This is a genomic window from Nostoc sp. C057 (assembly GCF_013393925.1).
In the GTDB taxonomy this organism is placed as follows: Bacteria; Cyanobacteriota; Cyanobacteriia; order Cyanobacteriales; family Nostocaceae; genus Nostoc; species Nostoc muscorum_A.
Genome location: NZ_CP040281.1, coordinates 230,685 through 288,173 on the forward strand (window position 1 = coordinate 230,685; position 57,489 = coordinate 288,173).

54 protein-coding genes and 14 pseudogenes (2 of these 68 running past the window's edge) are annotated in these 57,489 nt (G+C 41.8%); 36 read left to right on the forward strand and 32 right to left on the reverse strand.

The genetic code is table 11. The features are described from left to right. From FD724_RS00875 to FD724_RS00885, 3 genes are all read right to left on the reverse strand, one after another. On the reverse strand, positions 1-454 hold the 5' portion of the coding sequence (locus FD724_RS00875) for a class I fructose-bisphosphate aldolase (protein WP_179071271.1). Its footprint begins 629 nt before the window's first position; 454 of the gene's 1,083 nt are visible here — the first part of the coding sequence; the start codon lies at positions 452-454; the stop codon falls past the left edge of the window. A gap of 147 nt (positions 455-601) precedes the next feature. Further along, on the reverse strand, positions 602-916 hold the full coding sequence (locus tag FD724_RS00880) for a DUF1622 domain-containing protein (protein ID WP_179071272.1): 315 nt from the start codon (positions 914-916) through the stop codon (positions 602-604). Beyond that, positions 903-1,139, reverse strand: a complete 237-nt coding sequence (locus FD724_RS00885) for a DUF1622 domain-containing protein (RefSeq protein WP_179071273.1) — start codon at positions 1,137-1,139, stop codon at positions 903-905. The genes FD724_RS00880 and FD724_RS00885 overlap by 14 nt, the downstream gene beginning before the upstream one ends. Here FD724_RS00885 and FD724_RS00890 point away from each other — a divergent pair. Continuing rightward, positions 1,058-2,026: pseudogene (locus FD724_RS00890) on the forward strand (ISKra4 family transposase); the annotation flags it as partial. The gene FD724_RS00885 and the pseudogene FD724_RS00890 overlap by 82 nt on opposite strands. A 137-nt stretch (positions 2,027-2,163) precedes the next feature. Here FD724_RS00890 and FD724_RS00895 read toward each other — a convergent pair. Beyond that, positions 2,164-3,473, reverse strand: a pseudogene (locus FD724_RS00895) (IS701 family transposase). Between the two features lie 383 nt (positions 3,474-3,856). Then, positions 3,857-4,645, reverse strand: coding sequence for an RICIN domain-containing protein (locus tag FD724_RS00900; protein WP_179071274.1), 789 nt, complete (start codon positions 4,643-4,645; stop codon positions 3,857-3,859). A gap of 617 nt (positions 4,646-5,262) precedes the next feature. On the opposite strand from FD724_RS00900, the gene FD724_RS00905 reads away from it, so the two are divergent. The 5 genes from FD724_RS00905 (at position 5,263) to FD724_RS00925 (ending at position 8,725) form a co-directional block, all read left to right on the forward strand. Then, positions 5,263-5,580 (forward strand): hypothetical protein, encoded by a 318-nt coding sequence (locus FD724_RS00905; RefSeq protein WP_179071275.1) that lies wholly within the window; start codon positions 5,263-5,265, stop codon positions 5,578-5,580. Positions 5,581-5,798: 218 nt separating this feature from the next. Further along, entirely contained in the window at positions 5,799-6,797 is a 999-nt protein-coding gene (locus FD724_RS00910; RefSeq protein WP_179071276.1) for a M48 family metallopeptidase, read from the forward strand. 255 nt (positions 6,798-7,052) lie between these two features. Continuing rightward, on the forward strand, positions 7,053-7,643 hold the full coding sequence (locus FD724_RS00915; RefSeq protein ID WP_114080153.1) for a thioredoxin family protein: 591 nt from the start codon (positions 7,053-7,055) through the stop codon (positions 7,641-7,643). Between the two features lie 453 nt (positions 7,644-8,096). Then, entirely contained in the window at positions 8,097-8,417 is a 321-nt protein-coding gene (locus FD724_RS00920; protein WP_114080152.1) for a 2Fe-2S iron-sulfur cluster-binding protein, read from the forward strand. A 128-nt stretch (positions 8,418-8,545) separates the two neighbouring features. Beyond that, complete coding sequence (locus FD724_RS00925; protein WP_094351499.1) at positions 8,546-8,725, forward strand: hypothetical protein; 180 nt, start codon at positions 8,546-8,548, stop codon at positions 8,723-8,725. A 240-nt stretch (positions 8,726-8,965) separates the two neighbouring features. On the opposite strand, the gene FD724_RS00930 is transcribed toward FD724_RS00925, so the two are convergent. The 6 genes from FD724_RS00930 to FD724_RS00955 all read right to left on the reverse strand — a co-directional run bounded on the left by FD724_RS00930 (position 8,966) and on the right by FD724_RS00955 (position 16,035). Further along, positions 8,966-10,939 (reverse strand): response regulator, encoded by a 1,974-nt coding sequence (locus tag FD724_RS00930; protein ID WP_179071277.1) that lies wholly within the window; start codon positions 10,937-10,939, stop codon positions 8,966-8,968. Next, complete coding sequence (locus FD724_RS00935; RefSeq protein ID WP_179071278.1) at positions 10,932-13,151, reverse strand: ATP-binding protein; 2,220 nt, start codon at positions 13,149-13,151, stop codon at positions 10,932-10,934. The genes FD724_RS00930 and FD724_RS00935 overlap by 8 nt, the downstream gene beginning before the upstream one ends. A gap of 211 nt (positions 13,152-13,362) precedes the next feature. Further along, positions 13,363-14,373 carry a SpoIIE family protein phosphatase gene (locus FD724_RS00940; protein ID WP_179071279.1) on the reverse strand — a complete coding sequence of 337 codons (1,011 nt, stop codon included), beginning with the start codon at positions 14,371-14,373 and terminating at the stop codon, positions 13,363-13,365. 1 nt (position 14,374) lies between these two features. Further along, positions 14,375-14,821, reverse strand: coding sequence for an anti-sigma regulatory factor (locus FD724_RS00945; RefSeq protein ID WP_245246060.1), 447 nt, complete (start codon positions 14,819-14,821; stop codon positions 14,375-14,377). Continuing rightward, positions 14,760-15,173 (reverse strand): STAS domain-containing protein, encoded by a 414-nt coding sequence (locus tag FD724_RS00950; protein WP_179071280.1) that lies wholly within the window; start codon positions 15,171-15,173, stop codon positions 14,760-14,762. Before FD724_RS00950 ends, FD724_RS00945 begins: the two co-directional genes overlap by 62 nt. A gap of 10 nt (positions 15,174-15,183) precedes the next feature. Next, a complete protein-coding gene (locus tag FD724_RS00955; protein ID WP_179071281.1) occupies positions 15,184-16,035 on the reverse strand; it encodes an STAS domain-containing protein in 852 nt (283 codons plus the stop codon). Positions 16,036-16,057: 22 nt separating this feature from the next. Between FD724_RS00955 and FD724_RS00960 the strand changes: the two genes are divergently transcribed. The 4 genes from FD724_RS00960 (at position 16,058) to FD724_RS00975 (ending at position 20,773) form a co-directional block, all read left to right on the forward strand. Continuing rightward, positions 16,058-16,270, forward strand: coding sequence for a hypothetical protein (locus tag FD724_RS00960; RefSeq protein WP_179071282.1), 213 nt, complete (start codon positions 16,058-16,060; stop codon positions 16,268-16,270). Between the two features lie 104 nt (positions 16,271-16,374). Beyond that, positions 16,375-17,343: a DUF1822 family protein gene (locus tag FD724_RS00965; RefSeq protein ID WP_114080144.1), complete on the forward strand. Its 969-nt coding sequence runs from the start codon at positions 16,375-16,377 to the stop codon at positions 17,341-17,343. 181 nt (positions 17,344-17,524) lie between these two features. Next, entirely contained in the window at positions 17,525-19,861 is a 2,337-nt protein-coding gene (locus FD724_RS00970; RefSeq protein ID WP_179071283.1) for a CHASE2 domain-containing protein, read from the forward strand. A gap of 78 nt (positions 19,862-19,939) precedes the next feature. Next, the gene (locus FD724_RS00975) at positions 19,940-20,773 is read left to right on the forward strand and encodes a DUF928 domain-containing protein (RefSeq protein ID WP_179071284.1); all 834 of its coding nucleotides are present in this window, start codon (positions 19,940-19,942) and stop codon (positions 20,771-20,773) included. Between the two features lie 180 nt (positions 20,774-20,953). On the opposite strand, the gene FD724_RS00980 is transcribed toward FD724_RS00975, so the two are convergent. The 3 genes from FD724_RS00980 to FD724_RS00990 all read right to left on the reverse strand — a co-directional run bounded on the left by FD724_RS00980 (position 20,954) and on the right by FD724_RS00990 (position 22,910). After that, the gene (locus FD724_RS00980; RefSeq protein WP_179071285.1) at positions 20,954-22,105 is read right to left on the reverse strand and encodes an AI-2E family transporter; all 1,152 of its coding nucleotides are present in this window, start codon (positions 22,103-22,105) and stop codon (positions 20,954-20,956) included. A gap of 90 nt (positions 22,106-22,195) precedes the next feature. Continuing rightward, positions 22,196-22,387 (reverse strand): hypothetical protein, encoded by a 192-nt coding sequence (locus FD724_RS00985; protein ID WP_179071286.1) that lies wholly within the window; start codon positions 22,385-22,387, stop codon positions 22,196-22,198. A gap of 115 nt (positions 22,388-22,502) precedes the next feature. After that, on the reverse strand, positions 22,503-22,910 hold the full coding sequence (locus FD724_RS00990) for a Uma2 family endonuclease (protein ID WP_179075368.1): 408 nt from the start codon (positions 22,908-22,910) through the stop codon (positions 22,503-22,505). A gap of 84 nt (positions 22,911-22,994) precedes the next feature. Here FD724_RS00990 and FD724_RS00995 point away from each other — a divergent pair, with 84 nt between their 5' ends. Both FD724_RS00995 and FD724_RS01000 read left to right on the forward strand, forming a co-directional pair. After that, entirely contained in the window at positions 22,995-23,381 is a 387-nt protein-coding gene (locus FD724_RS00995; protein ID WP_179071287.1) for an IS630 transposase-related protein, read from the forward strand. A gap of 59 nt (positions 23,382-23,440) precedes the next feature. Further along, entirely contained in the window at positions 23,441-23,941 is a 501-nt protein-coding gene (locus tag FD724_RS01000; RefSeq protein ID WP_179071288.1) for a transposase, read from the forward strand. Between the two features lie 7 nt (positions 23,942-23,948). On the opposite strand, the pseudogene FD724_RS01005 reads toward FD724_RS01000, so the two are convergent. After that, positions 23,949-24,080: pseudogene (locus FD724_RS01005) on the reverse strand (Uma2 family endonuclease); the annotation flags it as partial. Positions 24,081-24,618: 538 nt separating this feature from the next. Between FD724_RS01005 and FD724_RS01010 the strand changes: the two are divergent. The 3 genes and pseudogenes from FD724_RS01010 to FD724_RS01020 all read left to right on the forward strand — a co-directional run bounded on the left by FD724_RS01010 (position 24,619) and on the right by FD724_RS01020 (position 28,135). Continuing rightward, positions 24,619-26,340, forward strand: coding sequence for a ShlB/FhaC/HecB family hemolysin secretion/activation protein (locus FD724_RS01010; protein ID WP_372726538.1), 1,722 nt, complete (start codon positions 24,619-24,621; stop codon positions 26,338-26,340). Positions 26,341-26,635: 295 nt separating this feature from the next. Next, positions 26,636-26,863: pseudogene (locus tag FD724_RS01015) on the forward strand (IS701 family transposase); the annotation flags it as partial. 111 nt (positions 26,864-26,974) lie between these two features. Beyond that, a pseudogene (locus tag FD724_RS01020) lies at positions 26,975-28,135 on the forward strand (transposase). 24 nt (positions 28,136-28,159) lie between these two features. Here FD724_RS01020 and FD724_RS41670 read toward each other — a convergent pair. The 5 genes and pseudogenes from FD724_RS41670 to purN form a co-directional block, all read right to left on the reverse strand. Further along, positions 28,160-28,558, reverse strand: a complete 399-nt coding sequence (locus FD724_RS41670) for a reverse transcriptase N-terminal domain-containing protein (protein ID WP_179071290.1) — start codon at positions 28,556-28,558, stop codon at positions 28,160-28,162. A gap of 57 nt (positions 28,559-28,615) precedes the next feature. Beyond that, positions 28,616-28,762: a hypothetical protein gene (locus FD724_RS01030; RefSeq protein WP_176727093.1), complete on the reverse strand. Its 147-nt coding sequence runs from the start codon at positions 28,760-28,762 to the stop codon at positions 28,616-28,618. A gap of 416 nt (positions 28,763-29,178) precedes the next feature. Next, positions 29,179-29,424: pseudogene (locus FD724_RS40505) on the reverse strand (HNH endonuclease); the annotation flags it as partial. A 33-nt stretch (positions 29,425-29,457) separates the two neighbouring features. Next, a pseudogene (locus tag FD724_RS40510) lies at positions 29,458-29,550 on the reverse strand (hypothetical protein); the annotation flags it as partial. Positions 29,551-30,088: 538 nt separating this feature from the next. Continuing rightward, positions 30,089-30,739: a phosphoribosylglycinamide formyltransferase gene (gene purN, locus FD724_RS01040; RefSeq protein WP_179071292.1), complete on the reverse strand. Its 651-nt coding sequence runs from the start codon at positions 30,737-30,739 to the stop codon at positions 30,089-30,091. A 98-nt stretch (positions 30,740-30,837) separates the two neighbouring features. Between purN and FD724_RS01045 the strand changes: the two genes are divergently transcribed. The 6 genes from FD724_RS01045 to FD724_RS01070 all read left to right on the forward strand — a co-directional run bounded on the left by FD724_RS01045 (position 30,838) and on the right by FD724_RS01070 (position 36,014). Beyond that, positions 30,838-30,996: a hypothetical protein gene (locus FD724_RS01045; RefSeq protein ID WP_179071293.1), complete on the forward strand. Its 159-nt coding sequence runs from the start codon at positions 30,838-30,840 to the stop codon at positions 30,994-30,996. Between the two features lie 281 nt (positions 30,997-31,277). Continuing rightward, positions 31,278-34,487, forward strand: a complete 3,210-nt coding sequence (locus FD724_RS41855; protein WP_372726499.1) for an SUMF1/EgtB/PvdO family nonheme iron enzyme — start codon at positions 31,278-31,280, stop codon at positions 34,485-34,487. A gap of 52 nt (positions 34,488-34,539) precedes the next feature. Then, entirely contained in the window at positions 34,540-34,728 is a 189-nt protein-coding gene (locus tag FD724_RS01060) for a hypothetical protein (RefSeq protein ID WP_179071294.1), read from the forward strand. Next, positions 34,718-34,927: a hypothetical protein gene (locus FD724_RS01065; RefSeq protein ID WP_179071295.1), complete on the forward strand. Its 210-nt coding sequence runs from the start codon at positions 34,718-34,720 to the stop codon at positions 34,925-34,927. The genes FD724_RS01060 and FD724_RS01065 overlap by 11 nt, the downstream gene beginning before the upstream one ends. Continuing rightward, positions 34,924-35,055 (forward strand): hypothetical protein, encoded by a 132-nt coding sequence (locus tag FD724_RS40525; RefSeq protein WP_256874417.1) that lies wholly within the window; start codon positions 34,924-34,926, stop codon positions 35,053-35,055. The genes FD724_RS01065 and FD724_RS40525 overlap by 4 nt, the downstream gene beginning before the upstream one ends. A 71-nt stretch (positions 35,056-35,126) precedes the next feature. Then, positions 35,127-36,014, forward strand: a complete 888-nt coding sequence (locus FD724_RS01070) for a carbohydrate ABC transporter permease (RefSeq protein WP_179071296.1) — start codon at positions 35,127-35,129, stop codon at positions 36,012-36,014. Between the two features lie 64 nt (positions 36,015-36,078). Here FD724_RS01070 and FD724_RS01075 read toward each other — a convergent pair whose 3' ends face one another. Beyond that, the gene (locus FD724_RS01075) at positions 36,079-36,645 is read right to left on the reverse strand and encodes a thermonuclease family protein (protein ID WP_179071297.1); all 567 of its coding nucleotides are present in this window, start codon (positions 36,643-36,645) and stop codon (positions 36,079-36,081) included. Positions 36,646-36,831: 186 nt separating this feature from the next. Between FD724_RS01075 and FD724_RS01080 the strand changes: the two genes are divergently transcribed. Together FD724_RS01080 and FD724_RS01085 are read left to right on the forward strand one after the other, a co-directional pair. Beyond that, positions 36,832-37,578 carry a ferritin-like domain-containing protein gene (locus FD724_RS01080; protein ID WP_179071298.1) on the forward strand — a complete coding sequence of 249 codons (747 nt, stop codon included), beginning with the start codon at positions 36,832-36,834 and terminating at the stop codon, positions 37,576-37,578. A 148-nt stretch (positions 37,579-37,726) separates the two neighbouring features. After that, complete coding sequence (locus FD724_RS01085; RefSeq protein ID WP_012409687.1) at positions 37,727-38,074, forward strand: helix-turn-helix domain-containing protein; 348 nt, start codon at positions 37,727-37,729, stop codon at positions 38,072-38,074. 140 nt (positions 38,075-38,214) lie between these two features. Here the strand turns inward: FD724_RS01085 and FD724_RS01090 are convergent, their stop codons facing one another. The 3 genes from FD724_RS01090 to FD724_RS01100 form a co-directional block, all read right to left on the reverse strand. Beyond that, positions 38,215-38,610 carry a salt stress protein, Slr1339 family gene (locus FD724_RS01090; protein WP_179071299.1) on the reverse strand — a complete coding sequence of 132 codons (396 nt, stop codon included), beginning with the start codon at positions 38,608-38,610 and terminating at the stop codon, positions 38,215-38,217. Positions 38,611-38,636: 26 nt separating this feature from the next. Further along, positions 38,637-39,242, reverse strand: a complete 606-nt coding sequence (locus FD724_RS01095; RefSeq protein WP_114085107.1) for a VWA domain-containing protein — start codon at positions 39,240-39,242, stop codon at positions 38,637-38,639. Between the two features lie 204 nt (positions 39,243-39,446). Next, entirely contained in the window at positions 39,447-40,052 is a 606-nt protein-coding gene (locus tag FD724_RS01100; RefSeq protein WP_114085108.1) for a VWA domain-containing protein, read from the reverse strand. A gap of 867 nt (positions 40,053-40,919) precedes the next feature. Here FD724_RS01100 and FD724_RS01105 point away from each other — a divergent pair. Next, positions 40,920-41,894: an aliphatic sulfonate ABC transporter substrate-binding protein gene (locus tag FD724_RS01105; RefSeq protein ID WP_245246036.1), complete on the forward strand. Its 975-nt coding sequence runs from the start codon at positions 40,920-40,922 to the stop codon at positions 41,892-41,894. Between the two features lie 162 nt (positions 41,895-42,056). On the opposite strand, the gene obgE is transcribed toward FD724_RS01105, so the two are convergent. Both obgE and FD724_RS01115 read right to left on the reverse strand, forming a co-directional pair. Beyond that, positions 42,057-43,085: a GTPase ObgE gene (obgE, locus tag FD724_RS01110; protein ID WP_114085110.1), complete on the reverse strand. Its 1,029-nt coding sequence runs from the start codon at positions 43,083-43,085 to the stop codon at positions 42,057-42,059. Positions 43,086-43,159: 74 nt separating this feature from the next. Continuing rightward, positions 43,160-43,837, reverse strand: coding sequence for a Mo-dependent nitrogenase C-terminal domain-containing protein (locus tag FD724_RS01115; RefSeq protein ID WP_114085111.1), 678 nt, complete (start codon positions 43,835-43,837; stop codon positions 43,160-43,162). Positions 43,838-44,134: 297 nt separating this feature from the next. Here FD724_RS01115 and FD724_RS01120 point away from each other — a divergent pair, with 297 nt between their 5' ends. From FD724_RS01120 to FD724_RS01135, 4 genes are all read left to right on the forward strand, one after another. Next, a complete protein-coding gene (locus tag FD724_RS01120; protein ID WP_179071301.1) occupies positions 44,135-45,235 on the forward strand; it encodes a glutamate--cysteine ligase in 1,101 nt (366 codons plus the stop codon). A gap of 620 nt (positions 45,236-45,855) precedes the next feature. Continuing rightward, the gene (locus tag FD724_RS01125; RefSeq protein WP_114085113.1) at positions 45,856-46,212 is read left to right on the forward strand and encodes a hypothetical protein; all 357 of its coding nucleotides are present in this window, start codon (positions 45,856-45,858) and stop codon (positions 46,210-46,212) included. 369 nt (positions 46,213-46,581) lie between these two features. Then, positions 46,582-47,121: a Dps family protein gene (locus tag FD724_RS01130; protein ID WP_114085114.1), complete on the forward strand. Its 540-nt coding sequence runs from the start codon at positions 46,582-46,584 to the stop codon at positions 47,119-47,121. Positions 47,122-47,274: 153 nt separating this feature from the next. Next, complete coding sequence (locus FD724_RS01135) at positions 47,275-48,042, forward strand: ChaB family protein (protein WP_179071302.1); 768 nt, start codon at positions 47,275-47,277, stop codon at positions 48,040-48,042. A gap of 215 nt (positions 48,043-48,257) precedes the next feature. Here the strand turns inward: FD724_RS01135 and FD724_RS01140 are convergent, their stop codons facing one another. Then, positions 48,258-48,656 (reverse strand): TIGR02588 family protein, encoded by a 399-nt coding sequence (locus FD724_RS01140; protein ID WP_179071303.1) that lies wholly within the window; start codon positions 48,654-48,656, stop codon positions 48,258-48,260. Positions 48,657-48,754: 98 nt separating this feature from the next. Between FD724_RS01140 and FD724_RS40530 the strand changes: the two are divergent. From FD724_RS40530 to FD724_RS01165, 6 genes and pseudogenes are all read left to right on the forward strand, one after another. Continuing rightward, positions 48,755-49,040 (forward strand): annotated as a pseudogene (locus FD724_RS40530) (transposase); the annotation flags it as partial. A 64-nt stretch (positions 49,041-49,104) separates the two neighbouring features. After that, positions 49,105-49,614, forward strand: coding sequence for a helix-turn-helix domain-containing protein (locus FD724_RS01145; RefSeq protein WP_179071244.1), 510 nt, complete (start codon positions 49,105-49,107; stop codon positions 49,612-49,614). Positions 49,615-49,649: 35 nt separating this feature from the next. Continuing rightward, positions 49,650-50,165, forward strand: coding sequence for an IS630 family transposase (locus tag FD724_RS01150; protein ID WP_256874584.1), 516 nt, complete (start codon positions 49,650-49,652; stop codon positions 50,163-50,165). A gap of 11 nt (positions 50,166-50,176) precedes the next feature. Further along, positions 50,177-50,419: pseudogene (locus FD724_RS01155) on the forward strand (transposase); the annotation flags it as partial. A 101-nt stretch (positions 50,420-50,520) separates the two neighbouring features. Next, a pseudogene (locus FD724_RS01160) lies at positions 50,521-51,407 on the forward strand (IS630 family transposase); the annotation flags it as partial. Between the two features lie 252 nt (positions 51,408-51,659). Continuing rightward, positions 51,660-52,707 (forward strand): annotated as a pseudogene (locus tag FD724_RS01165) (ISAzo13 family transposase); the annotation flags it as partial. Positions 52,708-52,734: 27 nt separating this feature from the next. On the opposite strand, the pseudogene FD724_RS01170 reads toward FD724_RS01165, so the two are convergent. The 3 pseudogenes from FD724_RS01170 to FD724_RS01180 all read right to left on the reverse strand — a co-directional run. Next, a pseudogene (locus tag FD724_RS01170) lies at positions 52,735-53,196 on the reverse strand (DUF2391 family protein); the annotation flags it as partial. Positions 53,197-53,231: 35 nt separating this feature from the next. Continuing rightward, positions 53,232-54,298, reverse strand: a pseudogene (locus tag FD724_RS01175) (ISKra4 family transposase). A 76-nt stretch (positions 54,299-54,374) separates the two neighbouring features. Then, positions 54,375-54,545, reverse strand: a pseudogene (locus tag FD724_RS01180) (DUF2391 family protein); the annotation flags it as partial. A 303-nt stretch (positions 54,546-54,848) separates the two neighbouring features. Here FD724_RS01180 and FD724_RS01185 point away from each other — a divergent pair. Continuing rightward, positions 54,849-55,031 carry a CsbD family protein gene (locus tag FD724_RS01185; RefSeq protein WP_012409675.1) on the forward strand — a complete coding sequence of 61 codons (183 nt, stop codon included), beginning with the start codon at positions 54,849-54,851 and terminating at the stop codon, positions 55,029-55,031. 169 nt (positions 55,032-55,200) lie between these two features. On the opposite strand, the gene FD724_RS01190 is transcribed toward FD724_RS01185, so the two are convergent. Beyond that, on the reverse strand, positions 55,201-55,473 hold the full coding sequence (locus tag FD724_RS01190; protein WP_114085130.1) for a GlsB/YeaQ/YmgE family stress response membrane protein: 273 nt from the start codon (positions 55,471-55,473) through the stop codon (positions 55,201-55,203). Positions 55,474-55,721: 248 nt separating this feature from the next. On the opposite strand from FD724_RS01190, the gene FD724_RS01195 reads away from it, so the two are divergent. Next, entirely contained in the window at positions 55,722-56,273 is a 552-nt protein-coding gene (locus FD724_RS01195; protein WP_179071304.1) for a Uma2 family endonuclease, read from the forward strand. 49 nt (positions 56,274-56,322) lie between these two features. On the opposite strand, the gene mutL is transcribed toward FD724_RS01195, so the two are convergent. Next, on the reverse strand, positions 56,323-57,489 hold the 3' portion of the coding sequence (mutL, locus tag FD724_RS01200; protein WP_179071305.1) for a DNA mismatch repair endonuclease MutL. Its footprint extends 558 nt past the window's final position; only the last 1,167 of its 1,725 coding nucleotides appear in the window; the start codon falls outside the window, past its right edge; the stop codon is at positions 56,323-56,325.

A 57,489-nucleotide genomic window follows, 5' to 3' on the forward strand; every position in this document is an offset into this window, starting at 1 on the left:
CAAATTGATTGGGGAAAGTCAGCAATTCGTTGTGATTGATTTTGGCAATAAAAGGAATTTTGTGGGCATACTTGCGCGAAACTATACCTAATGTTCCCAAAGTGGTAGCAACAGCATTGCAACCTGCGGCGATCGCTAATTTAACAATATTTTCTGGGTCAAAGTAAATTGGATTGGGCGCAAAAGACGCACCCGCAGAATGTTCAATCCCTTGGTCTACAGGTAAAATCGATAGATAACCTGTGTTTGCCAGACGACCAGTAGAATAAAGTAGCTGGAGATTACGCAATACTTGAGGATTGCGATCGCTGTTGATCCAGATTCGATCTACAAAGTCTGGCCCCGGCAAGTGTAGTAAATCCTGAGAAACCTTTGCTTTGTAGGTAAGCAGGTCTTCAGCCTCTTTACCTAGCAATGACTCGATAGAACTAGACTCTTTGAACGTTGTAGTCATAGTTTTTTCCTCAAAAATTGAGCAAATGACCTTTGCCTTTAAGATAGCATTTTTAATATTGCTAACCTAGTTATGCAGGCATTAACTATATGTAAAATCTTTCTGATCTGGCAGTCTTAAATTATTAGTAAAAACTTTTTTGACTCATTAAACGCGAGATTTTATTGTCAAAATTTGCATTTTCTCCCACACAAATAACTTCTTAAGAAAGATGCGGATTAATAGGATTAAGCTAAAGACTATAATTTGCCTCCAAGTTCGCAGATTAATTGTCTTTAGCAGAGTTGCTGCAACCATAAAGTTTAAACTTGTGACCACCCCTTCTGCTACTATAATTCTTGCCTGATAGACATTACACCTGAAAATTAGAGAAAGGATGGCAGCGAAGACATAAGCAGCGATCGCTAAAGAACCTAAAAACTGGATAATTACTGCCCATACTGAGAAATTAAAAAGATTCATCCTTGATATCGTTCTTTTTATTCTTTGCTTGTTCAATTTCTTTTGCCAAAAAGAAATTCAGAATTGTTCGTAGCGCAATGATGGCAGCTAGTTTACCAATTTCGTCCCAAGTTTGAGCGATCGTACTACGTAAAATGTCAGCAGCCCAAAACATTATTACAAAGTCTCCAACGCAGCCTAGTCGAACAACAGATAGCAGAATACTCTCTTCAACAGGAATCATGTTTGCACTGTAGCAAGAAACTGTTGCATAAAGACAAGCGTACAATTGTATACCGCACGTTGTTTGGCAAATTACATCTCCAATGCCCTCGACTATTTCACTGCCCCTGCCAGGAGCAACCAATTCGTAGCTTTAACCCAGTGGCAAACTTATTACCAGAACGCACTTCAAGAGAACTATTGTATCTGGAGTCCAAGTATGGGTCTTTGATGTCTTACGGACTATCTGTGAAACTATTACAGGAAGTATTACTAATAGAAGGTGAAATAAACACTACAGCGATACGGAATAACTTATACACAATTGGTCAACGCTTAGAAGACGAGTTGGGGGAAGAAAAAGGAGGATATATTGAAGGCTGTCCCAGAGATTGGGAGGAATTGCCCCGACCTGATTTACCTTTGGTATTGGGAATGGATGGTGGATATGTTCGTTCCTACGACAAAAAATCACTTTCCAAAGGTAATTTTGAAGTTATCGTTGGGAAGAGTATAAAAGCAGATGGTACATCTAAGCGATTTGGGGGAGTTTATTCTTACGATACCAAACCCCAGCGTCGGATCTTTGAGGTCTTGACTTCTCAAGGGATGCAGATGAATCAACAAGTAACTTTCCTCTCAGACGGTGATGAGAAGATACGCGAACTACAGCTTTATCTCAATCCCAACGCAGAATATATCCTGGATTGGTTTCATATCACCATGCGGCTAACAGTGATGAATCAGACTGCAAAAGGACTTAGCAAAAAAGATACCGAACTAGATACTGACATCCCCAAAGGGCTAGAACGAATTAAGTGGTATTTGTGGCATGGAAACGTGTTTAGAGCATTGCAACTGATAAAAGACCTTGTGGATGACCTAGAAATCGTGATTTTTGATGGTAATATAGCGCTTACCGATCTGGTGAGGTACGTTTTCAAAGCTACTAACCTTACTAACCAAGATTTGGGTGTACCTCAGTTGCTTAGTAAACGCTATAGCCGAATAGAGCTAAAAAAACTGTTTAACCCTCTTTTGTCACTCTAGGCAGAGGAAAAATAGAAATAAGGTATATTGAAGTTTTGAAAAATTGAGCAAGTCAGATTATTAACAATCATTTGAAGCTGAAAAAATCCCTCAGATAGCTTAGGAACTGTAAAGACCGCTAACCAAGGTTTAATTAAGTTAAATAGTGTAAATGGCTGAAGTATCAAATGGAGGTTATTCAGAATATTATTCCAACCATTGCCTTGATTCCACCAAGGATGTGATGAAAATATAGATTCAGATTGTGGTGGTAATTTTAGCAGTTGTTCTCAATGTTGACTAACCAACAGATAGGCACTAAAAACAATTTCCCACCATTTCTCTATTTGTGGATAATGAGTTAGGCGAAAATCTGCCCATCCTAATTCATTTTTACTTTGTTTTAAACCATATTCTACCCAAGTTCTTAAACCATAAAAATTGCCCACGTCTCTTGGAGTAATGTCTGGATATTTACTCATGACATACCAAGTCGTGTTTTTTGGAAGAACTTCAATATCCGTTGTTATTTGCCAATACCTGACTTCGGATTTTTTGCCACATATTATCTCTCTAATATATCTATTTTCTGAACTTAAATCTGAAAAAACACGCCGGAATCTTTGCCAGTTTGAATATTTGAGTTCCGAGTCTGTAATTCCCCAGGCTCTATGGTTTGAGCGAATCGCTACAATAAAATTAAGCTCTAATTCATTTAATACGCTTAAAAAGTTTTTACCACTTTCACCATATAAGCTATCCGCCAGGACAAGATTGAATCTAAACCCCATTGACTGCAATTTTCTAATCATTGCTCCGGCAATTTCAGGTTTAGTTAAATATTTTTCTCCTGGTTGTAGTCTTTCCCTTGGTTTAGATACTTCAAATATTAGAGGAAACGTCATTCCAGATAAAACTGCGTATGCTGTAACCGCCACAATACCATTATCTGTTTTACCTAAATTTCCAATGTACTGTCGTTTCACTTAATCAGTCGTATTTCCTTTTTTCTTATCCCCTGTCTCATCAATAATTAGTATTATTGGGCGACCTTGAAGTATATACAATATTAATTCTAACCTTTGCCTCCTTAATTCTTGTACGTCCCAGGGTGATTCTGTTAAAAAATGGTGTAATGCCTGATGATTATCTAGCCCTACAATTTTCGCTATTTCCGGTAGAGTTTTACGTTTTATATCAGAAACACATCCCATGTGTAGGTACTTAAAAGCTTCAAAGCTCCTAACTTCTGTCATAGGTTTTGATACAACTGGCAGTATTCGTCCACAAATTTTACTGTGGGCGCAGCTGGGCGAGGCTCAACCATACTCTCTGTGCTAGTTTTTGCGATCGCACTTAATTATACTTTGGCGAGAGTGACAAAAGAGGGTTAATGTTTAAACCCCTTGATTAATTCTTGCCCATCTCCCCCGAAAAAAATCGCTCTCCTAATAGCAACTATTTTAAAACCCACAACAGCCCAGCTTTATTGCGAGGTCACAGCCAGAGCGATCACAATTAGGCAAAATTAAGTATACAGATATAGACAAGACTCTTGGAGCGGAATAAAGAAATTCGTTGATTTAGGAAAAAGCTAGACTGGATTGGATTCAATCTGGATAATCATTGCAAAACCGACCCCCAGTTTTGAAGAAGTCGGTCGAAGAGAAGATCAGTTGTTATTTAAAACAAGAAGAGTAAAAAGCGTAACTACACAGCCACAAATTTCCATTTGAGGTGATCAAGGTTTTGTTTTGTCCATTGATCAACTTTTGCATTATTCTCCTTGTTGCCACCATTTACTTGTAGAACCTTACCACTTTGTTTGCCGATGATGTAGAAGTAGCCGTCACCCGCATCTTCCAATAGCCATTTAGAGTTATCGTTATTTCCTTTGTCATACTGAATAGCATTGGCTCCATCAACACTACCACCACCTGCTATATTGGCAACTTTGCCGCTATGTTTAGCGACAAGGTAGTAAGAGCCATCGCCCGCATCTTCCAACAGCCATTTAGAGTTATCACTATCTGATTTGTCATACTGAATAAGCTGGATATTATTCTCCTTACTACCACCTATCACATTTAAAACTTTTTGAGTGTGTTTAACAACAAGGTAGTAGTATTTTCCTGGGGTAGGTAGATTGGAAAATCCATAAGCAACCCAGCCGACTTGCTCAGTGGTATGAGAGCCATCACTTAGATTGCCAATACCAACAACTTCGTCAATGCGGATCTCAAAACCCGAAGAAATTACATTTTTGATTCTTAAACCAGGTGTGTCAGGCCCATTATAGGTTTGGGTCATGGGTATAACTACTACTTTCTTATTGCTAGTAAAAGGTACATCAAATGTCACCTTATGCCAAGTATTGCTAGCACGATCTGCATCTAAAGAATCAATAATCCCAGCGCGTTGGTCTAATGAAATGCCAGTTCCATTCTCCGAGAAAGCCTGGATATCGGAACTTTGAGTTTGGATAGCTGTTGATACCATAATGGTTTTTTCCTTTCATAAATATTGTTTGATACAGCGCTTCCGGCTATTATGCAATACAGTTTTTCTCCTTGCCCTCTCCTATCAAAGCTTTCAGATTTGGGGATGTACCTCATAGCTGCCGTAAGTGCTGTATACGCATCATTATGATGAGTTCTAAGACTTAACCCTCTAACTGAAGTTAGAGAAGACTAAACCAAAAGTATGATGTGGGACTGGTGGATCTAGTGAGCCTGCTACTAAGGATCAAAACCATTAACGCGCACTTTTCTTGCGCGTTAATGGCGACCAAAATCATTTAATAGCGCGGCTTGTGGCAACTAAAGAAAGAAGAACAACTTGAGGCTGCCATTCAAAGAGGAATTAATGATTTTTTTTAACCAGATATTACAGTATATGGGGTACAGCCGGGATACGGATACATTTCATAGGTTCAAGCAGGCAAACGCCCACGCGCAAAGCATTGGCGATACTTGTCAGTGCAAAGTTAACCGATCCCTACCATCTACTAGCTGCTCAATCATGCTATCTTCGTATCCTATCTACGATTGATAGCAAAATCAAACTTATCTTTTCCTCATTGTGGTAATAATCGTTAAAAGAACAAATACAATTCTATGAGTAAGTTTCAAATCGATATCGACTTCAGCAATATAGATTTAGCTTCCCTTGAGACAGAAGAAGATTTTCAAAGAGAGGCAAAAACATTACTACCAAAGGTACTTGTCAAACTAGGTGAAAGTGTGGGCGAAAAGACTTGGGAAGAATTACAGCAAAAGCTGCAAGGAACTGGAGGTAAACTCAAATCTTCTCCAAGCGAGAAACGTAAGTTTATTCAAGAAACAGGAAGAACCTATCAACGAAATGCCAGTAATAGAGAAAAACAAGAACTAGAAGATTATATAGTAGAGCAATTACGCCAACACAAACTGTAAATATCGAGCTAACTTGTATGTCTGAGTAACAGTGATGTTTATGATGGGCTATGCCTACGCAGCTTCACTGACATGGCTACCGTTGCTCACGCCAACAAACCGAAGTCTGCTTAAACGGACTTCGGTTTGTAGTACTTTTGTAAATCTTCAATTTACACAAAATATTTTTTGCATTATTGTATAAAAATAATCCTTATATTACAGAGGTATCAACAATAATGCTGAACTGGGACAGAACACTCCTAACTACTAGTTCCTTGTGCCTACTTTTGTTCTCTGCAATGGTGCCAGTCCAGGCTAAACCAGTCCAATCAAAGAAACCAGCACCCACAGCTACAACAATTTACCAGCAAGCTAAAAAAGAATTACCTGAAGATTTTTATACCCTCTATCGCGTCATAGATAGAGTAGCACGTGCCAACGAATTAGATAATCGTCCTTGGCGGGTTGTGGCTGTTCCTAAATATGATGTCAATGCATTTGCAAGTGACGTTAATTTGGTTGCCATTTACGATGGCATACTAGACCAGTTAGCTGGTGATTCCTCAGCATTAGCTTGTGTAGTTGCCCATGAAATGGGACATCACACCAAGCGTCACATTGCTGTTGGTGAAGCTAAAAAAACTGAGTTGATTGCCAAAATTCAAGAAGAAGCAACCAAAGAAGTATTGGGAGAAAGAGAAGCTGCAAACCAAGAGTCAACAGCTGCTAACGTTGGCGGTGCCGTTGTGAATCGTGTAGTTGGAGGAACTTTTGGTGGTTTGCTGGGTTCAGTTCTGGGTAATCAAGGCGCTCAACGACAAGTAGAATCACAGCAACGCATTAATGAGATTGTCGATAAAAAGAAAAAAGAGTTAGAACAGCGTTTAGCAGAACAAGAACGACAACAAGAGTTTGAAGCTGATGAAATTGGCTACATAGCTTCTGTGAAAGCAGGCTTTGAACCAGAAGGATGTTTAAGAGTAATGCAGGTTTTGGCTCAAACTCCTGGTTCTGAATTTGATACAACTCATCCAGCAGTGCCCAAACGGATTGAGGCAATCAAAGCTTTAATTATTAAGTATCCACCCCAGACTTTGGCTAAAGAGGGTGAAACGCGAATATCTAAGACAAAGCCTTTAACTTATAACATTTCTAAAGATAAGACTTCGTTACGGATTAACTCAGTTCGCGGTGGTTCCCAAGCAGATGATATAGAGCGTCGCTTTGGTAAATAAAAACACTAAGTTATGAGTGGCATAAATCTTAAGTAGGGTGTTCACCGCTATATAATATGGTGCGTTAGGCGCGAGAGTCATATTTTTTGTAACAAACTATATCGAAATATGCGCCTAACAACCCTACAAGAATTTTATTTTTACTTTATAAATAGCCTCTAATACTCATTTTGAGTATCAAATTACGTATTAAAGAGCGGCTGGAGTCAGCTAGACTAAAGAAGAAATTGCTTAATAAGTTTTAATAATTCTGTTATGAGTACTGATTCACCTGTTAATTCTCCCGATAAGCCTGAATCTTCATTAGGGAAGCGTTTGAGAAACTTCTTAGTTGTAATGGTAGCGATCGCTCTTAGCGTTGCCCTCGTCTTAGGATTGCGAACTGAAACAACCTCAGCAACCCTAGCCAAGTTAAGCGATTCGTCCACACCATTAGAAGTAGCTGTCAGCAACGGCAAACCATCTCTAGTAGAGTTTTATGCTGATTGGTGTACTGTCTGTCAAAAAATGGCACCAGATATCACTCAACTAGAAACAGAGTATGCTGACAAGATGAATTTTGTCATGCTGAATGTGGATAATACAAAGTGGCTACCGGAAATGCTGAAATATCGGGTGGACGGGATTCCCCATTTTGTATTTTTGAGTCAGCAAGGGGAAACTATAGCTCAAGCGATCGGCGATCAACCCCGCACAATTATGGCTAGTAACTTAGAAGCTTTGGTTACTGGTTCGTCTCTTCCTTATGCTCAAGCTAGCGGGAAAGTTTCCAAATTTTCAGCCCCAGTAGCACCAACAGCTAGTCAAGATGACCCCCGCAGTCATGGCAGCCAGGTAGTAAATTAAAGTAATTCGTAATTCGTAATTACCTCCGGTTCGCCCATTTTTTAGGGAGTTAGGAAAAGTAGATAGTTAAAAGTATACCGAAAGCCATATTCCCTAAAAGACTAATAGTAAAGTTATTAGATAATTGACCTACTTAACTTTCAGGGTTTTATTCACCGGGATAGATGAGTTTACATTGGGATAAGGAAAGCGGTATCAAAAGTTACTTTTAAGTAAGAAGTACAACTACTTTCGACTCTCTATCCTACGCGATCGCGCATATTTATAGTAAGCAAATTTAACTAATTTATTTGTGTATTGTATAGTAAATAATGTTACTAATCTAAAAATTGTTCAAAATTAGTTGCTATAATTATCAATCTTTCACCTAAACTTTTATAGTAACATCTGGATATTTTTAATTAATTCAGATAAAATAATACATTTGTCCGTTGCATCACGCTTCTTTTGTATATGCCCAAAACTTACACCGTAGAAATTGATCACCAAGGCAAAATTCATACCTTGCAAGTTCCTGAAAATGAAACGATCTTATCAGTTGCCGAGGCTGCTGGTTTGGAATTGCCGAGTTCTTGCAATGCAGGTGTTTGTACAACTTGCGCCGGTCAACTATCTGAGGGAACTGTGGATCAAACTGATGGTATGGGCGTTAGTCCAGATTTACAAAAGCAAGGTTACGTATTGCTTTGTGTTGCCAAACCCCTTTCTGATTTGAAACTTCAGACAGAAAAGGAAGACGTAGTTTATCAGTTACAATTTGGCAAAGGCAAATAATCAGCGAACAGTTATTCATAACTGAATAACTGTTCACTGAGATTACCAAATCTGATAAGTTACATAAGTATTTCATCGCAGATGAAGTCAGCTATTCTAGAAACTACAAATTAACAGGATTTACCAAAATGACAACTCATTTTATTACCGCAGAAATTGATTTACAAGAAACTCCCGCAGAGTTACTAGAAGTAATTGAAACAGAGTTAAAGAAACAAGGCGAACCTCTGCGTTGGGCAGTTACTTCTGTGGATGCTGACGAACAAAAAGCTACAGTTGAAGCCGTTGTCACGACAGTTAAGAGTTAGAGGATGTTTGAAAAGTCCTCTTGTCGGTAGCAAAAATTTTAGATTCCCCTAAATTCCCCGATAAATTGGGGGACTTTGATTCTGCTTCCCCTGTGTGTGGGTGTAAAAACTAAAAGCTCGGAAATAGAAGAGTGAAACCACCCAAAAAACTGACTTGTTTTACTTGGGTCTGTTTGAATGCGATCGCAAGTGGGAAGTTGGGGCAGATATAGCTATGGCAGAATTTTTCACCAATCGTTGCTATACCTCAACGATAGTCAAAATAGCCTGTATTAGTACTTCTAGCTCAATTGGTTTAGAAATATGCTGTTGAAATCCGGCTGCTAGTGCCAGTTGTTGATCGATCTCTCCTGCATAAGCGGTAAGGGCGATCGCTGGAATTTCTCCGCCTTGATCAGACGGCTGCTTTCTAATTTGACGAATTAGTGTGTAGCCATCCATATCGGGCATACCAATATCACTGATTAGCAAATCAAATTTTGCTTGCCCCAAGCTGCTTAGAGCATCATGTGCTGATTCAGCTTCAGTCACTTGCGCCCCATACTGTTCTAGCAAAAAGGCGATAAATTCCCGTGAATCTCTGTCATCATCTACAAGCAGAGCTTGCAATCCATTCAGATTGAAGTCTGAGCAATTATGGAACGCAGTATCAGCTTGATTCAGTTTTGCCGCAGCGATTGGTGGAAACTTGACTGTAAACGTTGCTCCTTGACCTACTCCAGGGCTTGTTACCTGAACGGTTCCGCCATGCAATTCAACTAAATGACGCACGATCGCTAACCCTAATCCCAATCCTCCAAATCTGCGGGTTGTTGTCCCATCGGCTTGGCGGAAGTAGTCAAAAACATAAGGCAGAAAGTCAGCAGAGATCCCCATACCAGTGTCGCTGACAGTGATTTGAGTATATTCCGAAGGATGAGTATCTAGTTCATTCTCGATCCTTTCTAACCGCACCTCTACTCGACCACCCTGTGAGGTAAATTTAATCGCGTTGGAAAGGAGATTCCAAACAACCTGTTGCAGGCGACCAGAATCACCCAACACTTGTCCAACGTTCGGTTCAAATACTGTTTCAATCTGAATAGATTTAGCTTCAGCAGCTAGCCGCACGGTTTCCAGAGCAGCTTTGATAGTCAAAGTTAGACCGACTGGAACTGTATGCAAACTCAACTTGCCTTGAAGAATACGCGACACATCGAGCAAATCTTCGATCAGTTGCGCTTGCAGTTTAGCGTTACGCTCGATCGTTTCAAGCGCATACTGAGTTTTGGCTGCGTTCTGCTGGCTCGTTTGCAAAATTTTTGTCCATCCCAAAATCGGATTTAGGGGCGATCGCAATTCATGAGACAGTACTGCCAGAAACTCATCTTTAATTCGATTGGCTTGCTGTGCTTGTTCAGTTTGTTGCTGCAAAGAAATCATTAGCTGATTGAGGCGATCATTCTGCTCTTGCAGCAACGCTGATGCTCGCTTCCGTTCGGTGATATCGGACAGAATGAAAACGGCACCGATGAGAGTCCCATACCCATCAAATACTGGGTCAATGGTTTTGGCAAACCAGCGTTCTGTAGACTGAAATTCTAGAACTTGCCGTTGGTGAGTTTCTTTCGCCCGACGAAAGCAAGCGCCATCACCAATCCCCAATTCTGCGCCCATCAACTCATGGTGAACACAACCTAATATTTCGTGGGAGGGCTTGCAAAAAAGCTGTATCATCGCTAGATTACAGCGCAGAATTACACCTTCTTGGTCTACCAGACATACGCTGTCCTTTATAGAGTCAAAGGTAGTTTGCCACTCTCGTGCTGAGGATAAAGCAGCTTCCTCCGCTCGTCGAATTCGCAGCAGCGATCGCACTGTCGCCAGCAGTTCAATGGGTTCAACAGGTTGCACCAGATAACCATCGGCACCACTGTCTAAGCCTTCTGCTTTATCCTGGCTTTGGACAAAACTTGCAGAAAGGTGTAGCACGGGAATAAAAGCAGTTTCGGGATTTGCCTTAATTTGGCGACAGACTTCAAAGCCGTTGATATCTGGTAATTTAACATCCAAAATCACCAGAGCAGGTTGATGTTCAGTAGCTGCCTTTAATCCTGCGGCTCCCGTTGCCGCTTCCACGACGGTAAAGCCTGCATTTTGCAAAATCCGGGTGACGATGTAACGATTGGCTTCGTTATCGTCAACATGCAGGATGATAACCCGTGGCTCAGACATGACTTTGCCCACAAGGATCTAGAACAAGCCCAGCTTTGATCAGCGCATCTTGAAGTTGAGCGTTCGCCGTTGCTGGAGTTTTCCGCAGGAAAGGCGAGGCGTAGTCCATCGTTGCAGTTTGAGAGCCTGTCTCTTTGGAAAGAATGGCGATGCTTTTTTTTGCTAATTGGCTCTGAGTTTCTGCATCAAGCTGTGCCGATGAGTAGATGATCACAGGAATCGACTGAGTGACAGGATTGCTTTTAAGCTGCTTGAGTACATCAAACCCACTCAACTCTGGCATCTCCAAGTCAAGGATGATCGCAGTCGGTTGCTCGCGTTCTGCTAAATTTAATCCTTCCCATCCGTTCATGGCTTCTAAAATACTCAATTGTGTATTTATTAACAACTGCTTCACCAAATACCGATAGGCAGGGTCATCGTCAATTAACAAGATTTTTTGAGGCTTGTTCTGATTAATTAGCGTATTAAGTTTATTCAACAACTGCAATCTGTCTACCGGCTTAATTAAGAAACCGTTGGCTCCTAGGGCTAGTGCTTGCTTCTCGTTATCAATGATAGTGATAACTAGTACAGGTATGTTGCGGGTGGTTTCATCTCCTTTGATTTCTCGCAAGAACGTCCAGCCGTTTTGACCTTCTAGCATAATATCGAGCATAATCGCCGCCGGTTGAAGTTGTTGTAAGGCAAGCCTAGCTTGAGCTAAAGTGCGGGTCGCAATTAATTGATAGGCTGAATCCTGAAGGTGCTTTTCGTAAATAAATAGCGTTTCTCGATGATCTTCAACTGCCAGAATTGGCAGACGAGTTGGTTCAAGTGGTGCGATCGTCTCCCCTCGACCGTCGGACATCGGTTGCAGTAGGGTGGGAAATTCGGTTGCATAAGGGTAGACGATGGGAATCGATGCTGTAAATGTAGAACCTTCACCCAGCTTACTTGTAACTGAAATACTGCCGCCCAGTAGCTCCGTTAGCTTGTGCGATAACGGCAATCCTAACCCGGTTCCCTTCACCTGCTTTTGCAGAGAAGACTCAATTTGGACAAAATCCTCAAAAATGCGCTCTTGATCAGCGATCGCAATACCGATGCCCGTATCAGATACAGAGAAGGTCACGGTATGACCCCTTTGCACAGCGGTTACACGCACTTCTCCCTGCTCGGTAAATTTCAGGGCATTGGAGATAAAGTTTCTCAGAATTTGCGCGACTTTGCCCTCATCGCTATATATTTGCCCAATGCCTTCAGGTTCCTCGATATTCAGCGCGACAGAGGAGCCTTGAACCAATAATGGGCGCAGCATTCCCCGCAGCGTGGCAAACAAATCACTAACTTCAAAGGAACTAGGACGCACTTCAATTTTTCCAGCTTCCACCTTTGCCAAATCCAGCAAGTCGTTGACCAGTTCTGATAATCCGCTCGCCGCCTTTTGGATGAATGTCACCTGCTTTTCTTGCTCGACGGTCAAATCACCATCCATCCGGGCCAGTAGCATCCGAGATAGGGAGAGAATCGAGTTAAGCGGTGTACGAAATTCATGGCTCATATTTGAGAGAAAGCGGGTTTTTAGCTCGTTTGCCTTTTGCAAAGAGTCTGCTTTTTCATCCAACTCTGCATAGAGGGCAACCACACCGCGATTGGTATCTTCCAGTTCTCGGTTTAGCTGGGTTAGTTCTTCCTCCCGCTTGCGTAGCTCTGCCATTGCCCGCAGTAACTCCTGATTTTGTCGCTGAATCTCTTCATAGGGATTTTGGGGCGATCGCTCCATCACGCTTTCTCGAATCTGCTGCAATTGCAAATCGGTGAAATTAGGTGTGCGCTTCGACAATCTTTTGCTCATCACTACCGTTGTTCCCTCTCCCGGTAGCGATTCCATCTCAAAGAAATCCATCAGCTTTTGGCTACCGACGATGCCCAGTCCTATTCCGGTGTCAGAGGTGTAGCGTCCGGCTAAAACGTCTGCTAGATGAGGAATGCCACCACCCCGATCCTGAATCCGAATCAGAAACTCTTGAGGTTCTCCTGCCACAGAAAATTCAACCGTTCCACCTTTGGCATACTGAAAGGCGTTGCGGGCAATTTCTGAAACTGCCGTTGCCAATCGTGCCTGATCTTGAGTATCAAAGCCCAATTGCTCGGCAATCTCACGAGTTCGCTGCCGAGCTTGGACAACATCTTGTTCGTTCTGGATTTCGAGGATGAAAATAGTTGTCAAGTCGCTTCACTCCAATTCAAAATTGCATTTTCTTTTCGTATCTTTAATTACGAATTACGAATTACGAAGTATCTAGGCATAAATAAATTTATTGTTTGTAGTAAGGACTTTAGTCCTGATAATCCTTGCTCTGAGCGATAAATCGCTCACTACAAACTAAGAGTTTATTTTATATTTAATTATGTCTACCTACTGAATTACGAATTACGAATTACGAATTATTTCCCATTCCCTTAGCCACTAACACTGTCACATCGTCCCGGTCTCGGTTAAAGTCTCGGTATAAGACACCTGCAATCAGGCTGGGATGTTTTTGATTCAAGCCTGGATAGCGATCGAGCTGCCACTTAGTGTCTAATCCGTCAGAATGCATAATTAAAAGTCCGTTGGCATACCAGGGATAGCTAAACTCTTGAATTTTGCGGATTTCATGTCCCACTGTGCCGTTGTTAGATATCAGATGGTGGCGTTCAGTAAATGAGAAAATGCTGGCAGCGATATTGCCAATGCCGGCAAAGCGGACAGACTGTTGTTCAAAGTCGATTTCAGCAATGGCGAGTGCTGCTCCTCGCGTACTTCGCAAGGCGGCGTGGGCAGCTTCGACGATCGCAGCAGGAGAGCGATCGTGTTCTTGAAAAATTCTGACGGCTTTTGAGGAAGCAGTAGCAGCCGCAGGCCCATGCCCTAAGCCATCGGCTACTAGCAACAGGCTGCGGCAACGATCAACTTGATATGCCCAGGCATCTCCTGAAATGTCCTCGCCTCGTTTGGGCAAACAGATCGTCCCAATTTCTAAGGTTTTTTGGGGCGGATGGGGTGTCGAGTCTGACCAGAGGTGGACGAGGAGCGCTGTCCCTTGGTTGCGAATGGAGTAAATTTCCAATAAACCAGAGAGGCGAGAAATTGCACCCAGTCCATTGCCTAAGGTTCCGCCTGTGGAAAAGCCATCTTGCAAACACTCATCCACATCAACCATTCCCCGTCCTTTATCTAGCGATAAGACTTCAATACCGATGGCTGAATCGTGTTCGAGCAATCTTAGCAATAAGACTCCACCCTGACCGTGCTGGATCAGATTGTTCGCAATCTCTGTCACCACAATGCCAACCTTGCCCCGTTGCGTTTCCTGAAAGCCGAGCTGAGTTGCCAATGCGATCGCTACCCGTCGTGCTTCCCCAGTCTGGCTAGATTCAGTAATTGTAATGGCGACAGATTCTCTCATTTTATTTCCATCGTACAATTATTACCCGTGTTCCTTCTCCCACCGCAGACTGAATTTCAAACTCGTTGGCGAGTCGTTTGGCACCGCTCAATCCCATACCCAATCCGCTACCCGTGGTGAACCCATCCTTCAGCGCCAGTTCAATATCGGGAATTCCCGGGCCCCCATCTTCAAAGGTCAGCCGGAGTCCTCGTCGTCTCTCTTCCTGAAGCGTTTCTAGTTTTACTGTGCCACCTCCCCCATAGTCTAGGGTATTGCGGGCTAACTCACTGGCGGCGGTCACAATTTTAGTTTGGTCTACTAAGCTAAAGCCAATTTCCACGGCCAGCTGGCGCACGGCTTGCCGAACTAAGACTACATCACCAGAAGATTGAATGTTGATTGTTTCAGTCTTCTGCATCGTCATCTGCACGCCATTGAGTGGCAATGACCTGATTTGTGGTTTCATTGAGTGACGATCGCAACAGTGCCATTCCCTTTTCTACGTTTAGGGCAGTGCGAATGCCTGTCAGCGACAGCCCCAATTCCACCAGCGTAATTGCCACAGCAGGCTGCATCCCAACGACAACTGTTTGGGCATCCATCACCTGTGATATTCTGGCAATGTTGCCTAAAACCCTACCAATGAAGGAATCAACAATATCTAATGCAGAGATATCGATCAAGACACCGTGAGCGTGAGTTTGAGTGATGCGGTTGGTCAAGTCATCCTGTAGAGTCATGGCAAGGCGATCGTACATATCCACTTGGATTGTCACCAGCAGGAAATTGCCCATTTTGAGTATAGGAATACGTTCCATTGGTTCCTACCTATTTGGGTTGAGAGCGGGTAATGGTTGCTCCCAAACTTTTTAGCGCTGTGAGAAAGGCATCGGCTAAGGTTGCCTTGGTTGTGATATTAGTTAAATCAATGCCGAGATAAACGATCGTTTGGGCAATTTGAGGACGAATCCCACTGATCATACAATCGGCTCCCATGAGACGGGCAGCAGTAACGGTCTTGAGCAGATGTTGAGCGGTGAGGGTATCCACGGTAGGAACCCCGGTAATGTCAATAATGGCAATTTCTGACCCGGTTTCAACAATTTTCTGCAACAACGACTCCATCATCATTTGCGTGCGGGCACTATCCAGGGTGCCGATAATGGGTAATGCCAAAATTCCGTCCCAGAGTTTAATCACTGGAGTAGACAGCTCCATCAACTCTTCCTGCTGTCGCAAAATCACCTCTTCCCGCGCCTTTTGATACACTTCAATTGTCAGCAATCCCAGCTGATCCAGTAAGTTGGTGGCTAACCAAATCTCTTCACCCAACTCAATGGGGTCTTTCAATTGCTGACGCATTCGGTTGAAGAGGGGTTGCTTGAACGAAAAGACAAATGTAGCTGTTTCCGCCGGTGTGAAGCCTTTTTGCGATCGCGATCGAGAAATGCTGTTTAGTATCTCCCGCATATCTTGCCACACCCATGCCTGAATATTGGTCAACTTGCCATGCCCAACGGCACTTCGAAACAAGCTCAGGAATTCCCGGCACTCCTCCTTTAGCTCGGCTTCTTTAATCAAACCTTTCCGAATATTGACATTGGCTAACTCCTGAGTCCACTCTGACAGCAGGTCTGCCTCGAAGGTTTCCAGGATTTCTGGTATCTTACTTTCGCTCATCGTTCCTATAAGGGCAACCGCTTTGATTAGTCCAAAATCAGTGTATGCTGATTCAGACCAACGCGAAAGTCGTTCGTTGGCAGCTCACATTAAACTAGCGATCGCTTTCTTTTGGTCTGGGGAAAGGTTAAAGGGTAATGGGGAAAGGGAAATTCAAACCCTTTCCCTTTCCCCTTTCCCCCAAAACCCGAAAAGTATTGAGTTCTTGCAGCGATCGCATTTTCCGCAATTCTGAATCCCTAATTAAATTTTTCTAATAATCATTCTCTATTTTGTGGCATAAATTTAGTGAATGCCGATGATATGTACATAGCAGCATTGATCACTAAAGATTGATTTATGAATAACTCCACCTATCAGCTAGACGATTTCGCTTTAACATTACCGATTCCCCAATTAGCTCGGATCACTGCCCAGGAATTTGCTAACCAACAGCCAAATTCGGAAAAAGCAGAGCAAGTTCGGCTGAATACGCTAGCTGTGTGGGTGGTGAATGACTACTTGGAAATGATGGATATTCCTACCAACCTCCAAGCTAGCGACAGCTGGAACCCCATCATGCGCCTCTGTGGAAATGTTGCTGACTTAGAATTGCCCTCAGTTGGCCGTCTAGAGTGTCGCCCTGTCCATCAACATCAACAGATATGTTCCATACCCCCAGAAACCTGGGAAGAACGGGTGGGTTATTTAGTAGTTCAATTTGATGAATTACTCCAAGAAGCAAGGCTGCTTGGTTTTATTGCTAGTGTCGCAACTGAAACACTGCCTTTAAAACAACTGCAACCATTGGAAGCATTTATCGACCACTTGGGAGAATTGCGTCAATCTCCAGTTAGTTCACTCGTGAATTTGAGTCAGTGGTTTACCGGTATATTTGAGGCAGGTTGGCAAACAATTGAATCTTTGTGGAACTTGCCGGAACTCAGACCAGTTTATGCATTTCGTAGTACCGAAACTTTGGAACTCAATGCCCTCAATCAAGCAGAATCAATTACTAAACGGGCAAAACTAATTGATTTAGGTATCCAAATTCTTAACCAACCCGTTATGTTGATTGTGGAAATCAGCCCAGAAAAAGATCAACAAACCAGTATTCATCTGCAATTGCACGCCACTGGTAATCAAATCTACTTACCACCCGGAGTTCATCTCACCGTTCTAGATAGTTCAGGAGCTGTATTTCTAGATGCTCAATCGAGAAAATCAGACAACTACATTCAGTTACAGTTTCGTGGTGAACCTACAGAACAATTTAGTGTTAGGGTAGCCATTAATGATACTAGCATTACTGAGCATTTTCGGATTTAAAACATCCAGTTATTTTCCCTCCTTGTCGGTAATTTATTAAGTGCTAATTGGTTAATTAAAAATTAAAAATTAAAAATTCAAGCCAGTTTTGGGGATTTTGAAAAAAGTCTGTAAAAGCTTGTGGAGCTTGTTATGAGACATTAGAACAGGGGATGATTTTGCACAGAGGGATAGTGAGGTCATGGGTAAGTTAGTGGTTCTGAAGTTCGGAGAGGGTAGTTTTGAGCAGGGATTTGCTGTCACCCTCCAAATTGGTGAAGAACATGAGCGGGCGGCAACAGAAATCACGGGGAAACTACCTTCATTTCCCGAAATGCCGCTTTATTATAGTCATTGGCAGTCTAGTTATCGGCAGATAGGCAATCGTTATCGTCTCCATGCTGACAAAATGCAGGTGACGAATGTCTCAATGATTCAAGACTGCGAAAACACTTCCCATATCTTAAGGGCCCGCTTTAATACCTGGTTGCGAGCAGAAGAATTTCGCCCTTTAAGGGAAAAATGGTTAGAAAGATTGTCGTCCGAAGAAGAAGTACGAGTAATTTTGCAAACAGAAAATAGCCAATTACAGCTATTGCCTTGGCATCTTTGGGAGTTGTTAGAACGCTACCCCAAGGCTGAAATCGCTCTTTCTTCACCATCCTACGATCGCATTCACAAGCTACGCCCAAAAAATCCATTAGTCAATATTTTGGCAATTGTGGGCAATAGTCAGGGGATTGATACTGAGGTCGATCAAGCTTTACTCCAACAATGTGGTAACGCAGAAGTCTGCTTTTTGGTAGAACCACAACGTAAAGAATTAACCGAGCATCTTTGGGGCAAAAACTGGGATATTCTCTTCTTTGCTGGGCACAGTTCCAGTAACAAAAATGGAGAAAGTGGACGAATTTACCTTAATAAGACTGATAGTCTGACCATTGGCGAATTAAAGTATGCTCTGAAGAAAGCCATTGAGAACGGCTTGCAACTAGCTATCTTCAACTCCTGTGATGGATTAGGATTAGCACGAGAATTGGCTGATTTGCAAATTCCTCAAATAATCGTCATGCGTGAACCAGTCCCAGACCAGGTTGCAAAGGAATTTTTAAAGTATTTTCTCCAAGGCTTTGCTGGTGGCGAGTCTTTATATCAAGCGGTACGCCAAGCACGGGAACGATTGCAAGGACTTGAGGATCGATTTCCCTGTGCAACTTGGCTACCAATGATTTGCCAAAATCCAGCGCAGATACCACCCACTTGGGATGAATTAAGGTCTCCAACAAAACCTAAAGATACACCGAATCTAGTTTTGTCTACCAAACGCAGATTGGCAACAACTTTGTTATCCAGTTTAGCGATTACAGGCTTGGTTTTTGGGGTGAGATGCGTAGGATGGCTAGAAAGTGTAGAAATTCCTGCCTTTGACCAGATGATGCGATCGCGCCCTGTGGAGCCACAAGATTCGCGTCTGCTGGTAATTGCAATTGATGATGACGATCTGGCAATTCAAAGACAAAATGGTGAGTCCTTGATTGGAGCTTCCATTTCCGAAAAATCTCTTAACAAAGTATTGGCAAAACTGAATAAATATCAACCCCGCGCGATCGGCTTGGATATTTACCGTGATTTTCAAGCCAAACAACCAGATTTAATTACTCGTCTTCAAAAAACTCAGAATTTGGTTGGCGTATGTAAAGGAAGTGATAGCACAGCAAACATCACTGGTATTAAGCCAGCACCAGAAATCCCCCCAACAAATCTGGGATTCAGTGACTTTATTCACGATTCTGATGGAGTTATCCGTCGCCATCTCCTGTTCATGAACCAGGAGCCGACATCGTTGTGTCCTGCTACCTTTGCATTCAGTCTACAACTAGCTTCCTTGTATCTGCGTCCTTCAGGAATTCAACCAAAGTTCACCCCAGAAGGGAATTTGCAACTCGGTAAAACTATTTTTCCGAATCTGAAGTCTCGCACTGGCGGCTATCACGATATTGATGCTAATGGCGGTCAAATCTTACTTAACTACCGCTCTCCAAAACAGATAGTCCAACAGGTGAAACTAACCCAATTCTTAGCTAATCCAATTAGCCCCAGTGCTATCAAAGACAAAATTGTTTTGATTGGTGTGACAGCTAGGGGGGATTCTCCAGACACTTGGCCTACACCATACGGGGCTCCTTTAGATGAGCAAATGCCAGGAGTGTTAGTACAAGCCCACATGATCAGCCAGATCCTCAGTGCTGTGCAGGATGGGCGGCCATTGCTGCGGGTTTGGTCGCTGTGGGTTGAGGTGGCCTGGATTTGGGTTTGGTCTTTGGTAGGAGGAGTTTTGGCTTGGCGAAAGCTTTCCTTACCTTGGTTGGCATTGGCAGTTAGCATTACCTCTGGTGTTCTCTATATAGTTTGCTTTGGTCTATTAATTTCGGGTGCATGGGTGCCATTTATCCCGTCGATTTTGTCGCTAGTAGCCACGGTTAGCCTGCTATCAATTTATAATTCAGCAACTAAAGTACAGGTAAAGAATGGGCAATAGGGAAAGATTTTTTTGATTAAATTTTTGGATAAGCAGCAGATAAATCTACCAGGCTTACATAGTTCAAAAAGGGTTTTTATGAAGTCAAATTCACAACCGATAAAACTGTTTTTAGTAGTAGCTTTTAGCTGTACCAATTTATTAGTTAGCCTGACTCCAGTACTGGCAAAACCAAAAGTCGGTTCTTCAACTAGCGATGCCTACGGCGGTCTACGCCTACGCTCTGAAGCTAAAACAAGCCATACTAAAGCCACATTTAATCAACCTGCAATTCCATCTGGCCCTCCTCCTGGAGGCCGCGTTCGTGGTGGAGCGAAGCGCAACATAAATGGATGCCAAACTACTAAACATGACTTGACTGCTTTAGTGTCCTTTACTCAGGAAGCTAACTCAGTAATCAATGTCTGGGGAAAGACAACGCTAGAACACCCAAGTTGGTTTTTCTATGTGCCATATACTAAAGATTTTCCTTATACAGTTGAATTTGTGCTGCAAGATCAAGACTCTAACGAGATTTATAAAAAACCGATCGTTCTACCAGAGAAAGCAGGAGTCATCAGTGTGTCTCTACCTACCACTTCTCCTGGCTTGGCACTAAACAAACAATATCGCTGGTTTTTCACCATTAGCTGTAACGAGGAAAAGAATTCCCCCCCGACTTACGTCGAAGGGGTAATACAAAGAGTAGAACTCAATCCCGCCGTAGTTAAAGAGCTAGAAACTACAGAACTTTTAAAGCGCTATGCTATCTATGCCCAAAACGGGATATGGTACGACGCACTTACCACACTGGCTCAACTGCGCCAGAAAAATCCTAAAGATGCAAAATTACAAACAGAGTGGCAGAATTTGTTAGGCAGCATCAATTTAGATGATATTGCAGCAGAACCGATTTTTTGGGAGCAACCTTAGACTAAGAAACACATTTTCAGAGCAACTAAGTAGTTAGCCATAATTCAACATAAAATAAAATCCTAGTTGGTAGTGAGCGATAAACCACTCACTACCAACTAGGATTACTAGGACTAAATTACTAGAAACTTTAATTAATTTCTTTCTAGCTACTTGCCTTTATCCAAAATCCAAAATTGATTAATCTTCTTTTTGTAAAATATCATCATCAATCCCTTTCTCCCGATTAACATCAGGACTATCTGCTGTCCAATAGTCCTCTACTTCAGGAGATTCAGAAACCATCACAAACTCAGTTTCTTTTCTATGGTTATTTCCCCATTCATCTAAAACATCTTTAATTAACACTTCTTGCAACCAAATCTTAGCCACAACAGTCAGGGGTAGTGCTAGAAATAATCCTAAAAAGCCAAAGAAAGTTACGAAAAATAGTTGGGCAATTAAGGTTATGGCGGGCAGCAATGAGACTTGATGTGCCATCACCACAGGCGTAATGAAATTGCTCTCAACCTGTTGAATGATAAAGTAGAGAATCAAGACAGCGATCGCTTTCCAAGGCTCATCTAAGAAGGCGATCGCCATTGCTGGGATTACGCTCATCGTTGGGCCCAGGTTGGGAATCAAGTTAAAAAATCCCGCTAAAACTGCTAAAGCTAGTGCTGCCTTGACATGCAAAATTAATAAGCCAATAAAACTCATCACCCCCACTACAAAAATGGCAATGAAAGCGCCTGTAATCCATCCCTCCAAGGAAACTTCACATTTATCTAAAATCCCATCTACCCGTCGCCGATAAAATGAAGGGAAAAGCCGGACAAATACTTTGCGGTAAGCTATTGGGTCGGCTAACATCATTCCTGTTAAAACCAACACTAGCAAAATCTTAAGAACGACTTCTAAAGAGCCAGATACAAAGGCAAAAGAGTTTCCCAGCAAGCGATTGATGAAGGGCTGTATTTGTTGAATAAGGCTATTAATATCTGGAATGTAAGGAACTAACTGGTCAGGAATACGAGTTCTCAGAGCATCAAGCCAAGTATTAAAGCGCCCAAACCCTTTAGGAACCTGATAGGTTAGTTCTTGAAACTGCTGTGCAAATGGTGGGACAATAAGCCAGAAAAAACCCACAATGCCTGCGAAAAAGATCGCTACTGCCAGGAGAACGGCGAATCCACGCTTCATCCCAAAGCGTTGGAAGCGTTTTGCTAGCCGATTCAAGGTCGTTGCTAACACAACTGCGGCAAACATGAGCAAAAGCACTTCCCGGATTTGCCACAGGATGTATAAAGAAAGAACTATGGCGATTAAGCCGATCCATTGACCGAGGTTCACAGGCTAACTCCCAACGGTTGGCAAGATGCAATTTTGTTGTAATTCAGCTAGGTTAGCTGATTTTAGTCACTTGTGCGTAGATCGTTTGAGTTAATTTTGTTGCTGTGCTTGAAATCGCCACAGTAACGCGATCGCTATAATCACAATCGGCAACAATACTATAATTAGCGCGTTGGTTCCTGTCGCCGGAATTGATAGACTTGGCCCCACATACTTAATTAATAGTGATAACAAAGCCGACAGTAAAAGCAGTTTCAGAACAAATCCTAGTTGATTTCCCATAAAAGTACGGCATAAAATTGTGGTACATACGAGTTTCCTCTGTACCGTTCAGTTTCTACAATAAACCTACAGATACAATCCTTTCCAACTTTCTTTAGGAAATTCGTTCGCTTTTTTACGTCAAACTCAACCAGCCAAAAATTTGTTCTACAGTCAGTTCCAACTCGATACCCTCTAGGATGGGTAATTTATCTGCACCTTCGTATAATTCCACCCTCTGTCCAGGAAACACCCCCAGCACACTTTCGTCTTCGGGGTTGATTAACCAGCCTAATTCATTACCATTGCGCGAACAAAGCAATAATTTACTCAACACTTTTTTTAACTTTTGGTCTGGGGAAAGAATTTCAATTGCCCAGTCGGGATGAATTTCAAAACGATTAGCAATTCTGCCAGATGGAGTTTTAGAAATTCTATCCCAACGAAACACAGACACATCAGGGACGATAGAAGCACCGCCAAAGGTACAGCGTAGTTCTGAAAAAGCGATAGAAATTTTCTGCCTTTTAGCTATACCGTTAATTGTTTCACAAAGAGTAACCTGAAGTAAGCTACAGCACTTCCGTCTGTTATAAGGTACACTAGATTAAAATATAAATACTTTTAAATGAAGTCATACTCTGTCGAGCTTCGAGAAAAAATAGTTGCGGCACATCTTCAGAAAAACATCTCAATCAGGAAAGTAGCTAATATATTTTCCGTCTCAAAGAGTTTAGTCCAAAAGCTTGTAAAACAACAAAAAGTTGAAGGAAATTTACAATCCAAGCTGCGAGGAAAGCCACAATTTAGTCATCTAACAAATGCTGACATAGAGTTGACAGAATTAGTTGCATCACATCCAGATGCAACATTAATAGAATTGTGTGAATTATTTGCAGACAAGACTGGCAATTTCGTAGGTCGAAGTGCAATGTGTCGTGCGTTACAGAAATTAGGATTAAATCGGAAAAAAAAACAAAGCGGAGTACCCAAGCAGGCACGGAGAGAGTCCTGAATTTAAGATTAGATTTTTGGGAAAAGGTCAAACATATAGAGCCAGAAAATTTAGTATTTTTGGACGAAACTGGCGTTCTACTTGGTTTAACAAGGACTCATGCCCGTTCACAAATTGGAACAAGAGCTTACTCTCTTAACCCCTTCTATCGGGGATCAAAAGTTACAGTAATTGGAGCAATTAGTATTAAAAAAGTAGTCGCATTAATGACAATGAATAATTCAATGGATGGCGTTGCAAATGATGTATTTATTGAGAAGTTTTTAGTACCAGAGTTATGGTCAGGAGCAGTCGTAGTGATGGATAATTTATCCGCGCATAAACTCGATTCAATTGTGCCAATGATTGAAGCTGTCGGCGCTTCAGTTCTTTGTTTATCCCCATATTCTCCCGATTTTAATCCAATTGAATTATGGTGGTCACAACTCAAATCTTTCTTACGCAGTTTTGCTCCAACTACAACAGAAATGGTTGATAAACTAATATCAGTTGCACTCGACTTAATAAATCCTCAACATTTAAGAAACTGGTTTGCTAATTGCTGCTACTGTACCTCATAACAGCCGGAAGTGCTGTATATTCACCTTCAGGCATTGGTTTTTGAATAACTTTCCCGTTGATAAATTCTGATGCTGGCTCAGTTTCTGACAGTTTGAGGAACTCATCTAAAGTTAGTTGGGGTTGAGTTGCGATCGCCATCAGCAAATAGCATAGAGGGGATGGTTTAATTATGTGCCTTAGTGATCGCCTAGAGTATTGATTCACTAAATTAAATTGTCTCTTTGCTTTATACTCTTGACAAAAAACAGTATTTACGCTGATGATGGCTGTAAAAAATACAGCCATTATAAATAGTGGTACATCGCTTGTTACACCAAAGTATCGGGGATGAACTGAATGTAAAGAAAGAACCATTGAAGAAAAATTCAGAAGTTAGATTTAGGAGCCAAGCCAGAGACGTTTCCGTTACTCCGGTCAAATCGAGACCACTAAATCTGCCTATTTAGCGTGGGTCTTAAACCTCTCTATTCAGAGGATGGCGGACTTGCTACTGCTTCTTTGGTCAGAAGAAACAACTGAATTCTGGCCAAAGAAGACATCCGGCTCCCCTCCTGACTCCTGAATTCTTATTTAGTAAATATTAAGGAGAAGGGTGCCAGTGAAACAAGTCGTTACAGAGAACTCTATTATTAGTTCAGTATTTTATAAGAAACAAATATTAAACAAGCCTGTAAGTATAATCTCTGGACTACGACCTCTGGCATTCGGCTTTGTTTTAGCAGCAGTATTATCTAATTATCAGCAGGTCATTGCCCAAACTCCAAATCCTGACACCCTACCACCCGGTCGGTTAGAAGAAGTTCCGGTAACACCCTTACCCACTGACGTGTTGCCACCAACAGATAACAATCAATTAGTCCCTTTGCCCACAATACCAGATGAGTCAATTCCAAGTCAGGATAACTCGAATGCGAAATTTCGGGTAGATCGGATTGAAGTTGTAGGTAGTACAGTTTTCAAACCAGAGCAATTTGCCACGATTACCAATCCCTTTGTCGGCAAAGAAGTGACATTTGCAGAATTATTGCAAATCAAAGATGCGATCGCTAAGCTTTATATTGATAACGGTTATGTAACCACAGGAGCATTGATTACACCGCAGACACTAGAAGCAGGAACAGTAAAAATTCAGGTAATCGAAGGCAGTCTGCAAGAAATCAAAATCATTGGTAACAGACGATTACGTAGTCAATACATTCGCGATCGCATTCAACTTGGTGCTGGCAAACCCCTAAACGTACCACGCCTCCTAGAAAAACTCCAACTACTCCGCCTCGATCCACGCATCCAAAACCTCTCAGCCGAATTACAAACAGGCGTGCATCCGGGAAGCAATGTATTGCAAGTTGAGGTTGAAGAAGCAGACACTTTTAAACTGACGGCAAGCCTAGATAATGGGCGATCGCCAAGTGTGGGTAGTTTTCGCCGGGGAGTGGATCTGCAAGAAGCCAATTTATTAGGTTTGGGTGATACTCTGAGTGTAGGATACGCCAATACTGATGGCAGTAATAGCATTAATGCCAATTACACACTACCGATTAATGCCCACAATGGTACTATCTCCTTTGGCTTTAGCCAAGGATGGAACCACGTTATTGAAAAACCATTCAGTGTCCTTGATATCCAGTCAGATTCTCAATCTTATGAATTGGGATATCGGCAACCACTGGTGCAAAAACCAACTCAAGAGTTGGCAGTCGGGGTGTCATTCTCGCGTCAATCAAGCCAAACTGAGTTGGGTATTGATAATATTGGGCCGTTTCGCCTCTCCCCAGGTGCAGATGAGAACGGAAAAACGAATATTTCGGCTTTGCGCTTTTTTCAAGAATATACCCAGCGAAGTAACCAGTATGTGTTTGCGGCGCGATCGCAATTGAGTTTTGGGGTAGATTGGTTCGATGCCAATGTCAGTGAAAATGAACCAGATAGCCGCTTTTTCGCGTGGCGGGGACAGACGCAGTGGGTACGACAATTAGCACCAGACACCCTATTTTTAGTTAGGGGCGATTTCCAATTAGCGGCAGATTCCTTGGTACCTTTAGAGCAATTTGGTCTTGGTGGACAACTAAGTGTCCGGGGCTATCGCCAAGACGCATTACTTACAGATAATGGTCTGTTGTTTTCGGCAGAATTTCGAGTCCCAATTGTTCGCGTGAACAAGATTGACGGGGTGCTGCAACTGACACCCTTCATTGATGTGGGTAAAGGTTGGAACGTCAACGGCGAAAATCCATCGCCAAGTACCCTTGTGAGTACTGGGTTGGGGCTGTTGTGGAAGCAGGGTGATGACTTATCGGCTCGTTTAGATTGGGGCATTCCTTTAATCTCGGTGGATGGTGAAAAGCGATCGCTCCAAGAAAATGGTTTGTACTTCTCACTCCGTTATTCGCCATTTTGACCTGGATTTTTCACTTGTGATAAATCAAGAAGTGTGGGAGGTGTGGGAGGTTGGGAGGTGTGGGAGGATGGAGAAGAAGTCTTACCCCCCATACTCCCCACACTCCCCACACTCCCCACACTCCTCTGCCTACAGTATCAGTATTTTAAAATGCAAAGTATAAATAAAGGCTTGGCGATGAGTAAGACCCCTCTTTGGTTAGTTCTGTGTGGTGGAATAATACCGTTAATAGCCCTGTTTTGTCACTCTGGCAGTAGTATAATAAGGTACAAATGCTAGAGCCAAGACACAGAGTATGGTACAGCCCCGTCCAGCCGCACCAACAGTAAAATTTGTGGACGAATATTGCCAGTGGTATAAAAGCCTGTTTCCAGATGTTAGGAGCTTCGAGGCTTTTAAGTACCTTCATGTAGGGTGTATTTCTGAACTAAAAAGGAAAACCTTACCAGAAATAGCAAAAATTGTAGGATTGGATAACCAACAAGGTTTGCATCATTTTTTAACTACATCACCGTGGGATCTTAGTGGTGCAGAAAAGTCCTGAAGGCTTGATATATGGGGAATTTTACTAAGACAAGGGTGACAGAGAGGGGGAAGACATGGGATGCTCAAGTTTCCACACAAAAACTACTCCATGTCAGTCCCCCATCTTTATCGTCAACTGCAAGTTCAACTAAGTCAATGGATTTGTCCCCAAGATCAACGACATCTGCAAGTCTTTTGTGAGAATGTCGCCGCCATTTTGCAAGCTCAAAGCGCCTGTCTGAGCCACTGGTTGCCCTATCTGAGTCATAGGGAGTGCAAAGCTCGCAGCCACATGGAGCGCTTAAACTACTTTGTCCATAATCCCAAAATCACTGCCGAAACCTTCTATTTTCCTATGTTGCAGCAGTTCTTGAACTCCTGGGAGGGCATGGCGATGACACTAACACTTGATACCAGTATGTTATGGGATCAATATTGCTTAATTGAGATCTGTTTAGTTTGGGGTGGACGCTCTATTCCACTTGGTCAAACGGTATTGGAGCATGGCAGTGCCACCGTGGGCTTTGAGGACTACTGCCCCGTGTTAGAAACGACGTTAAGGCTGCTGCTTAGGCAGAATGTCATGTGACGTTGTTAGCGGATCGAGGATTTGAACATGGTGCGTTGATCCGGTGGTTACGGGAGCATCAATGGTCGTGGTCTATTCGGGCGAAATCGGACTTGAACATTACCCTCTCCAATGGTCAAACGGCTGCGGTTGCAAACTTGCTTCCCCAAGAGGGCGAAGCTTATCTGTTTCGAAAAGTCAAAGTTTTGCAGGACATTGAGTGTCATCTCGCCACCGCTCATTTAGCTCTGGCAAGTGAGGCTTGGGCTGTCCTCTCCGATGTGCCGCCGTCCTTGCAGACTTTTTGAGGTTTATGGTCAGCGATTTGGCGGCATTGAGCCACATTTTAAGGATTATAAGTCCGCCGCTTTTGAACTCATCCGCTCCCACTTGCGCGACCCTCAAGCGCTGAATTGTTTGTTGATGTTGCTAGCGCCTGCCACCTTAATTGCTATTGCTGTTGCGGTGGTGGTGGTCGGTGAAGGTCGGCGCAAAATGCTGGATTGGCACAGCCAGAGGGGATTGAGTTTCTTACAATTAGGATTACGCGAAATTGAACGGTTGTGTTATCAACGCCTCCCAATTCCTCTATTAGCTACCTTACCTCGGAAGAGTCCCCCATCTGCCACTGCTTCACTTAAAAAACGAACGCAGATAGAGCAACAAATTGAGTTCTCCCGTGTCACTGTGTTCTCAACTTGAGACTTCGGAAAGTTTTCTGCACCACTAAGCCCGTCGTGTCGGTTTCACCTTTGAGTTAGGTTTTAATTTTGCAACCAATATAAGACGTGCTTCTGGGGATAATGATTTGATTCCATCCACTCCTGCCGTCTTTTTACCTTGGTTGTCTTGTGTTACCCGACGTACCGATAAACACTTTGCTGCCCAGGACTTCATCAGCGTCTTCTGGAGTCTACGAAATGCTTTGACATCACCACGAAGAGATGCTTTGTAAATTCGTTTTTGCAACTTAAAAACACGTCGTTCGAGCTTACGCCAGTTGATATGTTTCCATTCCCCCATCGATTCATTACTCTTTGCTTTCCTGTTTGGGTTAGTCTTCAGGGGAAGGAAACCGTTATTGGTTAGTTTGGGAGTAATTTGTCCTGTATTAGACTTTTGCATTGCTACTCATAACTTTACATTCCAAATCACCGTGAGTCCGTCAGCATATCCTTACCATTACAGCAAGGCATTCGCTTCTGACTCAATCTTTCCTGTTCGTTGCATACAGTTAGCACCTACTTGATATCGACCGATCAAGGGCAACGATAGGTTACTTCGTTCCGAACAACCATTGTTAGAACCTTTAGAGATGATGCTATCCACCGGGTTTCTTTTGGGAGTGCTTGCTAGTCAATGGAGAATTGCCAGCCCCTTATCCTTTGCCTTTTGGCTCCAGCGCAAAAAGCCTTATTTCGCTGGTTCAGAGTTACGATGGTTCAGACGCATCTTTGCTTACGCTACTCATGGGTTCATGCTCGAAGGGAACCAGCTTAGGCTGCCAGTTTTTACCTCCTTTTCATCTCGCTTTACGGATTGATGGCTAGTCGCTACCGTAGGGATGATGCTGTTACCGTTGCACCTACGGAGAGGGACTTCTCTTTTTTTACTTGGAGTCACCCTCATGGTTATTCAGTTATCATCTGAGAGAGATTAAAGTGCGAACTCAACCCATTAGGGTTATCTCTCAAATGTCACTCATCCCTGAATATTTCTACTCATTTCGAGTGAACGAATCGCACTCTCCAACCTCTAACTACCGGGGCTAATTTCATAGCCTTTGTGGTAGCGCCATAATTCGAGTTATTGACGATAGCTTTTACTTTCTTACGGAAGGCTTTAAAGTTACACACTGATGGAGTGCTTCTAAATTTTCCGTTGCTCTGAACTCTAAGGTTCCAGCCGAGGAAGTCAAAACCATCTGTCGTAGCGGTTATTTTGGTTTTCTTTTGGCTTACTTGCATTCCGCGTTTGCGGAGAAACCGCGCTTTCCGCTTGTCTCCAACTTGAACCGCTTTAAATACGCGCTTTTGAAGGCGGAAAAGATTTCGGCGGAATTTCTTCCACGGTAAGGCTTTCCAAGATTCACTAGTTTGGTAACTGTGTCTAATCATTTTCTCTTCTCTAGTTTGTATTTTCTGAACACCTCAGTCTAATTACGGACTGTCCTACCCTAACTGTGGGGATTCCTCCGCTCGTCTGGTCTACCTGAGATTCGACTGTCTCAAGACCCACAATTAGTTTTTATTCGTTCCCTCGGAGAGATTGATTGTTCCGTTAGGTGTAGCCATTTCAACTATTGGATTCCCTAGACTCTTGCCGCTATCACCTCTAGAATGCGGCGGGATTTTCCAATGAAGTTAGGGTTTTTATGTTGCGCCCTATTCCTGGCTAAGTTGCTTTTCTAGGCTCTGTTTCACCTTGGGAACTCCCTGTTAGCACCAGTGTCAACCCGCAACGGTCGTCTGATTGCACCCTTTTCCCAGCTTCACTCTACAAGAACCGAGCTTGTTCGGTGTGGGCAGATAAGGAGTCAATTCTGAGTCTGAATGGCAAGACTTACACTTGCATCTGACCGAGAGTTCAGCCTTTAGTGACAGTAATCTGCTGTCGGGCTGGCTTAGTTATGTACGGACTAGTTACCCTGATTCACTAAGCAACGAATCGCACAGAAGCTGCCAGAGCGATCGCTAGCGGCAAAATTCGATGTTCCTGAATTTGAATCCTGGCGTGGAGTGTTTCTGCTGTATCATCTGGCAATACTGGCACTGCGGCTTGCATCAATATTGGGCCACTGTCCATTTCTAAACAAGCGATATGCGCCGTACAACCAGTGATTTTTACCCCAGATGCCAAGGCTTGTTCTACAGCATGGATTCCCTTGAAACTAGGTAACAAACTAGGATGGATATTAATAATTTTGTCAGGAAAGGCATCCATGAAAACTGATGTTAACAATCGCATCCAACCTGCCAAAATCACCCATTCCACATCGTAGTGCCGCAATGTCTGCACAATTTTTTCATCTAACTCTTCTCGGATTTTATAGTTGCGGTGATTTAATAAAACAGCTTCTACACCTCTATTGGCTGCTTTGACGGCTGCTTTCGCCGAGGGGTTATTGTAAATTAAAACTTGAATTTGAGCATTTAACTGTCCATCTTGGATAGCTTGAGCAACTACATCAAAATTGCTGCCATTCCCAGAAGCCATAATTCCTAGTTTTAAAGGGGCGACTTGTTGGCGAACATCGCTAATACTGGGAGAAACCAAGCTCAGGGTAGAATCAGGGCGGAGGGTCATAAACAGCTAAGAGGGAAAATTATAGATGCCAAAAATATATAATACGTACAATTTTGTGTAAAAGCGTAGCTTGTTTAATGCAAGGGGACGCATTAATATTGTTAGCCAATGCATTGGCATTGTTACCCGATGCATTGGCATTGTCAACCGATGCATTAATATTGTTACCCAATACATTGGCATTGTTTGCCGATGTATTGGCATTGTCAACCGATGCATTAACATTACAGGGTATTGCCAAATTTACTTTGCTATGAATTAATGAAATGCTCTACTAAGTCGTGGTTGGATACTGATACAGTAGCTGCCTGGATTTTTCTTACATAAATAGGTAAGATTTATACTTTAATTTAGCAGTGTCTCTTTCCATGTTGCGATGTCTACGACGGACTACGCCTACGCTTGATTAAATTTTGCTCTAAAAATTTAGCTTATAATCTAGTCCGGTTGATAGAGATAATATTCTAAAACTTGGTATAAAGGAAACAATACAGAGATTAAAGCCGCATAGGATTTGATCGCAGCATAGGTAAATTAAATGGCGAAGGTAGCGTTGCTGATTGGGGTCAGTGAGTATGAGCCAGGGCTAAACCCGTTGCCCAGTGCAGTTAGAGATGTGGAAGCAGTGTATGGTGTACTGCTGCATAGCGAGATGGGCGGGTTTGCCGCGTCAGATATTACCCTGCTAAAAAATCCTGAGCGACAAGTTGTAGAAATGGCGATCGAAACGCTATTCTCTGGACGGCACAAAGATGATTTGCTGTTGCTGTATTTTTCGGGACACGGCATCAAAGACGATCGCGGTAGGCTCTATCTGGCGACTCGCAACACCAGTAAGACGCAGCAGGGCGAATTGATTCGCTCAACGTCGGTGTCTGCCAATTTCATTCACGATCGCATGAGCGAAAGCCGCTCCCGTCGCCAGGTGGTGATCCTAGATAGCTGCTTTAGTGGCGCGTTTGCCGAGGGAATGTCTGCCAAATCTGATGGCGGCACCATTGACATCCGGGAGCAGTTAGGCGGTGAAGGACGAGCAGTGTTGACTTCTTCTACTTCGACTCAATATTCCTTTGAGCAAGAGGGGCAAGATTTATCGATTTACACTCGCTTTTTGATTGAAGGTATCAAGTCGGGAGAAGCCGATCGCGATCGCGATGAGTTTATCTCCATTGATGAACTTCATGAGTACGCCAGTCAGAAGGTACGAGAAGTTCAGCCGGCGATGAAGCCGGAAATCTATGCAATTCGAGAAGGCTTTAAAATTCGACTGACAAAGGTGGCTCCGGGCGATCCCAGACAGCGATACCGTAAAGAGGTAACGCGATTTATTCATCGAGGCGAAATTTCTTTTGTTGGTCGTCGTACATTGGATGTACTGAGGACTCGCTTAGGATTGGAGACAACTGAGGCGAAGGCGGTTGAAGATGAGGTGTTGGAACCGTATCGCAACGAGTTCCGGGAAAAACTCCAGCAGTATCAGCAGGTGTTTACTGAACTACTGGAGCGAGATGAGACAATTACAGATAGCGATCGCCTCGATCTGCAAAATCTCCAGCAAATTTTGGGGCTGCGGAATGAGGACACGATGCCGATTGAGGCTTTAGTGACTGCACGGTTTAAGACGCATCAACAAAACTTGCAAACATATCAGCAAGCGTTTACAACGGCACTGCGACAAGAGTTTCCGTTGAGTGCAGCAAGCCGCGATCGCTTACGGCAAACTCAGCAGCAATTAGAGCTTGCAAATGGAGATATTGCCGCGATAGAATCTCAGATTACGGCTGAGGTAGAGGCATATCGCCAGAAACTCCAGGATTACCAACGGCTGTTTTTTACTGCCACGCAGAAGGAATATCCTTTCAGTGCGGCAACCCGCAATGATTTACGCCAACAGCAGCAGCGCTTGGGACTGACGGATGTAGATGTTGCACCAATTGAAGCGCAAATCACAACACAGATTGAAAGCTATCATCAAAAACTCCAGCAGTACGAACAGGCGTTTGTCAAGGCGACGCAGCGCTGGCATTATCCAGATGAGGTGACGTGGAAGCAGTTACACCAAACGTGGCAGACGTTGGGGTTAAGTGATAGAGATGTGGGGGCGATTGAGAGGCGGATTAATGGGGAGATTGAAAGACATCAAGCAAACTTGCGGCAATATGAGCAAGAGTTTACAGAAGCTGTTCAGCAAGAATATCCGCTCAGTGCTTTCAAACGCTCTCAACTAACTCAACGTTATCAAGCGTTGAATCTGACTGCTGAAAATGTGACTGCAATTGAAAATCCAATTGTTGCTGCGATCGCGGAACATCGGCAAAAGCTTCAGCAGTATGAGCAGGTATTTAGAGAGTCGATGCAGTTTGAATATCCTCTTAGTGATGCTACTCGTGAAGAACTTCAGCGCTTTCAACGAATTTTAGAACTAAATGATGCAGATATTTCTGCGATCGAAGCAATTATTATTCAACCATCTTTAGAAGCAGAATACCGGAAACAGCAAGAGAGAATCAGACAGCAGCAGGAGGCAGAAAAACAACAAGAAGAAGCTGTACGACTAAACCAGCAGGAGGCAGAAAGACAACGACAGCAGGAGGAAGCAGAATATCGCCAAAAATTACAGCAGATGGACATCACTGCAATTGAAACCAGAGTTGTAGCAAGCCAAGAATTGATTAAACCTCCGATTCAGCAGTCAAGCTCTGCTCAACCCACTCAACCGGCTCAAGAGCGAATAACCCGACAAAAGTTTTTGAAATGGGCTGGCTTGGGAGGTGTAGGTTTGGTGACAGCAGTGTTAGGTCATGAAATTTTTAAGGGTCAATCACCGACACCTAAATCTACTATTATTGAACCTGCTAATCAACCTACTAATCAACCTACTAATAAATCAATAACTATCTCTGTACCTGAACCTAAATATATTCCCTTTAAGTTTGAAACGGTAACGGTAGATAAAAAGGGACAGATAATTAAACGAGAGCCTAACAAGCAAGCTAAGTTCTTTAACGAGGACTTAGGAAATGGCATAACTTTAGATATGGTTCAGATTGTTGAAGGCTCTTTTAATATGGGTTCACCACCCGGTGAAAATGGTCGAGCCAAAAATGAAGAGCCACAGCACGTTGTGAATGTCCCTGCTTTTTTTATCGGCAAGTTTGAAGTGACTCAGGAACAGTACCAGCAAATAATGGGTAGCACTCCGTCAAAATTCAAGGGAGCAAAACGTCCTGTAGAGCAAGTGTCCTGGAATGATTCAGTGGAATTTTGCAAAAAGCTGAGTCAAAAAGCTGGGCGTGAATATTGCCTACCTAGTGAAGCCGAGTGGGAATACGCCTGTCGTGCAGGAACAACGACACCATTTCACTTCGGCGAGACGATTACAACTGAGTTAGCTAACTATGATGGAGATTCCACTTATGCTTCTGCACCAAAAGGAAAAAATCGTCAAGAAACTACAGAAGTAGGAAGTTTTTCACCCAACGCCTTTGGATTATACGATATGCACGGGAATATCTGGGAGTGGTGTCAAGATACTTGGCATGACAGCTATAAAGGAGCGCCTAGTGATGGAAGTGCATGGATAGATAATGATAATAAAATTCGGATGCTGCGGGGCGGTTCCTGGTACGACGTTCCTGGAAAATGCCGTTCCGCGTCCCGTAACCTCAACTTTAGCGTGGGGCGCAACCTGATCCACAGCAATCTTGGTTTTCGGGTTGTCGTTTCCGCCGTTGGGAGGACTCCTTAGCCCTTTATTACAAATAGCTACATTGAGAGTATTACTAGATGAAAACATTAGAGTGAGAGCAAAACAACTAGAACAACAAGGGATTAAAGCCATTGATGCTCTCCATGTTGTTTGTGCCGAAGCTTCTCAAAGTGATTATTTTATCACCTGTGATAAGAGATTAATCAATTGCTGTCAAGGTTTAACACTCAAAGCAATCAACCCGACTGATTTTCTTTTGGAGATGGAAGATGACAATTAAAGTTATTAACGAACAGCAAAATTTACAAGAAGTAATGCAGGTACTTTTTACACATTTAGAGCCATCGAAGGTGATGAAATTTTTGGCAGCTTGTAAATTAGGTGAAGGTGATTATTTACAACTAAAAGAAAAACTGTTTGCTCAAGAGAATGTTGATAGTTTGTATGAAAAAATTCAAGCCTATCAAGACATAGAATGAAACTTGAAGAAGAATTCAGAAGCAAAGCCGGAGATGTTCCACCTACGGTCAGAATTAAGCCAACTAGAGATAATTATGAACCAAGAGTTTACCCAAGCGTAGGCGTAGCCCGTCGTAGACATCGCTAATGCTAGGAGAAACCAAGCTAAGGGTAGAATCAGGGCGGAGGGTCATAAACAGCTAGGAGGAAAAATTATAGATGCCAAAAAAAACATATACTACTAAGTCGTGGTTGGATAATGATACAGTAGCCGCCTGGACTTTTCTCACACCAGCACTAAGTTTACTAGGCGTTTTTATCATTTGGCCGATCGCTTATTTGTTTTACCTCAGCTTTACTGCTGGTAGTTTCACCTTAAAAGGTACTTATTGGATAGGCTTAAAAAACTATTGGCGCTTGCTACTTAACCCCGACTTCTGGCAAGTTTTGGGTAACACCTTTTATTTTACTGTTGCCACCATTATTCCCAGTTTAGTTATCTCGTTGGGATTGGCTGTGCTATTAAACCGCTCTATTCCCTTGCGGGGCATCATGCGGAGTGCATACTTTCTACCTTCGATTATTTCACTTGTGGCAGCCGGTTTGGGATTTCGCTGGCTGTTTCAAACATCAGGGCCAGTAAACGGACTTTTAGATTTTTTTGGCATTCCAGCCATCCCCTGGCTAGGAGATACATTTTGGGCAATGCCAGTAATTATTTTAATGAGTATTTGGAAACAACTCGGTTTCAATATGGTAGTTTTTTTAGCAGGCTTGCAAGCCATTCCTCCAAGCCGTTATGAAGCAGCAGATTTGGATGGAGCAAATGCTTGGCAACAATTTTGGCATATTACTCTGCCTGGATTGCGCCCGACTGTGATATTTGCAGTCATCACTACCGCGATTTTTACATTGCGGAGTTTTGAGCAAGTTTTTGTCATGACTGGCGGCGGGCCACTGAATTCGACTAATTTGCTGGTTTACTACATTTATCAAGAGGCTTTTGGTCAATTTGATTTTGGTTATGCAGCAGCAGCAGCAACGGTGTTACTAGCAGTGACGCTGGTATTAGTTTATTTTCAACTGCAAACTTGGAAAGAGGAGTAGGGGGACTTAATGCATAGAGTATTCACCACTTCTGAATTCTGACTCCTGAATTATGACTCCTGTTTTATTTTTTTGATAGGCTGCGATATTCCCAAGGATTAACAAATTTAGTGTCACTCCAAACCCCAACACGTTGTTCCTTGGCTTCAGCTTCGGCCTGTTGAACTAAATCTTTGCTGGGACACTTGTTTAAGTAAGGACGATACACCTTTGCCAATCCTTCTTTTAACAATATCTGCTGCACAAAAGTGCCATTTTGTAAACGGACTTCGGCAATTTTGCGTCCATAGCGATCGCTATCTGTGATATTCAAAGTCACGCGATCGCCTCCTTGTTGCACCAGTTGTTGCACACGTTCTTGAGCTTTCACACCCCAAGTAAATTGATTGCGATCGCTAGTGCGTTTACTCTGCTTTTCTTTATTAGAGTGGGCTATTTCTGGCGCATCTACACAAGCAAAGCGCACGGTAAAATTTTTGCCGTTGGTATCTTTAACTACTATAGTATCCCCATCACTCACTCGCTCAACTGGTTCTCCAGAAGTATTGACAAAGCGATCGCAGCCTATCAAACCCAAAATTATAATAGTTGTACAAAGCCAAAATCGTACTGGTTTATTTAATTTCTCCATCCCAACTCACCTGCATTACCTCTGTGGCATGATATTAGCAAAATGATGAGATATATTTGTTAACCTTTGACATACTGCCACAGGCAATTCAAAATCCCAGCAGGTAAAACCATTTGGCGATACCTGAATAGAAAATGCACATTAGTATAAGAATTGTAACCTTCCAATTATCAGTGGCAATTTCTGATGAACTTCTTAACTCACATTCTGCATTTAGCTGGTTCAGGTGCTTTTGCCTATTACTCTGCTGCTCAAATTCGTGATTTAAAAACCCGTCCCAACATCCTTGCAGGGTTTTATTTCGCCGAATCTGGTTCTGTGCCGTTTTTATCTGCACTTAGCGATCGCGCCGCAGCCGAAGGCGATACATGGCTAGCCGAAAAACTAGCAAAACACGCATCAGATGAGACTAGGCATGGTAAAGTTTTTGCCCACGCTTTACAGCAGATGAATAAACAAGTTATAGATTTTAAGCGTCAACCCCAAACTACAACCACAAACAAATCACAACAGCAGCGTAGCCCATTTTTTGCAGCATTCTTTGAAGGCTACACCCAAGAACAACTTAAACCTGCTGTCATTGAGTGGGATGTGTTTATGGCTAGCACATACATTCTTGAATTAGATGCTAGTAAAGACTTTGCACGAATGGCGAAAGTATTACCTGATAACGAGCCAACTGGTCGTAACTTGAAGTTAGGAATGCTAAGTATTGCTCAAGATGAAACTGGACATGCTGCTTATCTCTACGAAGCCATGATGCGACGGATGTCTGCTACCAAAGTGGAAAAACTTGTAGATATGTGGCGAACCCGGAAAGTAAACGCCTTGTTAGCAATGGTTGGCGGTATCCTCCAGCGTAATGGTGAAACGCGATCGCTAGTTCAAGATAGTGCGCCGTCGGAAATCGATTCTGAGTTGATAGCTACGTAATTATAGCTATCATTGAGTATCTAATGTTAAAAAAAATTAGTCTATCAAAGAGAGCAGTTAAATTTTGTGGAATGTTGTAGATGTACCCATACTTTTAACTAGCAGTACTACCAGCAAACCTAAGTAAGGTACTTCTTAAAAACTGACTATGAAAGCTGAAGCAGAAAACAATCTCAGGCTGACTTGTGAAGTAGAAACTACCCTAAAGGTAATTGGCGGGCGCTGGAAAGTTTTGATTATTAGAGAATTAATGACTGGCGTAAAAAGGTTTGGTGAGTTACAACGAGCTTTACCTGGAGTTACGCAAAAGATGTTGACTCAGCAACTTAGAGAAATGGAGCAAGACGGTATTATTCATCGAGAAGTTTATCCTCAAATTCCACCAAAGGTAGAATATTCACTAACGCATTTAGGAGAAACTTTGCAACCAATTCTCTATGCTATGCATGAATGGGCTGTTCAGCACTCAAATCGAACAAATCACCATCAATATTGAGCATGGGTAATAAATAATAATTGCTCATTTTAAATTTGAGTTAGGAGATTATTTTTGAATCTTGAATTGTTTATTTAGACATGTCTAGAAATTAATAGAGACGTAAAATATTGCGTCTCTACATTCTTGTTTGAAGACATTTATTCATTGCTTCTTAAATATTCAATCGCTGCCTCTAATTTTGAGGGGTAAGTTTCAGCGAACCTTTCAAACCAAAGTCCTTCCGACGAAAGTGGATCTACTTTGGCTAACCATTCTTTTGCCTGTATTTTCAAACCCTCTAATTGTTTGGCTTTGAGTTGTTCTTGGCGAATTCGCTCCTGTTCTAGTTCTTGTTGTTTTTTTAACTCAATAGCAGCATCCTCTTCTGCAAAATTAGCCTTAACCTCTGCCAAAATGTTATCCATAAAAGATGCCGACTTTGGCGATGATGGAATAAAGGATTTGGCTGTGGCTGATTTGGACTGTTGCTGTTGTGGTTTTACTTCTTTATATTCAGTTTTGAGTTCGGCTAACAGCTTATCAATGGAATCCATTTTTGCAATTCCTATAAATGGTATATCTAGTCATTAATAGCATTGAGCAAGACTTCTGATAGACTCATATCTTCCATATCTTCCATAGTAATGGTGTCACAGATATCAAACTTAGCACCAGCACTTTGGAGTTCATCATCTAAGACTTTCAGAAAGCGAGTAGCTTGTGGATCTGTGCCCACTTGAATGAAGGAAATGGCTAATTCTTCATCTCGATCGATGCGGCGAGAAGCTTCAATAATTACCTTCATAACTGCTTTGCGATCGTCTGGTTCACCATCAGTAACCACTAAAATTGTTTCACCATTTGGCTTTGTTTGACCGGCTGCTTTGCGTTGTAAGTAATCGTCAGTTGCATGTTTCAACACACCTGCCAAGTCAGTTGTACCAGAGGGATCATTTTCTCGGAAAATTTGCCCTACTAGACTGGATGTAACGTTTTCGTATCGCTTGAATTTACCAGAAAATAAATAAATAGTGATACCATCTGGGTCAAATTGCTCACACTTGCTAGCTAAAGCTAAAGTAGATTCCTGTGCTGCAAACCATCTACTTCTGCCACCCTTTTGATCTTGGGTTGCCATGCTGCCGCTTTTGTCAATAATTAAGGTGTAATCACGATTTTCTAGCATTATTCAATTCTCCAGTTAAGAGTCAATCAATTTTAGATTTTGGATTTTAGTTTAACCGTTAACCTAAAAGTAGGTATTGGGAAATAAATTTGGAATCTGAGATTTTCCCATAGTTGAAAATAGTCGCTATGAACCCAGATTTAAGTTTTGATTTCTTCAACCTAAAATTTAAAATCGGTTACTCAACTATAGGCAATCAACCTATTAGTCAGTTATTGCGTTCGTCAATACATCTACAAGACTCATTTCTTCTAAGTCGTCTAAAGTAACCGTGTCGCAAATATCAAATTTAGCGCCGACACTTTGCAACTGGTCATCCAAAGCTTTAAGGAACTTAGTTGCTTGGGCATCTGAACCTACTTGAATGATCGAAATTCCTAATTCTTCATCACGCTCCATCTGGCGAGTAGCATGAATGATAACTTCAAATACAGCTTTGCGATCGTCTGGTTCACCATCGGTGATGACTAATATTGTCTCTCCGTTTGGCTTGCTTTTACCGGCTGCTTTACGTTGAAAGTAATTATTGAGTGCGTCTTGAAGCACACCAGCTAAGTTTGTCGTCCCAGCAGGGTCATTTTCGAGAAATATCTGTGCGACTTTCGCTGAAGTGACATCATCGTAGCGTTTAAATCTACCGGAAAACAAGTAAACGGTGATGCCATCGGGGTCAAATTGTTCGGCCTTTCTTGCCAAAGCGAGTGTAGACTCTTGGGCAATCTCCCATCTACTTCTACCGCCCACTTGGTCGGGTGTGGACATACTACCGCTTTTATCAATGATTAATGTATAGTCGCGATCGCTCATCATAATTTTCCTCTGATTGTTACCCTGCAATTCTAGTCTAACTCCGTTTTTTTACCAGTAAGCAAAGCCTTTAAGCTTTTGTATCAATTTCTACGTGAACTAGCCGCACTGACTTGGATTACAAAGTACAGTGTGGGCTGCCAATTTCACCGAGGAATGCCGTATCTCGGATCAGAATATAGATGATAGATGAAGCTAGTTTATAGTTATAGTCTGCGATCGCTTTATATCATGTCCTCTTAATCACTTAGGATATGCCATTGTGATTGGAACACAGCAATTGCAACAGTTCGAAGATTGCTTCTCTACGAGATGCTCCATCAACACTTCGTTCGCAATGACAACTAATTAGCCGGACATGATATTACCTAATCCAGCAAATATGAGGCTGTCGGTTTTTCGCCTGTAAGTGTACATAGCATAATTGAGTATAAAATTGCTGCGTGTTGCTGTACCAGTAAGTGGCAACTATCTCTGTAACAAGAGGCACCTCGATCAAGAAATCGTCCTCTTTCTTTGCTCAAAGTTAAAAAATCGTCTCTATGGAATGATGGCTTTATTTACTGCTTGATTCTTGCAGAAGTCTATGATAGCATCCGTACAAACAAAAAACTACGATAAGTCGGTCGACTTAAGGTAGATTGTAATTGTGTGTCATTGGTAAAACTGCTTAATTAAATTTATCAGCTAAAAATTTCATTTAAATTTCTAGCTAATTGCCAGTAGTGCAAACGGTAGAAATTCAGTAGCGAAAAAACGAAAACATTAAATATTTACTAATTCAGTATGGTAGAAATATCGCGCAAATCTTACTTAAATCTGTTCAATTCCTCTCTACTATTCTTAGTAGGAGGAGTATTCAGTTTATCCATGACTTTAGTCAGTTGTAAAGCACAAAATACACCAGAGCAAACCGCTAACGCCTCCAATAGCTCTAATAGCACTAAGACAAAAGTCTTACACATGGGCTATATGACAGCTGGAGACTTACTCAAGATTAAAGGACTGTTAGAGAAACGTTTAACCCCACTGGGTATGAAAGTCGAATGGTCAAAATTTGCTGCTGGTCCACAACTTTTGGAAGCAATGAATGTAGGAAGTGTAGATTTCGGCTTTGTCGGTGAAACTCCCCCCATCTTTGCTCAAGCGTCGGGTGTTCCTTTTGTTTATGTTGCTAGCAGCAAACCTGGAACTGGTGAGGGAACTGCTGTTGTAGTCGATAAAGATTCTCCAATCAAGACAATAGCTGACCTCAAAGGTAAAGGATTGGCCTTTCAAAGAGCTACTGCACAGCAGTATTTCGTTTTGAAGGTTTTGCAAGAAGCAGGGCTGAAACTCAGCGATATTAAACACATTAATCTCACACCATTAGAAACTCGTGCTGCATTTGAGCGTAAGAGCGTTGATGCAGCTGTAATTGGCGACCCCCACCTTGCTCTATTTCAGAAAACTGCTAGGATTCGGATTATCCGGGATGGTAAGGGAATTACTACCCAAGGAGGCTACTGGTTAGGCTCGCGTAATTTCGTTAAAGATAATCCTGATGTAGTTAAAGTCATATTAGAAGAAGTCAATAACATTGGTAAATGGGCTGAAGCTAACCCACGTCAAGTAGCTGAACTGATTTCACCTGAAGCGAAAATTGATGTTCCAACACTAGAACTGGTATCGAAACGTAGGCTTTATACATTAAGACCCCTTAGTGAAGAAGTTTTGTCAGGACAGCAGAAAATTGCTGACTTATTCTATGAGCAGAAATTTATCACTAAGAAAATCAATGTTAAAGAAGCGACGCTTTCTTCTGAACAATATGCTACTTTAACCCCTTCAGAAGTTAAGCCTTGAGCATTTGTAGTAAACATTTTAGGTTTTTACTAATCATTCTTTGATGAGAATAGAGCTTCGCTGTAGGGGCAATTCATGAATTGCCCCTACGACAGATGTGGTTTTTCCAATCATCTATATTTGCTCTTTCCTGCCAATGAAGTAGTAATTACGAATTACGAATTATCTCAATGCCTCCACTTCTTCAGGAACCTTCATTTGGTCGAGAATTCCCCAGATTTCTTGTAACATAGGCTCTAAGCCGGTGCGAGTAACTGCTGAAATTATAAAAACCGGGGCGTAGGAGAGATGATTAAGTTGGGTAGCTAAAGCCTCCAAATCGACAGTTTCCCGATCTACGGCATCAATTTTATTCAGCGCCAAAATTTGTGGCCGTTCTGCTAAACCCTGTCCATAAGCTTGTAATTCTTCTTTAATTGTGTTGTAATCCCTAATCACATCATCACTAGTGGCATCAATCAAGTGAAGTAGCACTCGCGTGCGCTCAATATGACGCAAGAAATCATGCCCCAACCCAGCCCCATGAGATGCTCCCGCAATTAGTCCAGGAATATCGGCGAAAACAGTACCATCGCCAGTCGGTTTTCGCACTACACCCAAATTTGGGATCAAGGTAGTAAAGGGATAGTCGGCAATTTTTGGACGTGCTGCTGATAAAGATGAAATTAAAGTGGATTTTCCTGCATTTGGTAGGCCAATAATCCCCACTTCTGCCAAAAGTTTCAACTCCAGACGCAGCTGCTTTATTTCCCCCGGTAATCCTGGGAGGGCGTATTCTGGGGCGCGATTACGGTTACTCAAGAAATGCTGATTTCCCAGTCCGCCTTTACCACCTTGGGCAATCAGTAAAGTCTGCTGAGGCTCAGTTAAATCTCCCAGCAGTTCGCCAGTTTCAGCATCATAAATAGTTGTACCGCAGGGAACTTCGATGATTAAATCCTTTCCTCCTGCCCCTGTGCAGTTATTTGGCCCACCACGAGTTCCTTTTTCTGCCTGAAAGCGATGATTATATCTGAAGTCCAGCAAGGTTTGTAGGTTTTCGTCGGCTACGAAAAATATCGAGCCGCCTCGCCCTCCATTACCACCAGAGGGGCCACCAGTCGGCACGTATTTCTCTCGCCGGAAGGCGACAATACCATCGCCGCCCTTACCAGCTTCAACTTCAATTTTTGCTTGATCGATAAATTGCATACTTAAATAATAGTGAGAAGTGAAGAGTGAGGAGTTACAAATTATAACTCCTTACTCCTCACTCCTAACTCTAACTAAATATATGGTGAAACATCTTCACCACATTTATCTGCTAGATAAGAGAGGGCGCGGAAACGTAAGCCCACCAGTTGCTCATACAAGGGGTTGATTTTACACATTGGGGGGATGTGGACAATCTTACGTCCAAATAAGGTGACATCCCGCTCAAAGGGACACTGGGAGGGAATCATTTTACACAAAAAGCGGGCTACTCTTGGGTCTTGAATATCTAGCCCATCCAGCCAGTCACGCAGAGGGTGTAGTGCATCAATTTGACGCTTTGTAAGTCCAGGGCTGGCGATCGCAGGGGTAAGTTGCTGTGGGTGTTCTAGGGTATGGCGAAGGGCTTCTAGTAACTCCTCTGGCTGTTCTAAGGCTTGGCAGAACTGATGCAGAACCTCATCTTCACTGGGAGAATAAGTACCATCTGCGATCGCTACCATCACTGCTGTCCTTAAGAAATTTTCTGCGGCTGGTGTACCTTTACCCAACACTGCGGCTAATTCTTCTGGCGTAATTACCTCTAGTGAGTCGCATTTAATCTTAGGAGCTAATTCATCTTTGGTGATGCTGGCAATTAATTCCTGTTCTTGGGCATCAAAATTACCATCTGCCCAAGCAATGGTGAGCAGTCCACGCAACCAAGCGGCAATCTGTTCGCTGCTGTAGGGGGATTGAACGGTACTTGTCATAAACTCACGTCTCAAGCTTTCCTCAGTCATTACTAAGCTACCCTAATCGGCGACTAGGAAGATAGTCTGGGCAGCACAGAAAAATAAATCAGAGAGATTTTCAAGTCGCAAAAGCCGATCTTAGGGTAAAATTCATTTATCCTGTTATTGAGAATCTTTATAGTTAAAGTAAATTTGATTGGAGTATCTCAAATATTCGTGCTACGTCTCTACAAGGGTTCTAGAGAAAGCATATTTAATTTTTGGAAATATCTATTAGTTAGATTAAGTTAACTCTAAGCAATAAAGGTATAGATAATGTTTTTCTTTGGCATTGAGCATGAAGTCGCGTTCCTAAATAAAGAAGGTAAATTTGCTGATTTTTCCCACACAAAATTTGCTGATTTTAATCAAATTATTGAAAAGTTACCCACATATCCCAGCGATTATCCTCAACTGCGCGTAGGTGATGCGGGTATTAAGATGAAGAGATGGTACATTGAGGGATTTGAAAGATTTGCAGATTCCGATGAAGTGATAGACTGTCATGTTAAAGGTATTGAAATTAGAACAACTATACATTCTGATATTCAAGGCGCTATTACGGAATTATCAGAAAGTTTTCACTTACTACGTGAAGTTGCTGCTAACTTTGACTTATCACCAGTTTTGGTCAGTTTTAATCCCTACAATTCGGCTTTTGAACCTCAACCTCCATTAAATGATTATGAAATCAAACAGCTAGAGGCTTATCCTGACGAACAAACTGCTAATATTCACATGGTGTCTTATGGGCCAGATTTAAATATTTCAGTGGCAGATTTGTCTACTGAAAGTGTGATTGATATCGGCAGAAAGTTAACTTATTATAGTCCCTATATCGTCCCTTTTAGTTATAGCTCCCCTTTTTATAACGGAGGTTTATGGGATGGGTTATCGGTACGAACATTTATCAGAACTGGGAAAAGGCCAGCAGCCCTAGTTTTTGTTCAGAAAGAAGAACAATTGATTAATAGTATACCTTCACTAACAAAAATCGCCCGCATTCCGGCTGAAGTAGGACGCATTGAATTTAAAGCTTGTGATAGTTGTGATGATTTTTTAATCTACGCATCTTTGCTAGCTTTATTGAAAGGTTTAGTATTAGATAATACCTTACTGGGTAGAGAAACTGTACCCGATGCAGCATTACATCAAATTTCAGCAAAAGAAGGTTTTGACAACGAGGATATTTTTGAGAATGCGACAAAAGTCTTGCAAGCAGCCGAAGTTGCTTTGGGAAATGACACCGATGTTCATTATTTAATGCCCTTAAAAGTACTACTGGCGCAGCGAAAAACAAGATCCCATGAATTAATAGAAATGTTCAATCGAGTAAGTTCAATAGAAGAAGTAATAAGGCAGACTTATCAAGTTTAAAGAAAAGATTTATTTTTCCCCATAAAAAAGGGGATATTTATATAAATTTATACTTTACAAATATACTACAAAGTGCATATTTGTGAAAGTGCATTGATTCGATAAAGTCGAGCTAACTGAACACAAATCCCAGAGTCATTAATCTGCGACAACTAAGCTAATCGGCATTTAAGTTGCAGAAAAGCAGGGCTGAAGCCCTTACTACGAGCGAATCATTCTGGAAAAATGAATGACGATTAGCTTATATTAAGTCGATATATCTAGAGACTGATTTTTATTACAACCACAGATATAGAAAAGTTCATTCTAGAGATTGATGCAGGCTTTAGCATTTTCAAAGTACAAGTAGAAACAAGGAACCTTGAGAAAAGAATGTCAATATCAAATGTAAAAATTTTGCTACAGAATTAAGGTGGTATTTGCTTATTATCCCTTATTCATTCGATGCAGAAATACAAAGATAATTTCTTCATCTCTTTATCAGGTTCCTTTGATCAAGAACTTTCTGATTGAAGTTTAGCTTGCTATTTTTATTATTGCTCAATTTGCCAAATAAAAATATAAGCTCTGCTTTATCCGTGAAAGTTCTGCGTTGTTAAAGCTGTTATCGAGGATTTCAAATGAAGATTATTGCTTCTGTTTTATCTATCTTAAGTCCAGTACGTTTTCTAATTGTAGGCTTTACTTGCGCCTTACTATTGTTATCTAGTGCTTTTCCTGCTTTTGCAATCGATAGCTATCAAAGTAATCCTACCGAAGGCACTACACAACTACTTGACATTCAGCGCAAAACTGATGAAGCTGCTAAAGAACCACCAGCAGGATTGAAAAAGGTTCAAAAGGAGTCCAACAAAGGACTCAACGAGGTTCAGGGAGATGCTGATATTGACAAGCAGAAGCGTCCTGAGAATTCACAGGGTGCAACCTCTGTGGAAGAAAATATTAAGAATGTGTTAGAGAAAGTTACAGGTAAGTAACTAAATTAATAGTTCTGGTAATTTTTGGGTAGTAATGGGTCATTGTGTAAAAGCAATGACCCATTACTACATTTTTAATGTTAAGCAGGCTGGTAAATTAAATTAATTAAGTATAAAGCTATGTTTACATGAGCATTGTTGGAAAACTGGGTTTAGATAGTTTGAATTAAATATTATATTTAATATTCTTATACTTTGAGTTTAAAATCGCTAATAACTAGACTATTGGCTAAATAATACCTATTAAGGCATAGGCATAATTATAAATTGAGTAACTAATCTAAGCTCATAATGTTTCCTTTGGTTGATGTGGAATGTATATGAAATTTGAGAAGTTAGTAAATAAGTTTGCTTAGGGATGGAAAAATAATGCGTGCGATAAACATTGGGTTGACAGAAGAACAGCGTCAAGGTGTAATTAATCTGTTAAATAAAGATTTGGCAGATGCCTATCTACTGTTGGTGAAAACCAAAAAGTATCACTGGGATGTCGTTGGCCCTCAGTTCCGCTCTTTGCACCAGCTTTGGGAAGAACACTACGAAAAGCTGACTCTAAATATTGATGCCTTGGCAGAGCGGATTCGCGCTTTGGGCGGTTATCCAGTTGGCACAATGGAAGGATTTCTTAAGATTGCTACCCTGAAGGAACATGCTGGTAATGTTCCCACAGCAACGAAGATGGTAGCTAATTTAGTGCATGATCACGAGCAGGTTATTCGTAATTTAAGAGACCATGTAGATCAGTCTGGTGATGATTTCCACGATCAAGGAACTGCTGACTTTTTAACTGGACTGTTGGAACAGCATGAGGAGATAGCTTGGATGCTGCGTTCATTTATTGAAGGAGAGGCGTTAGATCCAGATGGTAGACAGCCAGCATCTGGGGCTAAGACTCCTGTAGGTGTGTAGTTTATAACGTCTGAGTTGAGATGGCTGTCTGTAAAACCAGTTAGAAGCAGGAATCAATCCTGCTTCTAACTGGTGTAAAAGAATTAATCTGCCTGCATCTACCTCTTCACCATATCCATTGCACAAACAAAATAATACAGGGAGAGTACTTAAGTGACAGAAGTATACAAAGCAGAACGTACTATATCTGCTGTATTCAAAGAACAGAAGCAAATTGATGATGTAATTCGACGTTTACTAGACAGGGGTGTACCTAGAGACCATATTTCGGTCATGGGTAGAAACTTTCAGTCAGAAACTAGAATTGCAGGCTTTATAAGTAAAAAGGATGTGATTCTGGGAGGTTTGAGAACGGGGGCAGTTTTTGGTTCCTTGTTTGGTTCCTTTCTCAGCTTGCTCACTGGTGTAGGCGTACTATTTATTCCCTTTGTTGGCCCAATCGTAGCAGCCGGGCCTATTGGTGCAGTGTTGCTGGGGGCTGCAAGTGGAGCGATCGCAGGTAGTGCAGGTGCGGGTCTGGTGTCGGTTCTAACTACTTTGGGGATGCCAGAAGATAAAGCGGCTATCTACCAAACCCGCTTACAAGCTGGCGAATTCTTACTGATGGCAGAAGTTCCGAGCGATCGCACTGGCGAATTTCAATTGCTACTAGAAAGTGCTGGTGGCGAAGAAATTAACACGATCGAAAAAACCTTTGCTCGCCCTTGTCCTGGACAGTGCAACAGTCCAGATGACTTGTCTCCTGAAGTTCGCGCTCATCTTTCTGATGAAGCTCAACGCACATTCATTGAGCGCTATAATAGTGTCTTCAATGAAAAAAATGACGAGTTCACAGCCGAACAAGCTGCTTGGGAGTCTGTTCATCAGCAATATGATGAAGATCAAAACGGCGTTTGGTCAAAAGCTAAAGTTAAAGCTTAAACTACTGCGTGTTAGTAATTATATGAATTTGCTTTGATTTTTGTTCGCGTAGGGTGGGGAGGTAAGAGGCAATAGGCAACTAAAAAGAAGGCTCTTTGAGTTATACTGAGTTTTTCAAAAATCAAATATGAGTCATATAGCAATTCTATTTGACTTGTAAGAATTGCAAGCCGTATATCCCCGACTTCTCAAAGAAGTCGGGGATATTATCTTCTCTATGGCAACTTATAACTACCAACACGCAAATTTAACTGACCTTGACGCGGGTTTTGGGTGAATATAAATGCGCCTTCTTCACTTTCCCCACTAGATAAAAAATCAACCTGTTGCTCTCCTGTTTCTGTAACTTTACCGTTAATCATTAACTCAGCCATAATCTGAACTGACTCAGCTGTATCTCCTCCACTATTCACAACTTCAAAAGGAACATAAAATTGGCCATCAATTTCCCGAATTTTTTCTTTTTTGGTAACAGAAAGAATGGGAGGTTGATTCTTTTCGTTCAGCCAAGTGTAACCTACTAAACTCACAATGATTGCTAGGATAAATGAGGCGACGCTGAATGTTATCCACTCAGCTATTGAGCGCTTTGGTGGTTGTTCTGTTTGAGTCATATTTAGGACTTACGCAAAATATCTCTCAAACTCTTATTTCTCCGTGTCCTCTGCGCCTCTGTGGTTAGTTATTCCGTAACTCTTGCGTAAGTCCTAACACAGTAATTGATAAACGATATGCTATTGAAATAGAGCCAAGTAAACGCCAATATAGTGGCAATGAGCATGGTGTAATTCAAGGGATTGGGCTAGTAAATTGTGTATATGTAAATCATGAACTCGGAAAGTTTTGGGTAGTTGACTATCGCATTTATGACCCAGAACGAGAAAAGAAAAACAAAGATAGACCATGTGATGGAGATGCTGCAAAACCTTGTGTATAATAAGGTTTTACCATTTCAAGCTGTCTTGATGGACACTTGGTATGCGACAAATAAATTGATGTTATACCAATTTAATATGAAGCTGCATATAATAGAGGAAACAAACTCGATAAATTAAAAGAACCATGAGCCGCCCTTTTAAGATTGAAATCGCAGAGAGCGAAGAAGAACTTAAAAAACGTTTACAAACAGCGAATTTAGGAACCCAGAAAGAAAAGCTTATTATGCTGTGGTGGATAAAAAGCGGGCAGGTTAAAGAGCAGCAAGATATTGGAAAACGCTTGGCAAGAGATACTTCAACGGTCACGAGATGGTTGCAGAAGTACAAAACTGATGGGATATCAGGCTTATTAGAAATCAAAAAAGCACCAGGAGCAAAACGGAAAATCGATGATGCTGCGATCGCAGCACTTGAGGAGGAGTTAAAAACAGGAAAAGGCTTTAGTAGCTATGGTGCAATAGTTGAGTGGTTAAAAGAAGAACATGGACAAGATATAGAGTATGCAACGGTTTATGCGTGGGTTCGATATCGATTGGGGGCAAAACTAAAAGTGCCTCGCCCTCAAAGCCATAAGCAGGACGAAAAGTTGGTATCTGAGTTTAAAAAAAACTCGGTATCATACTCAATTGTCTAGAAGAACATTTAGCACCCGGCAAGTGTGTTCGCTACCTGTGCCAGGATGAAACTAGGGTTGGACTCAAAACTCTTACAGGAAAAGTGATTACAGCTTTTGGAGTCAAGCCCACTGTTAAGGTGATATGGCCGAGGGAAAACTTTTGGATTTATGGTGCAATTGAACCATTAACTGGAGACCACTTTCTTTATGAATATCCAAAACTAGATGGCGAGTGTTTTCAACAGTTTTTGGACTGGCTATCTGTGCAATTAGGCTCGGATTATGCAATTTTACAGATTGACCAAGCACCGGCTCATACAAGTTCAAAACTCCGTTGGCCAGAAAATATTATTCCTTTGTTTCAACCACCTTCAGCCCCTGAACTCAATCCCATTGAAAGACTTTGGCAACTCCTCAAAAAACCACTCAAAAATCAACTTTTTTCTTCTTTACAAGCTTTACGCGAGCGCATCCAAGAAATATTCGACCAACTTACTTTTGAGCAGGTAATTTCTGTCTCTTCTTACAACTTTATCCTGGAAGCTTTATTCTATGCAGCTTCATATTAAATTGGTATAAGGTACGATGGAAGGTTGAGGAGTTTCATAGAGAATTAAAACAATTGACTGGTATTGAATCATGCCAATGTCGTAAGGGTCGTATTCAAAGAAATCATATTGCCTGCGCTATTTTAGTTTGGCTTAGGCTCAAAAATTTAGCTTATAAAACTGGTCAAACAATCTATCAAATTAAGCATGGATTGTTATCAAATTATTTAGTTCAGCAACTAAAACGTCCGAATGTTCCCATGTTTATTGCCTAGTTGTTTGGCGCACGGCGCGGCTAAGTAGGTGGGTGGGAAAAAACCCAACTATATTAAGATAAATAAATACGGAAAATGTACTTACAGAGGTAACAAATGTTATGGGCGCTCGCTTAAGGGTATTCCTCACGCGTGAGCAAGACCAAACCCTGTTAAACCTGAGAACTGTGGATGTACCACAGAAAGTTAAAGATCGAGCAGAGGCAATCAGATTAAACGCGCATGGTTGGTACGTAGAAAAAATAGCTGCTCACTTTGACTGGAGTGTTCAAACAGTAAGAGAAGTCTTACATAAATGGCAGAAGTTAGGTATAGAAGGGCTTTGGGAATTACCAGGTCGAGGAGGAAAACCGAAGTGGAAGGAGGAGGACATAGTATTGTTGGAAAAATGCCTCAGAGAAGAACCACGTACATACAATAGTTTTCAACTCTCCCGGAAATTAGAAAGCGAGCGCCACATAAAATTGAGTCCCGACAGATTAAGACGGGTACTCAAAAAAGGGGGTCTATTGGAAGCGAGCCAAGAAGAGCCACAAGAGAAAACAAGACCCCGTAGTCAGAGCGAAGAAACAAGCAGACCTAGATATGTTGGAATTATCCGCAGCTACCGGAGAAATAGACCTAAAGTATCTAGATGAATCAGGATTCTGTGTGGAGTGAACCAGGTTACACCTATTACTTTAGAGGTGAGCAAAAACGCTTAGAGCAAACCAAGCGTCGTGGTCGGAGATTAAGTATTATCGGGTTTCTTCAACCTTTAATCAGCTTTATTTACGGTCTAGTTATTGGTGGTGTTAGTCGTAAATCTTACATTCAAATGATGGAAATTGAAGCGACGGAAGCTCAAAAAACCGGGCGCACTAGGGTAATTGTGCAGGATAACGGACCGATACACCGATGTCTTGAAGTGCAAAAACTATGGTTAAAGTGGGAACAGATGGGTTTGTACATCTTCTTTTTGCCTGCATACTGCTCCGAGATGAATCCAATTGAATTGGAGTGGCAGCACCTGAAAAAAGATGAATTATGTGGGCAAATATTTGATGATGAGTTAGACCTTGCTTACGCGGTGATTGATGGCGTTAAAGCTAGGGGAGAAAAAGGCAACCACAGTACAAAACGTATTAAATTTGGCTCTAATGGCTCTGGTTAAACTTTCGTTACATAGTTGTAAATTTTCCCACCTACCTACTTACACCGCGCCATTGCTTGTGACAGTTGCGTAAGTCCTGTTTATGTAGGGCTAAAGGAACTAGACAATCAAAATCAATCAGCCAATCGAGAGCAAATTCGCTGCCCTGGTGGGGGAAGAAAACTAATAGAAGAGATTGACTTAACCCTAGTAAAAGACTTGCAATCTTTAGTAGAACCAACAACATTAGGAGATCCAGAGTCACCTTTACGTTGGACGAGCAAAAGTGGAGCGAAATTGGCAAGTGAATTGCAACGAATGGGGCACAAAGTTAGTTCACGGACAGTGCATACCTTGTTAAATTGGTTAGGGTATAGTTTACAATCGAATCGCAAAACCCTTGCTGGCTCGTCACATCAAGACAGGGATGCTCAATTTTTTGTACATAAATCAACAGGTTGAACAATTCCAAAACCTAGGTCAACCGGCGATTTCAGTGGATACAAAAAAGAAGGAACTCATTGGTGAGTTTAAAAATCCTGGACAAGAATGGCAACCATCTGAACAACCAGTGGAAGTACGAATACATGATTTCGTTGACCCAAAATTAGGAAAAGCGATTCCTTATGGGATTTACGACCTCACGTTGAATAAAGGTTGGGTGAGTGTTGGCATTGACCACGATACATCTGAATTTGCCGTTGAATCTATCCGTCACTGGTGGTTTAAGATGGGTCAACCTTTGTACCCAGATAGTAAACATCTACTTTTCACCGCCGACTGTGGTGGCTCTAATGGCTATCGTACTAAACTGTGGAAATTGCGATTGCAAGATTTGGCTGATGAAACTGGTTTAACCATTCACGTAAGTCATTTTCCTCCTGGTACCAGCAAGTGGAACAAAATTGAACATCGGATGTTCTGTCACATTACGACCAACTGGCGGGGCAAACCTTTAACTAGCCTACAAGTAGTGATTAATCTCATCACTCATACCACCACAAATAACGGCTTAGAAATTCAGGCCATGCTAGATGAAAACCTTTATCCTACTGGTATTGAAGTTAGCCCTGAAGATTTGAATGCAATTGCAATTGAACGGCACGCTTTTCATGGTGAGTGGAACTATCAGATCAAACCAAGAACAATCAACTAATTGTTCAACTTATTTTTTCCTGACTCCTATTAGTAAAGATGTGGCGATCATTGCTAACTCCCAAGGTGGCGAGGCTGCGGCTGCAAGCATAGTAATTTCATCTGTTGGAGCGATGTTAAATGCAATTATGGTTGCACCAATTAGGGTTCCGCCCACATCGGCAAAGGTGGCGTTTAACTCATCTTTTTTGTTGCTGGTTGTGCTGTCGGCTTTTTGCCCTTCTCCATTGCTGTTTCTACTATCTCCCAACAACTGGTTGGCTAATGCTACACCAAGAGCAAATGGTACACTTTCAAAGATGATTTTACCTAAAGATTCTTTTAGGGAAGTTTCTAGTGTCAATTCTCGCAATAGTAGCAGCACAAAGGTAGAGCAAGCTAGTCCGATCGCGATCGCTTCTACGGTATCCATTGCGGCTTGAGGAGCTAGCCAGCTATATCTGCGTTTCCGAAAGCCTTCTATCTGATTGAGCAAGTACACCACGATAAACATCGGGAGCATCCACTTTTGGAAGAAACACCTAATCAGACAGCAAGTAAACCATTAAGATAAGCTTAAGCGTTCAGAGAGGATGTGATTAACACTTTCAACATTCCACTGTGCGCCAGAAATTTTAATCCTTAAACCAATTTGTTTAATTGCAGACTCAACGGCACCAGAACCAATAGAACATAATTGTTCAGCCTGATAATAGCTGTAATTGACAATGCGAGGGAGATGCTTTTCCAGATAAGCGATGAAATTTTTAGCTTGTTTACCTCGGCAATAATTAAATAAAGTCTTGGCTGCTTCTACTTGACCTTTCCACAATAAAGTTTCCGCAGCTTTGAGTCGCTTCAAAGAACCACCAACTTTATAAAGATTTTCCTTTAGATGATACCAATCCAAAATTTCACAGCGAGAAAACTGGTCTTGACCAAATTCTCGCACTAGATTCCACACACCATCGTGACCATCTCCCAAGCAAACAAGGGGGTCTACCAACTGTTGGCTATTAACATAATCAATTAATGATTGGTTGTCATCAAAAAATGCACCATAGTAAATCCCTTGCAGGCGAACAGTTTTATAATCTCGCCAGTGACAACCTGCTTTTGGTTTACCTCGCAGTCGAACTTTGCCTCCATCTACACTTACTTCGGAGACGGCTTGCAATGCTAAGGGTAGTTGAAAATCTTGTGACAAAACTAATTTTTGTTGGGTTGAGTGACCAACTTTTACTCCTGTTAGTGCCTCTACCTCTATTTCTGCATTCTGGTAGGAAATATTTGCTGATAGTCTCAAACAACACTTTTTCAGTAATGGACTTAACCTAGTTCTTGGTTTTAAACCCAGTCTCTGTAACTGTTTAGCTTTAAGAGTTAGTTCTCCAACCAGGCTTTTTATTTTCCTTGTTTTACCTACTTTTGTCCCTGTTTTCTGTTCGACAAAAAAAGGGCTATTTCTGGACTCACACGTTCTAGTATTTGACTACGAACTTTTTTTCTATACTTTCTAGGTCTGTTAACTGACTCTTATCCGCTTCTTCATATAGTAATTTTGCAAGTTCCCTTACACAGGCTTTTATTTGTTCTTCTCTATCTTGGCTCATAGTAGTTGATGCACTCTTTTTATCTCCTTTTACATTCTCCCTTATTTTGTATATCTTCCAAAAGTGGATGCTCCCTAAACATCAATGCGATCGCCATCATCATCAGTTGTGGTTTTGCCCGCGATCCAATCCACCAAACCTCCATTGTGTACAGTAAAGGGATGCCAAATAAAAAACCTCCGCAAGCACCCCGAATAATGTCATTAATCTCACTCCTCCATACATCTTTTTGACGTTTTGTTGCCACTCCTTTTCTGCCCTTTTATTGAAAATTTACTTTTACTGCTCTAATTTTCTATGAAGATGTATATAGCAGTCCTAAATACTTTGTGAAAAGTTAAATCCCCGACTTCTTTGAGAAGTCGGGGATGTGAACAGTGCAAATTTCTATGAATTCGGATTTTTTTACTTGCTTACTCTGTAGCTCACCGTATCTATCTTAAGATACATAACCGACCGAATTCTTCTATCGGTTGATGGAGGTCAAAAAGAATACATAACTGTTAGTTTATGTAATAGCTGAATCAACTACAAGCTAGACATAAAAGCCATGAGTACCGAAAAAAGAGTAGAAGCTACCGTAAAGAATATTGAAGGAAAAATCCAAGAGGTTGTGGGTGAAATAACTGGAAATCCACAAGATAAAGCTGAAGGACAAGCAAAGCAAGCTGAAGCCCAAGTTGGTCACACTGTAGAAAACATTAAAGATGAACTTAAAAAAGCTTTAGAATAATTTAGTTTTTGCAGTAAAGCAACACTAACCATGATTCATTACTGATGCCTTAACATTAATTACTCCACTAACCTTAAGGAAGTGGAGTTTTTGTATTTGCGTAAAATCTGAAAGGGTAAATTCCTAAGAAATTGCTTTTAACCATGATTTTTCTAGAGATTTCATTCAACTAATAACTGGCACGATTAGCTAATAGGTTCCAGAGAAAGATGGCAATTATTGCGCCAATTACAGCAACAATTACACCTGGTATACTAAGGGTTGCAGCAGTTAATTGAAATCTCCCTGTCTCTAAAAGAGTAACTAAAAATCCTCCGATCACAGCACCTACGATACCTAAAATCATAGTTGAAGCAATTCCACCACCTTGACGACCAGGATAAATGGCTTTTGCTATAGCTCCAGCAATTAAACCCAGAATGATCCAAGCAATAATGTTCAGCATAATTTCGTCCATCAAAAAACTTAATCACTAGCTTAGAAATTACAATAGTGTTTTCCTTCTACCCGAAGGTATAAGTATTAAACTTCAATAACAATTAATAGCTTTTATAAAAATTAGATTGTAATTTCTTGCCAATTAAGTATAGCCTCAATCTTGACTACAAGGACACAGAGGCGCTAACGGCTTCCTTTGAAGTCCATTTAAGATGGTAAAATATCAAGAATTATTGAGAGGAATCAATCCTCATGACTTTTATTGTTGCTAAATGGACAATTGACGAATATCACCGCATGATTGATGCTGGCATTTTGAGCGATCGCAAAGTTGAACTACTTAAGGGGAAAATTGTCGAAATGTCACCCGAAGGTGAACCCCATCCTTATTGTAGTGATGAAGCTGGTGAGTATCTAGCAAAGTTATTGGCTGAACGCGCTAAAATTCGTGAAGCCAAGCCTATCACCTTACCCAACGACTCGGAACCAGAACCAGATATTGCCATTGTCCAACGTTTGGGACGTGAGTATCGAGAGCATCATCCCTATCCAGAAAATATTTTTTGGTTGATTGAGTATGCTAACTCAAGTTTAGAAAAAGATTTAGAGATAAAAAGCAAAATCTACGCAGAAGCAGGTATTTTAGAGTATTGGGTTGTAAATCTTAAAAAGCTACACTTAGTGGTGTTTCGAGAAATCTTAGATGGAGAGTACGCAACAAAATTGACATTGACTGCGGGAACAATTCAACCGCTAGCATTTCCAGATATTTCTGTTGCGGTAGAACAGATTATTAATAGTTAGGTTAATGTACAGTTAATTAAAATTTCATGCACTTGTATTTAATTTAAAATTAAATTCCATGACTTTTTCCAATTACCCAATTACGCCGGAAAAACCGGGCTAAAGCTGATTCTTCTAAAGATAAATAAATTGGCCGTCCGTGGGGACAGGTGCGAGGGTTGCGAGTGCGTTGCCAATTATCTAAAAGTGTCTGCATTTCTTGTTGATTCATGGGTGTACCATTACGAATGGCACTGCGACAGGCGACAGCTACTTGGGCTGTTTGTAAGTCACCTCCCCAACTAAGCTCTAAAATTGCTTCTGCACAGTCGTCTCGCTGTTGCAAAGGTGCGGGTATGTTTCGGACAGCCCAAAGTTGCTCGCCAAAGGGTTCTATGTCTAAACCGATGCGTTGCAGTTGCGATACTTGCGCTGATGACAATTGATAAAGAATGATTGGCGGTTCGATGGGGACAAGTTGCCAATCATCGCATAATTGCTCATACAAAACTCGCTCATGGGCAATATGCTGTTCTACTAACCACATACCACCTGGATGTTCAGCCACAATATAGGTGTTGCTAACTTGAGCGACAGCTTTTAAAGAATTAGGATTTTTGCGATCTTCCTTGGGATTTTGAGGATTGAAATTGTAGCCGCCTTTGGCTTCTGCTGCTTTGAGTAATTTACTAACTCGTGTTGTGTGAACTGCTTCTTTGAGATTGGGAGAAGAGATACTGAGCGCTTGGTTAATTGCTTGGGTAATTTGCTCTTGCCAATAAATGATTTCGTTGAGATAAATTTCTGTTTTTGCTGGATTGCGATTCCAGTTAATTTGATCGGGGGAAATGGCAAGATGTAAGAAACAAATTGGATAGCGATCGCGTGGTAATGTTCTGTGAAATGCTGATAATATCGTTTGCTCTAGTTCCGGTGTCTTAACCATCCGTCCGTTAATGGCTACACGTACCCAATCTGGACGATGACGATGACAGCGATCGGGTAATCCTACCACTAAATTTAGTGCTGAGTGCTGAGTGCTGAGTGCTGAGTGCTGAGTGGGGAGTGAGGAGTTAGGAGTTAGGAGTTCTGAGTTTAATGGGTTGGGTATTTCGAGTTTTATTTCTTGCAAATCACCTTGTCGCACTTGGGGTAAAATCTGCGGTAGCAATTGCCCAGTTGTTGCAGCTGGAGAGATGGTGAACCATTGACGGTCATTTTGCCAAATCTGCCAGGT

Excerpts from the sequence above, each read along its gene's own strand:
- FD724_RS00880 (WP_179071272.1), bottom strand. The coding sequence starts at position 916 with ATGAATCTTTTTAATTTCTCAGTATGGGCAGTAATTATCCAGTTTTTA.
- FD724_RS00885 (WP_179071273.1), bottom strand. The coding sequence starts at position 1,139 with ATGATTCCTGTTGAAGAGAGTATTCTGCTATCTGTTGTTCGACTAGGC.
- FD724_RS00900 (WP_179071274.1), bottom strand. The coding sequence starts at position 4,645 with ATGGTATCAACAGCTATCCAAACTCAAAGTTCCGATATCCAGGCTTTC.
- FD724_RS00905 (WP_179071275.1), top strand. The coding sequence starts at position 5,263 with ATGAGTAAGTTTCAAATCGATATCGACTTCAGCAATATAGATTTAGCT.
- FD724_RS00910 (WP_179071276.1), top strand. The coding sequence starts at position 5,799 with ATGCTGAACTGGGACAGAACACTCCTAACTACTAGTTCCTTGTGCCTA.
- FD724_RS00915 (WP_114080153.1), top strand. The coding sequence starts at position 7,053 with ATGAGTACTGATTCACCTGTTAATTCTCCCGATAAGCCTGAATCTTCA.
- FD724_RS00920 (WP_114080152.1), top strand. The coding sequence starts at position 8,097 with ATGCCCAAAACTTACACCGTAGAAATTGATCACCAAGGCAAAATTCAT.
- FD724_RS00925 (WP_094351499.1), top strand. The coding sequence starts at position 8,546 with ATGACAACTCATTTTATTACCGCAGAAATTGATTTACAAGAAACTCCC.
- FD724_RS00930 (WP_179071277.1), bottom strand. The coding sequence starts at position 10,939 with ATGTCTGAGCCACGGGTTATCATCCTGCATGTTGACGATAACGAAGCC.
- FD724_RS00940 (WP_179071279.1), bottom strand. The coding sequence starts at position 14,373 with ATGAGAGAATCTGTCGCCATTACAATTACTGAATCTAGCCAGACTGGG.
- FD724_RS00945 (WP_245246060.1), bottom strand. The coding sequence starts at position 14,821 with ATGAAACCACAAATCAGGTCATTGCCACTCAATGGCGTGCAGATGACG.
- FD724_RS00950 (WP_179071280.1), bottom strand. The coding sequence starts at position 15,173 with ATGGAACGTATTCCTATACTCAAAATGGGCAATTTCCTGCTGGTGACA.
- FD724_RS00955 (WP_179071281.1), bottom strand. The coding sequence starts at position 16,035 with ATGAGCGAAAGTAAGATACCAGAAATCCTGGAAACCTTCGAGGCAGAC.
- FD724_RS00965 (WP_114080144.1), top strand. The coding sequence starts at position 16,375 with ATGAATAACTCCACCTATCAGCTAGACGATTTCGCTTTAACATTACCG.
- FD724_RS00970 (WP_179071283.1), top strand. The coding sequence starts at position 17,525 with ATGGGTAAGTTAGTGGTTCTGAAGTTCGGAGAGGGTAGTTTTGAGCAG.
- FD724_RS00975 (WP_179071284.1), top strand. The coding sequence starts at position 19,940 with ATGAAGTCAAATTCACAACCGATAAAACTGTTTTTAGTAGTAGCTTTT.
- FD724_RS00985 (WP_179071286.1), bottom strand. The coding sequence starts at position 22,387 with ATGGGAAATCAACTAGGATTTGTTCTGAAACTGCTTTTACTGTCGGCT.
- FD724_RS00995 (WP_179071287.1), top strand. The coding sequence starts at position 22,995 with ATGAAGTCATACTCTGTCGAGCTTCGAGAAAAAATAGTTGCGGCACAT.
- FD724_RS41670 (WP_179071290.1), bottom strand. The coding sequence starts at position 28,558 with ATGCAAAAGTCTAATACAGGACAAATTACTCCCAAACTAACCAATAAC.
- purN (WP_179071292.1), bottom strand. The coding sequence starts at position 30,739 with ATGACCCTCCGCCCTGATTCTACCCTGAGCTTGGTTTCTCCCAGTATT.
- FD724_RS41855 (WP_372726499.1), top strand. The coding sequence starts at position 31,278 with ATGGCGAAGGTAGCGTTGCTGATTGGGGTCAGTGAGTATGAGCCAGGG.
- FD724_RS01065 (WP_179071295.1), top strand. The coding sequence starts at position 34,718 with ATGACAATTAAAGTTATTAACGAACAGCAAAATTTACAAGAAGTAATG.
- FD724_RS40525 (WP_256874417.1), top strand. The coding sequence starts at position 34,924 with ATGAAACTTGAAGAAGAATTCAGAAGCAAAGCCGGAGATGTTCCACCT.
- FD724_RS01070 (WP_179071296.1), top strand. The coding sequence starts at position 35,127 with ATGCCAAAAAAAACATATACTACTAAGTCGTGGTTGGATAATGATACA.
- FD724_RS01075 (WP_179071297.1), bottom strand. The coding sequence starts at position 36,645 with ATGGAGAAATTAAATAAACCAGTACGATTTTGGCTTTGTACAACTATT.
- FD724_RS01080 (WP_179071298.1), top strand. The coding sequence starts at position 36,832 with ATGAACTTCTTAACTCACATTCTGCATTTAGCTGGTTCAGGTGCTTTT.
- FD724_RS01085 (WP_012409687.1), top strand. The coding sequence starts at position 37,727 with ATGAAAGCTGAAGCAGAAAACAATCTCAGGCTGACTTGTGAAGTAGAA.
- FD724_RS01090 (WP_179071299.1), bottom strand. The coding sequence starts at position 38,610 with ATGGATTCCATTGATAAGCTGTTAGCCGAACTCAAAACTGAATATAAA.
- FD724_RS01095 (WP_114085107.1), bottom strand. The coding sequence starts at position 39,242 with ATGCTAGAAAATCGTGATTACACCTTAATTATTGACAAAAGCGGCAGC.
- FD724_RS01100 (WP_114085108.1), bottom strand. The coding sequence starts at position 40,052 with ATGATGAGCGATCGCGACTATACATTAATCATTGATAAAAGCGGTAGT.
- FD724_RS01105 (WP_245246036.1), top strand. The coding sequence starts at position 40,920 with ATGACTTTAGTCAGTTGTAAAGCACAAAATACACCAGAGCAAACCGCT.
- obgE (WP_114085110.1), bottom strand. The coding sequence starts at position 43,085 with ATGCAATTTATCGATCAAGCAAAAATTGAAGTTGAAGCTGGTAAGGGC.
- FD724_RS01115 (WP_114085111.1), bottom strand. The coding sequence starts at position 43,837 with ATGACAAGTACCGTTCAATCCCCCTACAGCAGCGAACAGATTGCCGCT.
- FD724_RS01120 (WP_179071301.1), top strand. The coding sequence starts at position 44,135 with ATGTTTTTCTTTGGCATTGAGCATGAAGTCGCGTTCCTAAATAAAGAA.
- FD724_RS01125 (WP_114085113.1), top strand. The coding sequence starts at position 45,856 with ATGAAGATTATTGCTTCTGTTTTATCTATCTTAAGTCCAGTACGTTTT.
- FD724_RS01130 (WP_114085114.1), top strand. The coding sequence starts at position 46,582 with ATGCGTGCGATAAACATTGGGTTGACAGAAGAACAGCGTCAAGGTGTA.
- FD724_RS01140 (WP_179071303.1), bottom strand. The coding sequence starts at position 48,656 with ATGACTCAAACAGAACAACCACCAAAGCGCTCAATAGCTGAGTGGATA.
- FD724_RS01145 (WP_179071244.1), top strand. The coding sequence starts at position 49,105 with ATGAGCCGCCCTTTTAAGATTGAAATCGCAGAGAGCGAAGAAGAACTT.
- FD724_RS01185 (WP_012409675.1), top strand. The coding sequence starts at position 54,849 with ATGAGTACCGAAAAAAGAGTAGAAGCTACCGTAAAGAATATTGAAGGA.
- FD724_RS01195 (WP_179071304.1), top strand. The coding sequence starts at position 55,722 with ATGACTTTTATTGTTGCTAAATGGACAATTGACGAATATCACCGCATG.